This is a genomic window from Sphingomonas phyllosphaerae (assembly GCA_036946405.1).
GTDB classification, from domain to species: domain Bacteria; phylum Pseudomonadota; class Alphaproteobacteria; order Sphingomonadales; family Sphingomonadaceae; genus Sphingomonas; species Sphingomonas phyllosphaerae_D.
This window is the reverse complement of the sequence record JAQIJC010000001.1, coordinates 2674657-2732327: the sequence shown is the minus strand read 5'-3', so window position 1 is coordinate 2732327 and position 57671 is coordinate 2674657. Positions and strand designations below refer to the sequence as shown.

50 protein-coding genes and 1 riboswitch (2 of these 51 only partly in view) are annotated in these 57671 nt (G+C 67.8%); of the genes, 32 read left to right on the top strand and 18 right to left on the bottom strand.

Annotated elements, in window-relative coordinates; all coding sequences use genetic code 11:
• Both infB and PGN12_12945 read right to left on the bottom strand, forming a co-directional pair.
• Positions 1 to 573, bottom strand: the 5' portion of a protein-coding gene (infB, locus tag PGN12_12950) for a translation initiation factor IF-2 (protein ID MEH3104799.1). 2262 nt of this gene lie to the left of the window's left edge; only the first 573 of its 2835 coding nucleotides appear in the window; the start codon lies at positions 571 to 573; its stop codon lies off the left edge, out of view.
• Complete coding sequence (locus PGN12_12945) at positions 574 to 1281, bottom strand: DUF448 domain-containing protein (GenBank protein MEH3104798.1); 708 nt, start codon at positions 1279 to 1281, stop codon at positions 574 to 576. It lies immediately after the preceding gene.
• A 128-nt stretch (positions 1282 to 1409) separates the two neighbouring features.
• Here PGN12_12945 and PGN12_12940 point away from each other — a divergent pair, with 128 nt between their 5' ends.
• A complete protein-coding gene (locus PGN12_12940) occupies positions 1410 to 1721 on the top strand; it encodes a GIY-YIG nuclease family protein (protein ID MEH3104797.1) in 312 nt (103 codons plus the stop codon).
• A gap of 88 nt (positions 1722 to 1809) precedes the next feature.
• Here the strand turns inward: PGN12_12940 and PGN12_12935 are convergent, their stop codons facing one another.
• The 3 genes from PGN12_12935 to rimP are packed head-to-tail and all read right to left on the bottom strand — an operon-like array spanning position 1810 to position 4279.
• Positions 1810 to 2040, bottom strand: coding sequence for a 4-oxalocrotonate tautomerase family protein (locus PGN12_12935; GenBank protein ID MEH3104796.1), 231 nt, complete (start codon positions 2038 to 2040; stop codon positions 1810 to 1812).
• The gene (nusA, locus tag PGN12_12930; protein MEH3104795.1) at positions 2040 to 3659 is read right to left on the bottom strand and encodes a transcription termination factor NusA; all 1620 of its coding nucleotides are present in this window, start codon (positions 3657 to 3659) and stop codon (positions 2040 to 2042) included. The genes PGN12_12935 and nusA overlap by 1 nt, the downstream gene beginning before the upstream one ends.
• On the bottom strand, positions 3659 to 4279 hold the full coding sequence (rimP, locus tag PGN12_12925) for a ribosome maturation protein RimP (GenBank protein MEH3104794.1): 621 nt from the start codon (positions 4277 to 4279) through the stop codon (positions 3659 to 3661). The genes nusA and rimP overlap by 1 nt, the downstream gene beginning before the upstream one ends.
• A 179-nt stretch (positions 4280 to 4458) precedes the next feature.
• On the opposite strand from rimP, the gene PGN12_12920 reads away from it, so the two are divergent.
• Complete coding sequence (locus PGN12_12920) at positions 4459 to 5652, top strand: PQQ-dependent sugar dehydrogenase (protein ID MEH3104793.1); 1194 nt, start codon at positions 4459 to 4461, stop codon at positions 5650 to 5652.
• Between the two features lie 269 nt (positions 5653 to 5921).
• Positions 5922 to 7106, top strand: a complete 1185-nt coding sequence (locus tag PGN12_12915; GenBank protein ID MEH3104792.1) for an MFS transporter — start codon at positions 5922 to 5924, stop codon at positions 7104 to 7106.
• Here the strand turns inward: PGN12_12915 and PGN12_12910 are convergent.
• On the bottom strand, positions 7099 to 7362 hold the full coding sequence (locus PGN12_12910) for a hypothetical protein (protein ID MEH3104791.1): 264 nt from the start codon (positions 7360 to 7362) through the stop codon (positions 7099 to 7101). The genes PGN12_12915 and PGN12_12910 overlap by 8 nt on opposite strands.
• Before the next feature lie 56 nt (positions 7363 to 7418).
• Complete coding sequence (locus PGN12_12905; protein MEH3104790.1) at positions 7419 to 8333, bottom strand: FkbM family methyltransferase; 915 nt, start codon at positions 8331 to 8333, stop codon at positions 7419 to 7421.
• A 141-nt stretch (positions 8334 to 8474) separates the two neighbouring features.
• A riboswitch (glycine riboswitch) is annotated at positions 8475 to 8577 on the top strand.
• A gap of 164 nt (positions 8578 to 8741) precedes the next feature.
• Here PGN12_12905 and gcvT point away from each other — a divergent pair.
• The 5 genes from gcvT (at position 8742) to PGN12_12880 (ending at position 14861) form a co-directional block, all read left to right on the top strand.
• Complete coding sequence (gene gcvT / locus PGN12_12900; GenBank protein ID MEH3104789.1) at positions 8742 to 9905, top strand: glycine cleavage system aminomethyltransferase GcvT; 1164 nt, start codon at positions 8742 to 8744, stop codon at positions 9903 to 9905.
• A gap of 2 nt (positions 9906 to 9907) precedes the next feature.
• A complete protein-coding gene (gene gcvH / locus PGN12_12895) occupies positions 9908 to 10279 on the top strand; it encodes a glycine cleavage system protein GcvH (GenBank protein MEH3104788.1) in 372 nt (123 codons plus the stop codon).
• Between the two features lie 151 nt (positions 10280 to 10430).
• Positions 10431 to 11789 carry an aminomethyl-transferring glycine dehydrogenase subunit GcvPA gene (gene gcvPA / locus PGN12_12890; GenBank protein MEH3104787.1) on the top strand — a complete coding sequence of 453 codons (1359 nt, stop codon included), beginning with the start codon at positions 10431 to 10433 and terminating at the stop codon, positions 11787 to 11789.
• On the top strand, positions 11786 to 13582 hold the full coding sequence (gcvPB, locus tag PGN12_12885; GenBank protein MEH3104786.1) for an aminomethyl-transferring glycine dehydrogenase subunit GcvPB: 1797 nt from the start codon (positions 11786 to 11788) through the stop codon (positions 13580 to 13582). Before gcvPA ends, gcvPB begins: the two co-directional genes overlap by 4 nt.
• A gap of 307 nt (positions 13583 to 13889) precedes the next feature.
• Positions 13890 to 14861, top strand: a complete 972-nt coding sequence (locus PGN12_12880) for an IS110 family transposase (protein ID MEH3104785.1) — start codon at positions 13890 to 13892, stop codon at positions 14859 to 14861.
• A gap of 14 nt (positions 14862 to 14875) precedes the next feature.
• Here the strand turns inward: PGN12_12880 and PGN12_12875 are convergent, their stop codons facing one another.
• Positions 14876 to 15775 (bottom strand): DMT family transporter, encoded by a 900-nt coding sequence (locus PGN12_12875; protein ID MEH3104784.1) that lies wholly within the window; start codon positions 15773 to 15775, stop codon positions 14876 to 14878.
• 89 nt (positions 15776 to 15864) lie between these two features.
• On the opposite strand from PGN12_12875, the gene proS reads away from it, so the two are divergent.
• Positions 15865 to 17394: a proline--tRNA ligase gene (gene proS / locus PGN12_12870; GenBank protein MEH3104783.1), complete on the top strand. Its 1530-nt coding sequence runs from the start codon at positions 15865 to 15867 to the stop codon at positions 17392 to 17394.
• A 139-nt stretch (positions 17395 to 17533) separates the two neighbouring features.
• On the opposite strand, the gene PGN12_12865 is transcribed toward proS, so the two are convergent.
• The 4 genes from PGN12_12865 to thrS form a co-directional block, all read right to left on the bottom strand.
• On the bottom strand, positions 17534 to 20338 hold the full coding sequence (locus tag PGN12_12865; GenBank protein MEH3104782.1) for a TonB-dependent receptor: 2805 nt from the start codon (positions 20336 to 20338) through the stop codon (positions 17534 to 17536).
• A gap of 194 nt (positions 20339 to 20532) precedes the next feature.
• Positions 20533 to 21066: a translation initiation factor IF-3 gene (gene infC / locus PGN12_12860; protein ID MEH3104781.1), complete on the bottom strand. Its 534-nt coding sequence runs from the start codon at positions 21064 to 21066 to the stop codon at positions 20533 to 20535.
• Between the two features lie 237 nt (positions 21067 to 21303).
• Positions 21304 to 21609: a hypothetical protein gene (locus PGN12_12855; protein ID MEH3104780.1), complete on the bottom strand. Its 306-nt coding sequence runs from the start codon at positions 21607 to 21609 to the stop codon at positions 21304 to 21306.
• 58 nt (positions 21610 to 21667) lie between these two features.
• Positions 21668 to 23653 carry a threonine--tRNA ligase gene (gene thrS / locus PGN12_12850; GenBank protein ID MEH3104779.1) on the bottom strand — a complete coding sequence of 662 codons (1986 nt, stop codon included), beginning with the start codon at positions 23651 to 23653 and terminating at the stop codon, positions 21668 to 21670.
• Between the two features lie 287 nt (positions 23654 to 23940).
• On the opposite strand from thrS, the gene PGN12_12845 reads away from it, so the two are divergent.
• Both PGN12_12845 and PGN12_12840 read left to right on the top strand, forming a co-directional pair.
• Positions 23941 to 24567 (top strand): TIGR02281 family clan AA aspartic protease, encoded by a 627-nt coding sequence (locus PGN12_12845; GenBank protein ID MEH3104778.1) that lies wholly within the window; start codon positions 23941 to 23943, stop codon positions 24565 to 24567.
• A gap of 70 nt (positions 24568 to 24637) precedes the next feature.
• A complete protein-coding gene (locus PGN12_12840; protein MEH3104777.1) occupies positions 24638 to 25621 on the top strand; it encodes a DUF3667 domain-containing protein in 984 nt (327 codons plus the stop codon).
• Between the two features lie 19 nt (positions 25622 to 25640).
• Here the strand turns inward: PGN12_12840 and PGN12_12835 are convergent, their stop codons facing one another.
• Positions 25641 to 26456, bottom strand: a complete 816-nt coding sequence (locus PGN12_12835; GenBank protein MEH3104776.1) for an LD-carboxypeptidase — start codon at positions 26454 to 26456, stop codon at positions 25641 to 25643.
• Between the two features lie 50 nt (positions 26457 to 26506).
• Between PGN12_12835 and PGN12_12830 the strand changes: the two genes are divergently transcribed.
• The 7 genes from PGN12_12830 (at position 26507) to PGN12_12800 (ending at position 33210) form a co-directional block, all read left to right on the top strand.
• Positions 26507 to 27916 carry a Mur ligase family protein gene (locus PGN12_12830; GenBank protein ID MEH3104775.1) on the top strand — a complete coding sequence of 470 codons (1410 nt, stop codon included), beginning with the start codon at positions 26507 to 26509 and terminating at the stop codon, positions 27914 to 27916.
• Between the two features lie 178 nt (positions 27917 to 28094).
• Positions 28095 to 28820 (top strand): alpha/beta hydrolase, encoded by a 726-nt coding sequence (locus PGN12_12825; protein ID MEH3104774.1) that lies wholly within the window; start codon positions 28095 to 28097, stop codon positions 28818 to 28820.
• 17 nt (positions 28821 to 28837) lie between these two features.
• Positions 28838 to 29272 carry a VOC family protein gene (locus tag PGN12_12820; GenBank protein MEH3104773.1) on the top strand — a complete coding sequence of 145 codons (435 nt, stop codon included), beginning with the start codon at positions 28838 to 28840 and terminating at the stop codon, positions 29270 to 29272.
• Position 29273: 1 nt separating this feature from the next.
• A complete protein-coding gene (gene gloB / locus PGN12_12815) occupies positions 29274 to 29990 on the top strand; it encodes a hydroxyacylglutathione hydrolase (GenBank protein ID MEH3104772.1) in 717 nt (238 codons plus the stop codon).
• A gap of 57 nt (positions 29991 to 30047) precedes the next feature.
• The gene (locus PGN12_12810; GenBank protein ID MEH3104771.1) at positions 30048 to 30455 is read left to right on the top strand and encodes a hypothetical protein; all 408 of its coding nucleotides are present in this window, start codon (positions 30048 to 30050) and stop codon (positions 30453 to 30455) included.
• An 11-nt stretch (positions 30456 to 30466) separates the two neighbouring features.
• The gene (locus PGN12_12805; protein MEH3104770.1) at positions 30467 to 31786 is read left to right on the top strand and encodes a cystathionine gamma-synthase family protein; all 1320 of its coding nucleotides are present in this window, start codon (positions 30467 to 30469) and stop codon (positions 31784 to 31786) included.
• A 260-nt stretch (positions 31787 to 32046) separates the two neighbouring features.
• A complete protein-coding gene (locus tag PGN12_12800; GenBank protein ID MEH3104769.1) occupies positions 32047 to 33210 on the top strand; it encodes an NAD(P)/FAD-dependent oxidoreductase in 1164 nt (387 codons plus the stop codon).
• 98 nt (positions 33211 to 33308) lie between these two features.
• Here the strand turns inward: PGN12_12800 and PGN12_12795 are convergent, their stop codons facing one another.
• Complete coding sequence (locus tag PGN12_12795) at positions 33309 to 34436, bottom strand: zinc-binding dehydrogenase (GenBank protein ID MEH3104768.1); 1128 nt, start codon at positions 34434 to 34436, stop codon at positions 33309 to 33311.
• Between the two features lie 95 nt (positions 34437 to 34531).
• Here PGN12_12795 and PGN12_12790 point away from each other — a divergent pair, with 95 nt between their 5' ends.
• The 4 genes from PGN12_12790 to PGN12_12775 all read left to right on the top strand — a co-directional run bounded on the left by PGN12_12790 (position 34532) and on the right by PGN12_12775 (position 41300).
• Positions 34532 to 35365: an arylamine N-acetyltransferase gene (locus PGN12_12790; protein ID MEH3104767.1), complete on the top strand. Its 834-nt coding sequence runs from the start codon at positions 34532 to 34534 to the stop codon at positions 35363 to 35365.
• Positions 35366 to 35627: 262 nt separating this feature from the next.
• Positions 35628 to 37409, top strand: a complete 1782-nt coding sequence (locus PGN12_12785; protein ID MEH3104766.1) for a glycoside hydrolase family 127 protein — start codon at positions 35628 to 35630, stop codon at positions 37407 to 37409.
• 496 nt (positions 37410 to 37905) lie between these two features.
• Positions 37906 to 40140, top strand: a complete 2235-nt coding sequence (locus PGN12_12780; GenBank protein ID MEH3104765.1) for a S9 family peptidase — start codon at positions 37906 to 37908, stop codon at positions 40138 to 40140.
• An 89-nt stretch (positions 40141 to 40229) separates the two neighbouring features.
• Positions 40230 to 41300 carry an aspartate-semialdehyde dehydrogenase gene (locus PGN12_12775; protein MEH3104764.1) on the top strand — a complete coding sequence of 357 codons (1071 nt, stop codon included), beginning with the start codon at positions 40230 to 40232 and terminating at the stop codon, positions 41298 to 41300.
• A gap of 125 nt (positions 41301 to 41425) precedes the next feature.
• Here the strand turns inward: PGN12_12775 and PGN12_12770 are convergent, their stop codons facing one another.
• The gene (locus tag PGN12_12770; GenBank protein ID MEH3104763.1) at positions 41426 to 42028 is read right to left on the bottom strand and encodes a YitT family protein; all 603 of its coding nucleotides are present in this window, start codon (positions 42026 to 42028) and stop codon (positions 41426 to 41428) included.
• Between the two features lie 88 nt (positions 42029 to 42116).
• Between PGN12_12770 and PGN12_12765 the strand changes: the two genes are divergently transcribed.
• Both PGN12_12765 and PGN12_12760 read left to right on the top strand, forming a co-directional pair.
• On the top strand, positions 42117 to 42563 hold the full coding sequence (locus PGN12_12765; protein ID MEH3104762.1) for a GFA family protein: 447 nt from the start codon (positions 42117 to 42119) through the stop codon (positions 42561 to 42563).
• Entirely contained in the window at positions 42544 to 43305 is a 762-nt protein-coding gene (locus PGN12_12760) for an alpha/beta fold hydrolase (protein MEH3104761.1), read from the top strand. The genes PGN12_12765 and PGN12_12760 overlap by 20 nt, the downstream gene beginning before the upstream one ends.
• Before the next feature lie 153 nt (positions 43306 to 43458).
• On the opposite strand, the gene PGN12_12755 is transcribed toward PGN12_12760, so the two are convergent.
• The 3 genes from PGN12_12755 to PGN12_12745 form a co-directional block, all read right to left on the bottom strand.
• Positions 43459 to 43941, bottom strand: coding sequence for a hypothetical protein (locus PGN12_12755; protein MEH3104760.1), 483 nt, complete (start codon positions 43939 to 43941; stop codon positions 43459 to 43461).
• 65 nt (positions 43942 to 44006) lie between these two features.
• Positions 44007 to 45437: an AMP nucleosidase gene (locus PGN12_12750; protein ID MEH3104759.1), complete on the bottom strand. Its 1431-nt coding sequence runs from the start codon at positions 45435 to 45437 to the stop codon at positions 44007 to 44009.
• A 96-nt stretch (positions 45438 to 45533) separates the two neighbouring features.
• Positions 45534 to 46013 carry a peroxiredoxin gene (locus PGN12_12745; GenBank protein MEH3104758.1) on the bottom strand — a complete coding sequence of 160 codons (480 nt, stop codon included), beginning with the start codon at positions 46011 to 46013 and terminating at the stop codon, positions 45534 to 45536.
• Positions 46014 to 46109: 96 nt separating this feature from the next.
• Here PGN12_12745 and PGN12_12740 point away from each other — a divergent pair, with 96 nt between their 5' ends.
• The 8 genes from PGN12_12740 to addA form a co-directional block, all read left to right on the top strand.
• Positions 46110 to 46670, top strand: a complete 561-nt coding sequence (locus PGN12_12740; protein MEH3104757.1) for a YqgE/AlgH family protein — start codon at positions 46110 to 46112, stop codon at positions 46668 to 46670.
• Between the two features lie 233 nt (positions 46671 to 46903).
• A complete protein-coding gene (ahcY, locus tag PGN12_12735; protein MEH3104756.1) occupies positions 46904 to 48310 on the top strand; it encodes an adenosylhomocysteinase in 1407 nt (468 codons plus the stop codon).
• A 133-nt stretch (positions 48311 to 48443) separates the two neighbouring features.
• Complete coding sequence (locus PGN12_12730; protein ID MEH3104755.1) at positions 48444 to 50780, top strand: PAS-domain containing protein; 2337 nt, start codon at positions 48444 to 48446, stop codon at positions 50778 to 50780.
• Positions 50777 to 51232 (top strand): tRNA (adenosine(37)-N6)-threonylcarbamoyltransferase complex ATPase subunit type 1 TsaE, encoded by a 456-nt coding sequence (tsaE, locus tag PGN12_12725; GenBank protein MEH3104754.1) that lies wholly within the window; start codon positions 50777 to 50779, stop codon positions 51230 to 51232. Before PGN12_12730 ends, tsaE begins: the two co-directional genes overlap by 4 nt.
• A complete protein-coding gene (locus tag PGN12_12720; GenBank protein MEH3104753.1) occupies positions 51229 to 52212 on the top strand; it encodes a phosphotransferase in 984 nt (327 codons plus the stop codon). Before tsaE ends, PGN12_12720 begins: the two co-directional genes overlap by 4 nt.
• A 53-nt stretch (positions 52213 to 52265) precedes the next feature.
• On the top strand, positions 52266 to 52964 hold the full coding sequence (locus PGN12_12715; protein ID MEH3104752.1) for a nucleotidyltransferase family protein: 699 nt from the start codon (positions 52266 to 52268) through the stop codon (positions 52962 to 52964).
• The gene (gene addB, locus PGN12_12710) at positions 52957 to 55932 is read left to right on the top strand and encodes a double-strand break repair protein AddB (GenBank protein ID MEH3104751.1); all 2976 of its coding nucleotides are present in this window, start codon (positions 52957 to 52959) and stop codon (positions 55930 to 55932) included. Before PGN12_12715 ends, addB begins: the two co-directional genes overlap by 8 nt.
• A 122-nt stretch (positions 55933 to 56054) precedes the next feature.
• Positions 56055 to 57671 carry the 5' end (the start) of a double-strand break repair helicase AddA gene (gene addA / locus PGN12_12705; protein ID MEH3104750.1) on the top strand. Its footprint extends 1833 nt past the window's final position, so 1617 of the gene's 3450 nt are visible here — the first part of the coding sequence; the start codon lies at positions 56055 to 56057; its stop codon lies beyond the right edge, outside the window.

The following is a 57671-nucleotide window of genomic DNA, read 5'->3' as shown; positions in this document are numbered from 1 at the left end:
CGTCGCAACCGGCGCGGGCGTAGCGGCCTCGACCGGCGCAGGGACGGGCGTCGGCGCTGGCGTCGGGGCTGCGGGGGGAGCAGGCTGTGCGGCGGTCGGCTCCGGCGTGGCCGGGGCGGGGGCCGGCGTCGGCTCCGCAGCCTTGGCCGTCGCTTCGGTTTCGGCACGCGCGCGCTCCTCGGCGCGGCGACGCTCGTCCTCGGCGGCGCGCTGGCGCTCGGCGTCCTCGCGACGGCGGGTTTCCTCCAGCGTGTGCATCCGCTGGTCCTCGGCCTCGCGCAGCAGACGCGCCTGGCGCTCCTGCGGAGTCTCGTTCGAAACCGGCGGACGCGGTGCGGGACGCGCGGGAGCGACCGGCGCGGCGGGTGCCGGCGTCGGCTCGGGCGCCGGGTTCGCCGCCTCGGGCGCACCGCCTTGCGGACCGAGCACGCGGCGACGCTTCACCTCGACCACCACCGTATTGCTACGGCCGTGGCTGAAGCTCTGCTTCACCTTGCCGGTCTCGACCGTGCGCTTGAGCCCCAGCGGCTGGCGCATTCCGAGTTTCGGCTTGTCGTTGTCGGTCTCGCTCACTCAAATTCCTCGTGCAGTCTCACGGCCGGTAGCGGTCGCCCCGGCAATGCCGGGCGCCGATGCGCCTTGCGCGGCCGTAGCGCAAGGTGCTGTATTCAGATCAGGGCCGATAAAGTGCAGCCAACGATCGAGCGCTTCGCTGAGTCGTTTGGCCGCAGCGCGGTCGATGACGCCGACGTGTACCACATTTTCGCGGCCCAGCGCCAACGACAATATGGGGCGCGCCACCGGCAGTGCCAAGCCCCTGACGTCGGAACCTTCGCGATCAGACCCGACGCGCCACGCCTGCGCCAGCTTGCGGCAGCCGTCCTCGGCGGCGTCGGCGGCATGATAGAGCGCGTGGAGCTTGCCCGAGCGCGCCGCGGTTTCGATCCGCTCCGCGCCGGTCAGCACCGTCCCGCCACGCGATTCAAGCCCCAGCCGGTCGAGCGCGTTGCGCTCCAGCGCGGCGGCGATCAGCGCGGGCAGATCGTCGGGGATCGTGACCTCGCCGGTCTTGAATGCGCGCGCGAGCGCACCGCGCAGCTTACCCTTGGCGATCGCCTGTTCGAGTTCGGCGCGATCGACCCCGATCCACGCACCGCGCCCCGGTGCCTTGGCGCGCACGTCCGGCAGCACCCGCCCGTCAGGGGCGAGTGCCAAGCGGATCAGCGCCGTGGGCGACGCGCGCTCGCGGGTAAGTATGCAGGAGCGTTCGGAGTCTGTCATGCGCGCGCCTCCCTGCTTCCGTCACCCCGGACTTGTTCCGGGGTCCACGGTGCCGCAACATTGACCGTGCATGATCGTGCGGAACGGTGGATGCCGGGACGAGCCCGGCATGACGAGGGGAGAACGGTGTGAGAGAGCGGCAACCTTGCGTCTACATCATGGCCAGCGGAAGGAACGGCACGCTCTACGTCGGCGTCACCGCCAACCTCATCGGGCGCGTCATGCAGCATCGCGACGGCACGTTTGGTGGCTTCACCGAGCGTTACGCCGTCAAACATCTCGTCTGGTCCGAGATCGCCGACACGATGGACGCGGCCATCGCCGCCGAGAAGCGGATCAAGAAATGGCCGCGCACGTGGAAGCTCAATCTGATCGAGCGCGACAATCCGCATTGGGACGACCTCGCGATCGCATTCGGCCTCGAATTTATCCGGGCATGACCAGTCGGGTCGCCAACCAGCAGACGATGAGATCGTGGCAAAGGTGGATGCCGGAACAAGCCCGGCATGACGGTCGAGCGTCAGCGTCTCATTGTCGGGGGTCCGCATGTGCGTCTCCCTTGGCAACGGGCGCGTCGCGGTCGGCCAGCAACTGGCCGCCCGCGCCGTAATTCTCGGTCGACACTTCCTCGATCACGATCTGCACCGCGGCCGGGTTCTTGCCCAGCCGCGTGACCAGCGACGTCGTGACGTCCGCCACGATCGCCGCTTTCTGCTCGCGCGTCGCCGTCCCCGCCAGTCGGATCGATACGAACGGCATCAGGCGTCCTGATCCTCCGACGCCGGCTCGGCCGCCGGCTCGTCGTCGAACCAGTGCGCGCGCGCGGCCATGATGATCTCATTGCCCTGCTCTTCGCTCAGCCCGTACTCGCCCAGCACGCCACCCTTGTTCTCCGGGCGATCGGTGCGGCGCGGCGCATCGTCGTTGCGGCGGCGCGGCTCGGCGCGCTTCTTCTCGACCAGCTCGTCGGTCGCCAGATCGGCGAGATCGTCGAGCGTCTTGATCCCGGCCTTGCCGAGCGTGACCAGCATCGCCTCGGTCAGATACGGCAGCTCGGCCAGCGCATCCTCGACGCCCAGCGCCTGCCGCTCCTCGCGATTGGCCTGCTCGCGGCGGTCGAGCGCTTCCTGCGCACGGCTCTGCAGTTCCTGCGCGAGATCCTCGTCGAAGCCCTCGATCCCGGCCAGCTCGTCGAGCTCGACATAGGCGACCTCTTCCAGCGCGCCGAAGCCCTCGGCGACCAGCAGCTGCGCAAGCGTTTCGTCCACGTCCAGCTCGTTCTGGAAGGTCTCGGAGTTCTTGACGAACTCCTGCTGCCGCTTCTCGCTGGCGTCGGTTTCGGTCAGGATATCGATCGCCTTGGCGGTCAATTGGCTGGCGAGACGCACGTTCTGGCCGCGACGGCCGATCGCGAGGCTCAGCTGATCGTCGGGCACGACAACCTCGATGCGGTCCTCTTCCTCGTCGATCACGACGCGCGCGACGTTCGCCGGCTGCAACGCATTGACGACGAAGGTTGCGGTGTCGGGCGACCACGGGATGATGTCGATCTTCTCGCCCTGCATCTCCTGCACGACCGCCTGCACGCGGCTGCCCTTCATGCCGACGCACGCGCCGACCGGATCGATGCTCGAATCATGCGAGATGACGCCGATCTTGGCGCGGCTGCCCGGATCGCGCGCCGCGGCCTTGATCTCGATGATGCCGTCATAGATTTCGGGCACTTCCTGCGCGAACAGCTTCTTCATGAAGTCGGGATGCGCGCGGCTCAGGAAGATTTGTGGGCCGCGGTTCTCGCGCACCACCTTCAGGATCAGCGAGCGGATGCGATCGTTGACGCGCACCACTTCGCGCGGGATCTGCGCGTCGCGGCGGATCACGCCCTCGGCGCGGCCGAGGTCGACGACGATATGCCCGAACTCGACGCGCTTGACGACGCCGGTGATGATCTCGCCGGCGCGCTCCTTGAACTCTTCATACTGGCGCTCGCGCTCGGCATCACGAACCTTCTGGAAGATCGTCTGCTTGGCGGCCTGCGCCTGGATGCGGCCGAATTCGATCGGCGGCAGCGGATCGACCAGATAGTCGCCGACGCTCGCGCCCGGCTGCAGCTTCTGCGCGCCGTTGACGTCGACCTGCTTGTAGATGTCGTCGACCAGCTCGACCACCTCGACGACGCGCCACAAGCGCAGGTCGCCGTTGTTCGGATCCAGCTTCGCGCGGATGTCCATTTCCTGGCCATAACGCGTGCGCGCGGCGCGCTGGATCGCGTCCTCCATCGCCTCGATGACGATCGCCTTGTCGATCATCTTCTCGGAAGCGACCGAATTGGCGATCGCGATCAGCTCCGCACGATTGGCGGTGACGCCGGTGGCCATCAGTGGATTTCCTCTTCTTCCCCGTCCGCGTGCGCGGACATGTCGTCACTATCGTCCGTGGACGTTATCTGAATCTCTTCTTCCGCGCCCTCCATCGAGAGCGGGACGGTGGCCGCGATCAGGCGATCGGTCAGCACCAGCTTGGCATCGGCGATCAGCGCGAACGGCACCTGCTCCAGCACGCCGGTGCGCGGGTGACGGATCGCGATCATCCCGTCGGCGTCGATGCCTTCCAGGTCGCCCTTGAACTGCTTCTGCCCGTCGACCGCCTCGGTCAGCACGATCCGCGCCTCATGCCCGGCCCAGTCGGTGAAGTCCTGCCGGCGGGTCAGCGGGCGGTCGATGCCGGGCGACGACACTTCCAGCCGGTACGCGCCCTCGATCGGGTCCTTGCCGGCCTCTTCCAGCGCGTCGAGCTTGTCCGAGATGCGGCGCGACAGTTCGGCGCAATCGTCGATGGTCAGCTGCCGCGTGTCGGGCCGCTCGGCCATGATCTGCAACGTGCGCTCGTCGTCCTTACCGAACAGCCGGACGCGCACCAGTGCGAAGCCGAGCGCGTCGGCCTCTGGCTCGATCAACCGGACGAGGGGAGTGATGTCGTTCAAAAGCACCTGCCGCACATGCGTTTCTTGCCGCCGCGGAGCGAGCCCCGCAGCCCCTTATCACCTGACGATGTAAGAGAAAGCACGGTCCATATAGCGCCGGTCTGCCACCCTCGCAAGCACCTAGGCGACAGCAGGGGAACAATGGCGGATACACGGGTTTGTTGGGTGAAATTGACGTGAAAAGGAGAAAAGGGTTGCTGTACCGTATCGCCTTCGCCGCCGTCGCGCTCAGCGCCGCAGCGGCCTGCAACGGTGAAGATTCGCCCGCGGTGCAGCCGATCGCGGACGCCCCGGTCGCCCCCGCACCCGCGCCGAGCCCTTCGCCCTCGCCAAGCGGCACGCCGGTCGCGGGCACGCCCTTTGCCCGCGCCGTGATCGCCGACTTCGACGCGCCCTGGGCGATGACGTTTCTCCCGGATCGCCGGATGCTCGTCACCGAGAAGAAGGGCGCGTTGCTGCTCGTCGCCGCCGACGGGGCGTCGCGACGGACGATCGCAACGATCGATGTCGATTCCGAAGGGCAGGGCGGGTTGATGGACGTGGTGCTCGCCCCCGATTTCGCGACCAGCAAGCGGGTTTATTTCAGCTATTCGGCGGCCGGGCAGGGCGGCAAGGGTGTGGTGCTCGCGCGCGGAATCCTGTCGGGCGAGGCGGGTGCGGAGCGGCTGACGTCGATCGAGACGCTGTACCGCGCCACGCCGCTGGTGACCGGCGACGGCCATTATTCGGGACGGATCGCCTTCTCGCCCGATGGCCAATATCTGTTCTTCACCAATGGTGATCGACAGAAGTTCACGCCGGCGCAGGACAAAAGCGGCTCGCTCGGCAAGGTGCTGCGGCTCACGCCCGAAGGCAAGCCGGCGGCGAACAACCCGCTGGCGGCGCAGGGTTTCCTCCCCGAGGTATGGAGCTACGGCCATCGCAACCTGCTCGGCCTCGCCTTCGACGCGCAGGGCAATTTGTGGCAGCAGGAGATGGGACCGAAGGGCGGCGACGAGCTGAACCTGGTGTTGCCCGGGCGCAATTATGGCTGGCCGAACGTCTCGAACGGCTCGAATTACGACGGCAGCGACATTCCCGACCACGCCGCCGGGGACGGTTACGAAGCGCCGAAGGTGTGGTGGAATCCGGTGATCTCGCCGGGCGGGCTGATGATCTATTCGGGCGACCTGTTCCCGCAATACAAGGGCGACGCGTTCATCGGCGGTTTGTCCTCGCAGGCGCTGGTGCGCGTCGATCTGAACGGGACCAATGCGAGCAAGGGCGACCAATGGTCGATGGGCGCGCGCATCCGCGAGGTGGAGCAGGGACCGGACGGCGCGATCTACGTGCTGGAGGATGGCGGCGACTCGCAAGGACGGTTGCTGCGGTTGACGCCGGCTTCGTAGGTCCGGGATGATAGTGGGGGCATGTGACCATCCAGCCCACCCCGTCGCTCCTGCGAAGGCAGGGGCCTATGTCTGTCGAATGTCGCGAACAGCCTGACACACATCCCTTGCGCCTCGTGTCAGACCTTCCAAGCCTCCACGAACAGCCATAGGCTCCTGCCTGCGCAGGAGCGACGGTTGGGTTGGAACGACCGACAGCCCTCTTGACGCTGCACCGCAGCATCGCCAGCTATGCGGCTTACCAGAACAGCCGAAATCGGGGAAATCGCATGGCCACCGCCATCGCCGACGTGCGCAATGCACCCGTCGGCTTGATCCATTTGTCGCTCGCGGTCGGCGGGTTCGCGATCGGCACCACCGAATTCGCGACGATGAGCCTGCTGCCCGACATGGCACGCGACCTGGGCGTCGACGCGCCCACCGCCGGGCATGTCATCAGTGCCTATGCGCTAGGCGTGGTCGTCGGTGCGCCGCTGCTGGCGGTGCTCGGCGCGCGAATGGCGCGGCGGCACCTGTTGATCGCGCTCATGACGCTCTTCGCGGTCGGTAACGGCCTGTCGGCGCTTGCGCCGAGCTATGGCTGGATGATGCTGTTCCGCTTCATGGCCGGGTTGCCGCACGGCGCCTATTTCGGGATTGCGATGCTGGTCGCGGCATCGCTGGTCGATGCGGGCCGCCGGACGCAGGCGGTGGCGCGCGTCATGCTGGGGCTGACGGTCGCGACGATCATCGGCGTGCCGCTCGCCAACTTCATGGGACAATTGCTCGGCTGGCGCTCGTGCTTCATCGTCGTCGCCGGTCTGGCCGCGCTCACCGCCGCGTTGGTCGCGTTCTTCGCGCCGCGCGATCGTGGCGACCCGGCGGCGAGCCCGCTATCGGAACTGCGCGCGCTCAAGCGGCCGCAGGTGTGGCTGACGCTCGGTATTGGCGCGATCGGTTTCGGGGGCTTGTTCGCGGTCTATACCTATCTGGCCGACACGATGGCGGCGGTAACGCAGGTCGGCCCGCGCATGGTGCCGTTCGCGCTCGCCGCGTTCGGTGTCGGGATGACGGCGGGCAACCTGATCGTCCCGAAGTTCGCCGACCGCGCGCTGCTGCCCACCGCCGCCGCGGTGCTGGTGTGGAGCATCGCCGCGCTGCTGCTCTGGCCGCTCGCCGCGCAGCATTTCGCGACCGTGCTGATCGCGATGGTCGCGATCGGGATCGGCGGGTCGCTGGGCACCGTACTTCAGACCCGGCTCATGGACGTTGCTGGCGACGCGCAGGCACTGGCCGCCGCGCTCAACCATTCGGCGTTCAACACCGCCAATGCGCTCGGGCCGTGGCTGGGCGGGATGGCGATCGCCGCCGGCTGGGGCTGGACCTCGACCGGCCCGGTCGGCGCGGCGCTCGCGGTCGCGGGGCTGGTCGTCCTCGCCATATCGTGGGCAGTGGACCGCCGCGCCGCTACATGACGATGCCGGGCTTCGCCTCCGCGATCGCCGCCAGCACCATCCGTTCCCACACCGCGACATCGCCCGCCGCCGCCATCGCCGGGCTCGGCGCGCGCATCGTATGCAGCACCGCGATCGCGTCATCGCGGTGATCCTTCCACTGCGCGTCGACCAAAGCGCTGGGCGACTCGACCGTGCCATGCCCGTTGGCGCTCAAATGCTGAGCGGCCAGCACACGCGCGATCCGCTCGACGACCGGGGAGGTGGCAGTGTCCATAAGCGATCTCCTTCTCCAATATTCCGCAACGCCATGGGACCGGCAGTGGCTCCACATCAGTCGCCGCGATCGAACCTCGCGAGCATCTCCTCATCGGGAAAAGCCAGCAAGCTCTCGTAGGTGCGCGGCTCCGGCTCGGTGACGCGGCGCAACTCCGGCCAGCCTGCGCGGCGGATCGCCCATAGCGCCTTTGCGGCGTAACTGGCCTTCGCCGCTGCGAAGGTCGGATCGACGATGATATAGCCCGGCAGCGCGGCGGCGATCGCGTCGAAGTCGCTACGGGGTTGTTCGTGGCCGTGATATTCGAACGCCACAATGGGCCGATAGCGCGCGATCGTGCCGGCCAGCCCGCGAAACACCGACGCTTCCCACCCCTCGACGTCCATTTTCACGAAGTCGATCCGTGATAGATCGAGCCCGGCGACGTAATCATCCGCGCGGCGGATCGGCAACTCGATCACCTCGACGCGCGCGTCGGTGGCGGCGTCGTCGCGCAGGAAGCCGCTCGCGCCGAGATTGCCCGACACGTTCGAGGCGAAGCGAAACATTCCCTCGTCGTCGCCCAGTCCGATGTGGTGCAGCGTGATCCGATCATCCAGCGCGTTGCGCGTGACATTGTGCTTCAGCCTCGCGAACGTGACGGGATTGGGCTCGAACGCGTGGATGGCGGCGATATGCGGCGCCAGATACAGCGCGTGATTGCCGATGTTCGCGCCGATATCCAGCATGACCGCGTCGCGCGGCAACACCTTCAGCAGGAAATCGAGATATTGCCGCTCGTAGATGCCGAATTGATAGATGAAGGAATCGACATACTCGTGCGGGTACAGCCGAAAGGTCAGCCCCTCCGGCGTGCGGTGGTCGAATGGCTCGCGCGCGGCCGCCCAGCGCCGCCGCTGCCATGGCGCGATGAGCAACCGATGGACGGCCTTTTTCGAGGCGATCGCCACTCCCTTCAGTGTGTCCGACATCCAGATTCCCCCCTCCGCAATCCGACTCTTCGATAGTGGCGGAGGTTGGTGCACGACGCCAGCGCCGTGACGCGCATTCCGCGATTGACTCGTGCCACGGCGGGCGTAGAGGGCGCTTCAGTCGATGCCGCGCAAGGGGCATGGGCAGGCGCGGGAGAGCGCGGCCGGCCTTTCAGGTCATCAGCCGCCGCCGAAGGAGCAACCACCCCGGAATCTCTCAGGCAGCAGGGACCGCGCCGGCCGATCGACACTCTGGAAAGCGGCGCATGGGCTTTGCCTCGTGCGCCCACCGAAGGGGTAACCCGGCGCGGCCGGGGAAAGCTCTCAGGTTCCGTGACAGAGGGGGCATTCGGATCGTCAACGGGCTTCGGCTCGGCGCGACCGGCCTCTTGCGACGGAAGACCTGTGATGAGCGATACGCCCATTCTCCACCATGGCGGCACCCATGAAGACGACGGTTTCGAGCCGCTGGAGATACTGACGCTCCCGCTCGACGCCTGGCATCGCGCGAAGGGCGGCCGGATGGTCGAGTTCGCCGGCTACCACATGCCCGTCCAGTACGAAGGCATCATGGCCGAGCACCTCTGGACGCGCGAGAATGCCGGGCTGTTCGACGTCAGCCACATGGGCCAGCTGTCGATCACCGGCGAGGGCGTCGCCACCGCGCTGGAGGCGCTGATGCCCGCCGCGATCAGCGATGCGCCGCTCAACAAGGCGCGCTACTCGCTACTCCTCAACGAAGAGGGCGGGGTGCTCGACGATCTGATGCTGACGCCGCAAGCCGCGGATCGCATCTACATGGTCGTCAACGGCGCGACGAAGTACGACGATGTCGCGCACTTGGTCGAGCATCTGCCCGACGATATCACACTCAACATGATGGAAGATCACGCGCTGCTCGCCGTGCAGGGGCCGAAGGCGGTCGAGGCGGTGGCGCGGCTGGTGCCCGGCGTCGCGGCGCTGACCTTCATGCAGGCGGGCGCGTTCGAGTGGAACGGCCACGCTTTGTGGATCAGCCGCTCGGGCTATACCGGCGAGGACGGCGTGGAGATGTCGGTGCCCGCCGAGGCCGCCGAGGCGTTCGCCGATGCGCTGGTCGCGCAGCCGGAGATCAAGCCGATCGGGCTCGGCGCGCGCGACTCGCTGCGGCTGGAGGCGGGGCTCCCGCTCTACGGCCACGACCTTGATCCCGCGATCACCCCGGTACAGGCCGATCTCGGCTTCGCGCTGTTCAAGCGCCGCCGCGAGGCCGCCGACTTCCCCGGTGCGGCGCGCATCCTCGCCGAGCGCGAGAATGGCCCCGCCACCAAGCGCGTCGGGCTGCTGGTCGAGGGGCGTCAGCCGGTCCGCGAAGGCGCCGACGTCGTCGACACCACGGGCGCGGTCGTCGGCCGGGTCACCAGCGGCGGCTTCGCGCCGACCGTCGGCGCGCCGATCGCAATGGCCTATGTCCCGCTTGCGGATGCCGCGCCCGGCACCGTCGTTACCCTGTCGCAGCGTGGCAAGGCGCACCGCGCCACCGTCACCGCGATGCCGTTCGTTCCCCACCGCTACTTCCGAGGAGTGAAGTAAAGATGAGCCGTTATTTCACCGAGGATCACGAGTGGATCGACGTCGATGGCGACACCGGCACGGTCGGCATCAGCGACTATGCGCAGGGTCAGCTGGGCGACATCGTGTTCGTCGAAGTGCCTGACGCGGGCCGTTCGCTGTCGAAGGGCGACGAAGCCGCGGTGGTCGAGAGCGTCAAGGCCGCGTCGGACGTCTATTCGCCCGTCTCCGGCAATGTGCTCGAAGGCAATCCGGCGCTGACCGACGAGCCGGCGCTGGTCAACAGCGATCCCGAGGGCGACGGCTGGTTCTTCAAGATCACGCTGTCGGACGCCTCCGAGCTCGACGCGCTGATGGACGAAACCGCCTACGCCGCCTTCGTCGCGAAGCTGTGATGTAACCATAGCCCCCTCCCCTGCGGGGAGGGGGGTGGGGGAGGGGCGCGTGCTCGTAGGACGGTCGCCGTCTCGCCTGCCGCTGCCCGTACCCCCGGGACGCTACCCCTCCCCCGACCCCTCCCCGCCGGGGAGGGGGGAGAATGACAGAATGCGCTACCTGCCCCTTACCCCCACCGACCGCCAGGACATGCTGGCCGTCATCGGCGCATCGTCGATCGACGAACTCTTCGCCGACGTGCCCGACGCCGCGCGGCTCGACGGCCCGATCCACGACCTCCCCAATCACGCCAGCGAGCTGGCGGTCGAGCGCCACATGGCCGCGCTCGCCCGCAAGAACACCGTCGCGGGCGAGGTGCCGTTTTTCCTCGGCGCGGGTGCGTATCGCCACCACGTCCCCGCCAGCGTCGATCACCTGATCCAACGCGGCGAATTCCTGACCGCCTATACGCCGTACCAGCCGGAGATCGCGCAGGGCACGCTCCAGATGCTGTTCGAGTTTCAGACGCAGGTCGCCGCCTTGCTCGGCACCGATGTCGCGAACGCCAGCATGTACGACGGGTCGACCGCGTGCTGGGAAGCGATCGGGATGGCGCGGCGGATCACGCGGCGCGGCAAGGCGATCCTGTCGGGCGGGCTGCACCCGCATTACGTCTCGGTCGCGAAGACGATGGCCAAGTACACCGGCGATGTGCTCGACACCGCGCTGCCGACGCTGGGTGCCGACACCGATCTCGACGCGCTGATCGCGAAGATCGACGACGACACCTCGTGCGTCGTCGTCCAATATCCCGACATCCTCGGCCGCATCGCCGACCTGACCCCGCTCGCCGATGCCTGCCATGCGAAAAAGGCGCTGCTGATCGCCGTCGTCACCGAGCCGGTCGCGCTCGGCGCGATCCGCTCGCCGGGCGAGATGGACGCCGACATTGTCGTCGGCGAGGGCCAGTCGCTCGGCGTCGGGCTGCAGTTCGGCGGACCCTATGTCGGTCTGTTTGGCTGCAAGGAGAAATACGTCCGCCAGATGCCGGGCCGGCTGTGCGGGCAGACCGTCGACGCCGAGGGGCGGCGCGGCTTCGTGCTGACGCTCTCCACCCGCGAGCAGCATATCCGCCGCGAGAAGGCGACCAGCAACATCTGCACCAATTCCGGGCTGTGTGCGCTGGCGTTCTCGATCCACATGACCTTGCTGGGCGAGGCGGGGCTGCGGCGGCTCGCGGCGCTCAACCACGCGGGCGCGTGCCGTGCCGCCGATCGGCTGGCGAAGGTGCCGGGCGTGCGCGTCGTCAACGACACCTTCTTCAACGAATTCACGCTCGACATCGGGCAGGAGGCGCGGCCGGTGGTACGCGCGCTCGCCGACAAGGGCGTGCTGGCGGGCGTGTCGCTCGGGCGGCTGTACCCGGGCGAGGACGCGCTGGCGAACGGGCTGATCGTCGCCGTCACCGAGACGGCGACCGACGAGGATATCGAGGCGCTGGCGACCGCGCTTCAGGAGGCACTGGCATGAGCATCAACGCAAGCGGCTGGAAGCCGACCGCTCCGATCGCCGGCGGCAACGCCGCACCGACCTTCACCGGCAACAAGGCACTGATGCTCGAAGAGCCGCTGATTTTCGAGATCGGCTCGACCGAGACGACCGGCGTCGACTTCGCCGATGCTCCCTCTCCCCTTTGGGAAGAGGGCCGGGGTAAGGGGTCGGTGTCTCACCGAGAGGCTGGTCTCGGTGAGACCTCGACCCCTCACCCAACCAGTTCCGGGTCAACATCGCCCCGCGATGTTGAGAATGTGCCGGGGGCACATTCGACCCGGAACTCCCCAAAGGGGAGGGGGCTAGACCGGCTCGGCGACCTGACGCGCAAGAGCGAGATCGGGCTGCCCGGCCTGTCGGAGCAGGAGACGGTGCGCCACTACACCCGGCTCAGCCGCCAGAATTACGCGATCGACCTCGGGCTGTTCCCGCTCGGCTCGTGCACGATGAAGCACAATCCGCGCTTGAACGAGAAGGTGGCGCGGATGCCGGGCTTCGCCGACATCCACCCGCTCCAGCCGGTCGACACAGTGCAGGGCGCGCTGGGCGTCATCAACGAGCTGGCGGTGTGGCTCATCAAGCTGACCGGCATGTACGGCGTCGCGATGAGCCCCAAGGCCGGCGCGCATGGCGAGCTGTGCGGAATCCTGTGCATCAAGGCGGCGCTGGAAAAGCGTGGCGAGGGCCACCGCAAGGTCGTGCTGGTGCCCGAGAGCGCGCACGGCACCAACCCGGCGACCGCCGCCTTCGCGGGCTTCACGGTCGAGGACATTCCCGCCACCGCCGACGGGCGCGTCGACACCGCGGCGCTCAAGGCGCGGCTCGGGCCGGACGTCGCGGCGGTGATGATCACCAATCCGAACACCTGCGGGCTGTTCGAGCGTGATCTTAAGGAGATCAGCGACGCGGTCCACCAAGCGGGCGGCTACGTCTATTGTGACGGCGCGAACTTCAACGCGATCGTCGGGCGCGTCCGTCCCGGCGACCTCGGCGTCGATGCGATGCACATCAACCTCCACAAGACCTTCTCGACCCCGCACGGCGGCGGCGGGCCCGGTTCGGGGCCGGTGGTGCTCTCGGAGGCGCTCGCGCCGTTCGGCCCGCTGCCGTTCACCGCGCGGATGGCCGACGGGCACATCCAGCTGATCGAGGAAGAGCATGTGGTGAACCGTGCCCCGCACGGTTCAGCCGTGTCCGGGGGACACGGCGACCACATGCTCGCTGGCGACGACCATCCCGACACGTTCGGCCGCATGGTCGCGTTCCACGGCCAAATGGGCATGTTCACCCGCGCGCTCGCCTATATCCTCAGCCACGGCGCGGACGGGTTGAAGCAGGTCGCGGAGGATGCGGTACTCAACGCCAATTACGTGCTGCGCTCGCTGGAGGATGTGCTCGACGCACCGTTCGCGGGGGCGGGGCCGTGCATGCACGAGGCGATCTTCTCGGATAAGGGCTTCGCCGCCGGCTTCTCGACGATCGACGCCGCCAAGGCGCTGATCGACGAAGGCTTCCACCCGATGACCATGTATTTCCCGCTGGTCGTTCACGGTGCGATGCTGATCGAGCCGACCGAAACCGAGAGCCGCGCCGCGCTCGACCAGTTCATCGGCGCGCTGCGCTCGGTGGCGGAGCGGGCGAAGGCCGGCGACCCGTCGCTCAAGACCGCCCCGCACTTTGCCCCCCGCGCGCGCCTCGACGAGACGCTCGCGGCGCGCAAGCCGGTGCTGACGTGGAAGCCGCCGGTCGCGCAGGCCGAGGCGGCGGAGTAGGTCGATATCGTCATTGCGAGCGTAGCGAAGCAATCCAGAGCGTCGCGCGCTGGGCGCTGGATTGCTTCGCTACGCTCGCAATTGTCTGTTGGAGATGACGTAGGGGGGTGGTGTCCTGCATGAGCGGGATGCCCGGCATCAGGTGGCCACCTGATGCCGGGCGCGGGCAACCGGGCCGTCTCGCAATAGGGCTTTTCGCCCGTCGTCATCCCGGTCGGTTGCCCGCTTCCCGTCACGCCTGGTGAGTTGCAGGGGCCGCTCGACGACGCCCGCAGACAATCGCAGGCTATCGCCGAGGATAACCGTCATGACCCGCTCCGCCAACCCCGCCACTGACGCCGCCGCCACCACGCCGACCGGGTTCGTCGGCTGCGACGTCGGCAAGGCCGGCATCGCCGTCTTCGACAGCGTCACCGGCCGCGCCACCACCATCGCCAACACGCCGCTTGCGCTCGACGCCTTTGCCGCCGCGCTGCCGCCCGGGCGCCTGCTGGTCTGCGAGGCGACCGGCGGCTACGAGGCCGCGCTGCTCGCGGCGGCGTCACGCGCCGGCCATGCCATCCACCGTGCCGATGCCCGCCGCGTCAAGGCGTTCATCCGCTCGCTGGGAACGCTGGCCAAGACCGATGCGCTCGATGCCCGTGCGCTCGCGCGCTACGGGCAGGAGCGCCACGAGCGCCTCGACCGCTGGCACCCGCGCGATGAACACCGCCAGGAGCTCGCGACGCTGGTCAACACCCGCAGCGATCTCGTCCGTGCCCGCACCGCGTGCACCAACCGCCTCAAGGCCCCCGGCGCCGGCCCGGTCGCCGCCGAGCTGCGCGCGCTGGTCGCCGCGCACGACCAGGCCATCGCCGCGCTCGAGGCCCGGATCGAGGCGCTGCTCGCCGGCTGCGCATCACTCGCCCGCACCGCCAGCGTCCTGCGCACCATCCCCGGCATCGGCGCGACCACCGCCGCGGCGCTCATCGCCCTCCTGCCCGAACTCGGCACGCTCGGACGGCGCCAGATCGCCAGCCTCGCCGGCCTTGCACCCCATCCCCGCCAAAGCGGCACCGTCGATGGCTATCGCCGCACCCGCGGCGGCCGCCCGGAGGTCAGGCGCGTCACCTTCATGGCTGCCCTCTCCGCCGTCCGCTTCGCGCCCGACATCAAGGCCTTCTACCAGCGCCTCCGTGACAGCGGCAAAAAACCCATCGTCGCCCTAACCGCCGCCATGCGAAAACTCATCACCATCGCCAACGCTAAAATCCGCGATGATGCCGCGCAACTGAGTTGATGACGTGACCACGCTCAATCCTCCGGCGCGGCGGTCACCGTCTGTTGCTTCCCCAGCCGCTGCTCGCGCCACACGATGAACAGCCCGCTCGCGATGATCACCGGCGCGCCCACCCACGTCATCGCGCTCGGCAGCACCCCGAACAGCAGCCAGCCGTACAGCGTCGCCCAGATCAGTCCCGAATAGTCCATCGGCACCACCGTCGTCACCGGCGCCAGCTTGGCCGCCCCGGTCAGCGCCAATTGCCCGCAGCCCCCGACCATTCCGATCGCGGCGAGGTTCAGCCACGTCAGCGGATCGTGCGCCTTGAGGTGGAAGGCGTAGGGTACCGCGATCAGCGGCAGCGTCAGCACCGAGAACCAGAATACCGTCGTGCCCGACGGCTCGTCGCGCAACTGCCGCAGCAGGATCGCGACCAAAGCGACGAACAGCGCCGCCAGCAACCCGACGATCGCCCCGAACAGCGGCACATGCGCGCCACTCCCCGGCTGCGCGACGATCAGCACCCCCGCGAACCCGACCAGCACCGCGCTCCAGCGCTGCACGCCGGTGCGTTCGCCCAGCACCAGCGCGCCGAGGATCGTCGCGAAGATCGGCACCGTGAACTGGAAGGTCGTCGCCTCGGCGAGCGGCAGTAGCAGTACCGCACCGAACGTGAACACCATGCCGACCACGCCCACCAGCGAGCGCGCCAGATGCCCCTTGATCCGCGCCGTCCGCAGCGACCCCAACCCGCGCGTCGTCGCGACGAACGCCAGCACCACCGGCAACGCGCACGCCTGTCGCCAAAACATCGTTTCGGGCAGCGACGCGCCGCGCGTCTCGGCCAGCTTCACCAGCGCCGACATGGTGGACAGAAAGAAAATCGCCAGCAGGCGCAGGGCGATGCCCTTCAGGACGCGATCACCCGACATGGTGCCGTCCCTAACCGCCGCACTCCGCCAAAGGAACCCCGCGCGTTGCCGCTTGGCGAGCGGGCGCTTTTGCCGCTATCGCCGCGCGCATGAAACATGCGCTCCCCGTCACCCGCGAGGCCGACTTCGCCGCCTGGTATCAATCCGTCATCACCGAGGCCGATATGGCCGAGGAATCGGGCGTGCGCGGCTGCATGGTCATCCGGCCATGGGGCTATGGCATCTGGGAGCGGTTCCAGCGGCTGCTCGACGACCGCATCAAGGCGACCGGTCACGAGAATTGCTATTTCCCGGTCTTCATCCCGCTCAGCTATTTCGAGCAGGAAGCGAGCCATGTCGAAGGCTTCGCGAAGGAGATGGCGGTCGTCACGCACCACCGGCTGATCGCGGACGGGAAGGGCGGGCTGGTTCCCGACCCCGCCGCGAAGCTGGAGGAGCCGCTCGTCGTCCGCCCGACCAGCGAGACGGTGATCGGCCACGCCTTCGCGCGCTGGGTGCAATCGTGGCGTGATTTGCCGGTGCTCATCAACCAATGGGCGAACGTCGTCCGTTGGGAGATGCGGACGCGCATGTTCCTGCGCACCGCCGAATTCCTCTGGCAGGAGGGGCATACCGCCCACGCCACCGCTGACGAGGCGCGCGAGGAAACGCTCAAGATGCTCGAAGTCTATCGCGACTTTGCGGAGAATTGCGTGGCGGTGCCGGTGATCGCGGGTGAGAAGCCCGAGAACGAGCGCTTCCCCGGCGCGGTCGGCACTTGGTCGATCGAGGCGATGATGCAGGACGGCAAGGCGCTCCAGGCCGGCACGTCGCACTTCCTCGGCACCAATTTCGCCAAGGCGCAGAACATCCGCTTCCAAAATGCCGAGGGGCAGCTGGAACATGCCCAGACCACAAGCTGGGGCGTGTCGACGCGGATGATCGGCGCGCTCATCATGGTGCATGGCGACGACGACGGGCTGCGCGTGCCGCCGCGCGTCGCGCCGTGGCAGGTGGTGATCGTCCCGATGCTGCGCGACGCGCCCGAGGATGAAGCGCTGGTGAGCTATTGCCGCGCGTTGCAGCAGGCACTGGCGGCGGAAAGCGCGTTCGGCGAGCCGGTACGCGCGCTGCTCGACCTCAAGCCGGTCAAGGCGACGAACAAGCGCTGGGGCTGGATCAAGAAGGGCGCGCCGCTCGTCATCGAGGTCGGCGGGCGCGACATGGCGGCGGGCAATATTTCGGTGATCCGCCGCGATCGCCTGTACCGCGAAGACGGCAAGCTCGACAGCGCGGCGGTGGCGCGCGACGGCTTTGCGGGCGGGGTCGCGACGCTGCTCGCCGACATCCAGCAGACCTTGTTCGATCAGGCGAAGGCACGGCTGGAGGCGAACATCGCGCCGGCCAGCGACTGGTCGCAGGTCGAGACGCATTTCGCGGAGGGCGCGAAGAACCCCGGCTGGCTGGAAGTGCAATGGTCGCGCCCGACCGGCGCGGCGCTCGACGCGGTGGTCGAGCGGCTGAAGGCGCTCAAGCTGACCCTGCGCAACGCGCCGATGGGGCAGGCGTCCGCGGACGGTGCGTGCATCTTCACCGGCGACACCGCGGTCGAACGCGTGCTGGTCGGGCGCGCGTATTGACCTTTGCAGCCGTCGCCCCGGACTTGATCCGGGGCCCCGCTTCTTCTTGAGGACGGAAGGAAGAAGCGGGATCCCGGATCAAGTCCGGGATGACGAAAGTTGCGGTTGGCGGTGGATGCCCATCGGGCTGAAGCTCAGCTCAGAACCGCGTCCTTAGCGTCAGGCCATAGGTCCGCGGCTCCGCGAGGAACGACGCGAATAGCTGGTTGCCGACGCCCCCGAACGATTGCACCTGCTGCTGGCTGCCTGCGCCCTGGAACGGCGCGTTGAACGCCACCTGCTGGTAGTCGGTGTCGAGCAGGTTCTGTGCCCAGACCTCGATCGCCCAGCGATCCTGATTGCCGCGCAAGCCGACGCGGGCGTTGAGCAGGGTAAACCCATCCTGCGTCTTCTCGACGAACAGGTCGGAACCGGTATTGTAATCGGACACCGTCCGCTGATCGACGTAGAACAGCGCCGACATGCCGCTGCTGCCGATCGGCGGGTTCCAGCTGACCGACGTGGTGATGACGTTACGCGGCGCGTTCGACATCTGCGATCCCGACAGCAGGAACAACGCCGGATCCAGCGCCGCCCCGGCATCCGACCCGACCAGATTGCGGCGATACTTCGTGTCCGCGAACGTATAACCCATGTTGATCGCCAGATGCTCGACCGGGTAAATTCCCGCCTCGGCCTCGAACCCCTGACTGACGACGCCGTAGCGCACGTCGCCGGTGCACGCGCCGGTCGCCAGCGAATTGTCGCGATCCGCGCCGTTCAGCCCGTCCGAGCACGATCCGATATTCTCGACGACATAATTGGTGCCGTTGAACGTATTGAGCTGGAAGTTCTTGAACTCCGACCGGAAGCCGGCGAGGTTGAACGTGAACTGCCGGCTCGAATATTTCAGCCCGACCTCATAGGCATTGACCGTCTCGGGATCGAAGCGCAGCCGGCTGCCATCGATATTGGCGATCGTCGCGGGATTATAGGCGTCGCCCAGATCGGAGCGGTCGAGATTGTAGCCGCCCGCCTTGTAGCCGCGCGAATAGCTGGCGTAGGTCATCAACCGGTCGGTCGGTTTCCAGCTCAGCACTGCGGTGCCGGTCACCTGATTCTCGCGCAACTTGTCGTTGATCGTGCGACCGTTCAGCGCGCTGGACGAATTGCCCGTGCAGGCAAGGGTGGCGATCCCGCGGGTCAGCGCGGCCAGCGTCGCGTTGTTGAACAACGGGTTCAGCAATGCCTGCACCTGCGGACAGACGGTGTTGTTGTTGCCGAACGTCGCGTCGAAGTCCTTCTGCTCCCGGGTCCAGCGGGCACCGGCGGTCAGCGACAGCCGGTCGGTCAGCCGGAAGATGTTGTGGGTGAAGACCGCGAAGCTCTTGCTGTTCTGGTTGTAGACGTCACGCGTCGTGCCAAGGTCGTTGAGCCGCGAGAGCAGATCGACGGCCGGCAGGATGAGCCCGGCGGCCTGGCCCAGTCCGGCGCCGATCGCTTGTCGCCCGGTGGCACCGCCCAGCGGTGCGAGCGGGGTGGTGCCGAGACAGCCCGGATTGGCCGGATTGCGCAGCGCGGCGGTGGGATTGATCGTCGCGACGATCCGGCAGGCGGCGAACGCACCATAGTCGCGCCCGAACTTCAGATTGTCGACGACCTGCAGATTCTCGTTGCTGAAGAAGCCGCCGATCAACCAGTTGAGCCGGTCCCCGAACGCCTCGCCGTTCAACCGCAATTCCTGGGTGAAGGTGTGGAATTGCCGGTAGTTGTTGCCGTCGTCGGGGCGATAGCCGATGTCGAGCACGTTGGCGTCGATGTCGTTCGCGCCGTCCGACTTATACTCGCGATAGGCGGTGATCGACGTCAGCGCCGCGCTGCCCAGATTCCAGTCGATCTGCCCCGACCCGCCGTAATCCTTGGTGACGTTCGAATAGGCACGCCCCGGCGTGAAGGCGATGCGGCGGCTGTACGGATCGTTGCCGGCCGGGAAGACGCTGCCCGCCGGATAACCGCGCAACGCCGCGACCTGCTGCATGACGCTGACGATGCGGTTGCCCGCCGGGTTGATCGCATAATCGCCCGGCGTACCCGGCGTTGGGTCGGTCTTCTCGCGCGTGTCGACATAGACCGCGCCGCAACACTTTTCGTTACGCCACGTATAGTCGCCGATCAGTCGCACCGAGAAATCGGGCGACGGCTCCAGCAGCAATTGCCCACGCACGAACCAGCGATTGCGATCGTTGTAATCGGTGTCGTTGACCACGTCGCGATAGAAGCCGTCGCGCTTCGACGCGACGCCGTCGATCCGGAATGCGAGCAGGTCCTTGACGATCGGCCCGGTCACCGCGCCCGCGACGCGGTAGAAATCGTAATTGCCGTAGGTCCCCTCGGCATAGCCGCCGAAGTCGAACGAGGGCGCCTTGGTGTAGATGTTGATCGCACCGGCCGAGGAATTGCGCCCGGACAGCGTGCCCTGCGGCCCGCGCAGCACCTCGACGCGGTCGACCTCTCCGAGATCGTTGAGCCCCGAGCCGGTGCGGCTGCGGTACACGCCGTCGATGAACACCGTCACCGAGCTTTCGAGCCCGGGGTTGTCGCCGACGGTGCCGATGCCGCGCACCCGCGCCGAGGCATTGGCTTCCGATCCGGTCGACGAGACGTTCAGCGACGGCGCAAGCTGCGCGAGCTGGCGAATGTCGGTCGCGCCCGAGTTCTGGAGCGCGGCCTGGCTGACCGCGTTGATCGAGATCGGCACGTCGGCCAGCCGCTCGGCGCGGCGGGTGGCGGTAACGACGATATCGCCGGCATTGAGCAGCCCGGTGTCGCCGGCTTGCGCGGAGGCGGTGTCGCTCTGTCCGGCGACCGCGGCGTTGGTGGTAACGGGGCTCGTCTGGTCCTGCGCCAGGGCCGGCATTGCCAGCACCGCGGCGGCGGTGGACAGAAGGGTGGCGGTAAGACGCATGGCGCTATCTCTCTCCCAATGTCATCCGAACTCTTTGAAGGTTCGGTATTGGGTGAGCGTAACGCAGAAGCCGCGTCCGTCCAGCCATTTTCGAGCGTCGACGCGAAAATTCGAAAACACTGTCGAACGAATGCAACGCCGCCGCGCTGGTCAGGGCGCGGCGGACGTTACGGCAGGCTTGGCAAAAGCGGGCGTTACTTCGGCGCGAGCACCATCAGCATCTGACGGCCTTCCATGCGCGGATAGGCTTCCACCTTCGCGACTTCCTGCACCTGCTCGGCGACTCGCTGCAGCACGTTCATGCCGAGCTGGCCGTGGCTCAGCTCGCGACCGCGGAAGCGCATGGTGACCTTCACCTTGTCGCCTTCCTCGATGAACTCGACCACCTTCTTCATCTTGGTGTCGTAATCGTGGTCGTCGATGTTCGGACGCATCTTGATCTCCTTGATCTCCTGCGTCTTCTGCGACTTGCGGGCGAGATTCGCCTTCTTCTGCGCCTCGTACTTGAACTTGCCGACGTCGAGGAACTTGGCGACGGGCGGATCGGCGTTGGGCGACACTTCGACCAGGTCGAGCCCGACCTCGCGCGCCTGCTCCATCGCCTCGCGCGTGTACATCACGCCAAGGTTCTCTCCCTCGTGGTCGATCACGCGGACCTTCGGGCTCTGGATCCACTCATTGAACCGCGGGCCGTTCATCGGAGGCGCCTGCATCGGACGGCGCGTCATGGGAGGACGTATGGGTATTTCTCCTGTGTCGGTTTACCCTCGCAATATAGGGCATAGGTTCGCGTTTTGGAAGCGGGTGCACCGCTAAAGCCCTCTCCCCTTTGGGGAGAGGGTTGGGAGAGGGGTTCGGGCCTCGCAGAGAGGGCGCTCTCGGTGAGACTCCTACCCCTCACCCAAACCCTCTCCCCGGCGGGGAGAGGGCTAAAGAAACCACATCCGTCGCGCGAACGTCGCTGTCTAGCGCTTCGGCCCGGTCCGTGCCGGCGCGTTGAGGATGCTTTGCATCGCATTGTTGCGGTTGGTGATCTCCGCCTGTTCGGAGTCGGTCAACCGCCCGTCGCTGCCATAACGCTGCGCCAGATCGTCGGTAATGGCATTCTCGGTCTTCGCGCGCCGTGCATCGCTGCGCGACAGCCGACCGGCGGAGCGCTCGCGATCGATGCGCCCGTTGTTGTCGTGGACGCTCGTGCCGACCTGTCCGGCGATCCCCGTCTGCGCCGAAGCGGGCAGGGGCAGCACCAGCATCGCAAGCAAGATATGCATCGGTCCGCTCTCCTATGTGCCCAGGCATCATAAGAGAGCGGACCGACGACGTCGAGCGTCAGCGCAAATCCGGCGCCAGCGCCTCGTCGCGCAGCATCTGCACTGCTTCGTCGAGCGTCAGGAATGTCTGCGCCTGGCTGCCCAGCCGGCGCAGCGCGACCTTGCCTTCCTCCGCCTCGCGCTTGCCGACCACCAGCAGGTTCGGGACCTTGGCGACCGAATGTTCGCGCACCTTGTAGTTGATCTTCTCATTGCGCAGATCGGTTTCGACGCGGATGCCCGCCGCGCGCAGCTTGGCCGCCACCTCATGCGCATAATCGTCGGCGTCGGAGACGATCGTCGCCACCACCGCTTGCACCGGCGACAGCCACAACGGGAAGCGCCCGGCGTGATGCTCGATCAGGATACCGATGAACCGCTCAAACGTGCCGAGAATTGCGCGGTGCAGCATCACCGGGCGATGGCGGTTGCCATCCTCGCCGACATAGCTCGCGTCGAGCCGGTCGGGCAGCACGCGGTCCGACTGGATCGTCCCGACCTGCCACGTCCGCCCGATCGCGTCGGTCAGGTGGAATTCCAGCTTCGGCGCGTAGAAAGCGCCTTCGCCGGGCAGCTCCTCGAACTTGTCCTTGATCTCCTGCGGCAGGTTCGACGCCTGCACCGCATCGCGCAATTCCTGCTCGGAGCGGTCCCACATCTCGTCCGATCCGAAACGCTTCTCGGGGCGCAACGCCAGCTTCACCGCATAATCGGTGAAGCCGAGATCCTGATAGACCGAGTGGAGCAGCTCGCAGAACTTGCGCACCTCCTCGACCAGCTGGTCCTCGCGCACGAAGATATGCGCATCGTCCTGCGTGAACTGGCGGACGCGCATGATCCCGTGCAGCGCGCCATGCGGCTCGTTGCGGTGGCAGCAGCCGAATTCGGCCATGCGGATCGGCAGGTCGCGATACGATTTGATCCCCTGCTTGAAGATCAGCACGTGCGCCGGACAATTCATCGGCTTCAGCGCCATCATATCGGCGTCGCCCGAAATGACCGCGCCCTCGTCCTCGGTATTGGGGATTTCGTCGGGCACGACGAACATGTTCTCGCGATACTTGCCCCAGTGCCCCGACTGTTCCCACTGCCGCGCGTCCATCAGCTGCGGGGTCTTCACCTCGGCATAATCGGCGGCGTCGAGCCGGCGGCGCATATACGCTTCCAGCTGCCGCCACAGGATATAGCCCTTGGGGTGCCAGAACACCGAGCCCTGCGCCTCGGACTGAAGGTGGAACAGGTCCATCTCCGCGCCGATCTTGCGGTGGTCACGCTTGGCGGCTTCCTCCAGCATCGTCAGATGCGCGTCGAGCTGCTTCTTGTTGAGCCAGCCGGTGCCATAGACGCGGCTGAGCATCGCGTTCTTCTGGTCGCCGCGCCAGTACGCGCCCGACACGCGCGTCAGCTTGAAGGCATTGGGATCGAGCCGCCCGGTCGTGGGCATGTGCGGCCCACGGCACATGTCGAGCCATGCGCCCTGCCGATAGATCGTCAGCTCCTCGCCGTCGGGCAGTTCGGCGGCCCATTCGGCCTTGAACGTCTCGCCCTGCTTCTTCCACGTCTCGATCAACCGCTCGCGCGACCAGACCTCGCGCGTGAACGGCTCGTTCTTCGCGATGATGCGGCGCATTTCGGCCTCGATCGCGGGCAGATCCTCGTCGGTGAACGGGCGGTCCTTCGGTGCGAAGTCGTAATAGAAGCCGTCCTCGGTCGCCGGGCCGAAGGTGATCTGCGTGCCCGGAAACAGATGCTGCACCGCCTCCGCCATCACGTGCGCGAAGTCGTGCCGCGCCAGCTCCAGCGCGTCCGCCTCGTCCTTCTGCGTCACCAGCGCGAGCCGCGCATCCTGCGTCAGCGGGCGCGACAGGTCGCGCAGTTCGCCATCCACGCGCGCGGCGATCGCCGCCTTGGCGAGCCCCGGCCCGATCGCGGCGGCGATGTCGGCGGGAGTGGTGCCGGACGCGACCTCGCGGACCGAACCGTCGGGCAGCGTGATCGAGAGCATTTCCATCGAAGGGTCTTCCTGCACAAAGTCGTCACAACGGCCTAGCGATGCCGTGCCCCGACGAAAAGAGCGGCGTGGGTGGTCGTCAGGGTGGAAAGCCGCCGCACCGTCTCCACCCGGTCCGGGCGGGCGGGGCCCCCAGCGTCAGGCGATGACGCGGGCGCCGGCCCCCGGACGCGGCCGGGTGGTGATAGTAGTGAGCATCGTCATCACGCTCCCGACATAGCGAGCAGACCGCGCCTGCGCCAGCCATTCTCCAGCAAGCTTGCCGCCCCTATATACCGGCCATGCCTGTCGAGATTTCGGCCAATCCCCACTTCTATCTGCTGCTCGGCGCGCTGTTCGTCGCCGCGCTGGTGGCGCGACGCATCCCGATCCTGCGCACGCTCGTCAGCCTAGCGCTGTGGGTCGGTGCCGGGCTGCTGTTGTACGCGACGATCGCCGAGCGTGGTCGGTTCGACCCGTGGCTCGGCCGTGCGGCGGCGGCGCTCGACATGGATGAACAGAAGGTCGCGGGCGAAGAAACCCGCATTCGCATGAGCCGCGACGGCCATTTCTACGTCCGCGCGACGATCGGTGGGGTTGAGCGCCGCCTGCTGGTCGACAGCGGTGCGACGATCACAGCGCTGTCGCCCGCCACCGCCGCTGCCGCCGGGGTCGAGGTGAAGCCCGCGGTCTTCCCGGTGCTGCTCAAGACCGCGAACGGCACGATCCGCGCCGACACCGGCGAGGTGCCCGAACTGCGCTTCGGCAACGTCGTCGCGCGCGATCTGGCGGTGGTTGTGTCGCCCGCGTTCGGCGATGTCGACGTGCTGGGGATGAACTTCCTGTCACGGCTGAAGAGCTGGCGGGTGGAGGGCCGCACGCTGATCCTGACGCCGCACCATCCGCAGGAGGCGAAGACCGAGGTCTGACCGAGCCTTGCCGCACGCGCCGGCTTTGTGCCAGACCGGCTGCGGGGATTTAGCGGGGCGGATCAAGACGATGGAAATGACCGGCGGCGGGGCGACCTGCCTCAATTGCGGTGCGTCGCGCATCGGCGATTACTGTCATGTCTGCGGACAGTCCGGGCACATCCACCGCACACTCGGCGCGTGGTGGCACGATTTTACGCACGGCGTCCTGCACATCGAGGGCGCGGTGTGGCGGACGATCGGGATGCTGCTGCGCCACCCCGGCGCGCTGACCCGCCGCTACATCAATGGCGAGCGCCGCCGCTTCCTCTCACCGCTGGCGCTGTACCTCTTCTCGGTTTTCCTGCTCTACATCGCTTACTCGCTGTTCGGCGGATTCGCGAGCGTCAACGCGCCGTCCGGCAACGCCCGCGCGCAGCTCGTCGCCGAGCAAAGCCGCATCGCCGACCTCGGCCAGACGCTTCGAGGTCAGCGCGCGGTGGCCGCGCGGGCGGGGCGCGATACGACCGCGCTCGACGCGCGCATCGCCCAGGTCGCGACGAACGCGCGGGAACTGGAAAGCGCGCGCAAGATCATCGACCGGATGCCGAATGCGTCCGACGGGGTGAACGAGCCGATCAAGACCGGCTGGCATACGCTTGACGAGAAACTCAATCACGCGATCGAGGACCCCGAGCTGTTGCTCTTCAAGATGGAGGCGAACGGCTACAAATTTTCCTGGGCGCTGATCCCGCTATCGGTGCCGTTCATGTGGCTGCTCTTCGCATGGCGGCGCGACGTGCACCTGTTCGACCATGCGGTGTTCGTCACCTATTCCATGAGCTTCGTCAGCCTGCTCATCACGACGATGATCCTGTGGTCGAGCGCGCTGCATCTGCCCGGCGTCGCGCTGCTGATGCTGCTGTTTCCGGTGCATTTGTTCGTGCAGCTGCGCGGTGCGTACCGGCTCGGCAACGGCAGCGCCGCGGTGCGTACCGCGGCCGCGCTGTTCGCCTCGCTGGCTGCGCTCGTGATCTGGGTGGCGCTGCTCCTGTTGCTCGGCATCGCGCACTGAGGTCTTCGTCGCCCCGGGCTCACGCGACCCCGAACGGCACGACATGGTTTGCCTGCGTATGCCCGATCTGCGCGCGTCCCAGATACGGTACCCCCAGATCGCGGCACCAGCGCGTCATCATCGCCTCGATCGGCTCGCTCCAGTCGGGCTCGTTGTCCTTCACCGCCGTCACCGCCCCAAGCCGCACGCCCGCGATGCTGCGCAGCTGCGTGGCGTTGCCAAGCGTGAACAGCATCCGGTCGATCGCATACATCGCCTCGGACACTTCCTCGACGATCAGCACATGGTCGGCGAGATCGGGCAGATACGGCGTCCCGATCAGCGCCGCGAGGATCGACAGGTTGAACGCCGCCGCCGGCCGGCCGTCGAGCCCCGGCTCCAGCCCCGCACGATCCCCCCGCGCCAGCCACCCCAGTGATCGCGCCACCGTCGCGTCGCCGTCACGCCGCCGGATGTCGCTCGCCATCGGCCCATGCACCGCGCGCCCGATCCGCCGCGCGTACAGCGCGCCGAGCAGGAAGCCGACGTCGGAATAGCCGAGATAGGTCTTGGTCCGCGCCGCCGGCCCCAGCTGCGGCATGATCGTCGCCAGCAACCGGTTCGACCCATAGCCGCCGCGCAGGAACCAGATCGCGTCGAACGCCGGATCGTTGGCAAATTCGAGGAACGCCGCCGCGCGCACCGCGTCCGATCCCGCGAAATGCCCGTCCTGCGCATAGCATTGCGGGTGAAAGACGAGGTCGATCTCGGGATAGGCGACCGCCGCGAAGGCGGACACCGGCGCGATCACGTCCGGGTTGGCGACGCTGCTCGCCGCCAGCACTCCGATCCGCATCGCCACCTCCTGCTTGTCACGCCCGCGCAAAGCGCCGATAGCCCGCCGCCATGCATGACGGCAACGTATCGGGCCAGCGCTTCTTTCTGGTCGGGATCGGCGGATCGGGAATGATGCCGCTGGCGATGATCCTCAAGGGCCGCGGCGCGATCGTCGCGGGCAGCGACCGCGGGCTCGATCAGGGCCGCGTCCCCGCCAAGTTCGACGGCCTGCGCGCGCTCGGTGTCGAGCTGTTCGCGCAGGACGGCAGCGGCGTGACGTCGCCCGACCAGATCGTCGTCGCCTCCGCCGCCGTCGAGGACACTGTCGCCGACATCGTCGCCGCCACCCGGCTCGGCTGCCGCCGCCTGTCGCGCGCGGAGCTGAACGCCGCCTTGTTCAACGCCGCCGCGCAACCGATCGGCGTTGCGGGGACCAGCGGCAAGTCGACCGTCACCGGCATGATCGCGACGATCCTCCACGCTGCCGGGCGCGACCCGACCGTGATGAACGGCGCGGTGATGAAGGACTTCGCCAGCACCGACCGCCCGTTCGCCAGCGCGCTGGTCGGGCAGGGCGATCCCCATGTCAGCGAGGTCGACGAGAGCGATGGCTCGATCGCGCTCTATCGCCCGCAGGTCGCGGTGCTCAACAACGTCAGCCTCGACCATAAATCGCTCGAGGAGCTGAACCGCCTGTTCGGCGACTTCATCGGCCATGCGCGGGTCGCGGTGGTCAATGCCGACAACATGGACGCCGCCCGGCTCGCGATGGCGCTGCCGCCGGCACGGGTGACGCGCTTCTCGCTGGCCGATGAGAGCGCGGACCTCTTCGCGACCGACATGGTCGCCGAACCGTTCGCGATCCGCTTCACGCTTGTCGCGACCGGCCAGCGCGTGCCTGTCGCGCTAAAGGTGCCCGGCCGCCACAACGTGTCGAACGCCCTCGCGGCGATCGGCGCGACGCGCGCCGCCGGCATGTCGCTCGAACAGGCGGTGGCGGGTGTCGAGCACTTCACCGGTCTGCGCCGCCGCTTCGACCTCGTGGGGGAGGCGAACGGCGTCGCGGTGATCGACGACTTTGGCCACAACCCCGACAAGATCGCCGCGACCCTCGACACGCTCCACGCCTTTCCCGGCCGCGTGATCGCGCTGTTCCAGCCGCACGGCTACGGCCCGCTCAAGGTGATGCGCGCCGAACTCGCCGCGATGTTCGCCACCCACCTGCGCGCCGAAGACCTGCTCGTGCTACCCGATCCGGTCTATCAGGGCGGCACCGTGTCGCGCGAGGTGACCAGCGCCGACATCGTCCATGACGTGATGATTGCCGGCGGCCACGCGCTCCACATCCCCGACCGCGCGGCGGCGGCGGCGCACTGTGTGGCGCAAGCGCGGCCCGGCGACCGCATCGTCGTGATGGGCGCACGCGACGACACGCTGTCGCTGCTCGCGGGCGAGATGGTGCGGATGCTGACGGGCTGACCTCCCACTCCCAGCCGGCACCCCGGCGAAGGCCGGGGCCCAGTTGGGGGAGGCGTATGATTGGCGTGCCCTACGTCACTTCGGCCTTCCCGACTCGGCCCCGGCTTCCGCCGGGGTGGAGGCATAAGCGCCACGCCACCCTTCCGCTCCACCGCGCCTTCCCGCTAAAGCCGCGCGCATGAGCATCGTCACATCGCAACCGCCGCGCCCGCGGCTCGCCTACCACCATACCCAAGGCACCACGCCGACGATCGTCTTCCTGCCCGGCTATGCCTCCGACATGACCGGCAGCAAGGCGGTCGCGCTGGAGGAATGGGCCAAGGCGCAGGGCCGCGCCTATCTCCGCTTCGATTACGGCGGCTGCGGCGCCAGCGAGGGCAAGTTCGAGGACCAGTCGCTCGCCGACTGGCGCGACGATGCACTGGCGATGATCGACCATGTCGACGGTCCAGTGGTGTTGGTCGGCTCGTCGATGGGCGGGTGGATCGCATTGCTCGCCGCACTGGCACGGCCCGAGCGCGTCGCGGCGCTGGTCGGCATTGCCCCCGCGCCCGACTTCACCGACTGGGGCTTCTCGCAGGACGAGAAGATGTACCTGCTCCAGCACGGTCGCCTCGAACGCCCCAACCCCTATGGCCCGGCGCCGACCGTCTACACGCGCCGCTTCTGGCAATCGGGCGAGGCGAACCGGCTGATGGCCGGCGCGATCGCCTTCGACGGCCCGGTGCGCTTGCTGCAGGGGCAGCAGGACCCCGACGTGCCGTGGCATCGCACCTGCCGGCTCGCCGAACTGATCCGCTCGCCGCACGTTCAGACGTGGTTGGTCAAGGACGGCGACCACCGGCTGTCACGCGAGGACGATCTCGCGTTGCTGGTCCGCGCCATCGAGGATGTGGTGCCCTAGAGGGCGGGAGTAAAACGGTGAAATATCTGCACACGATGATCCGGGTCAGCGACCCCGCCGCGACGATCGCCTTCTTCGAGCTACTCGGGCTGAAAGAGGTGCGCCGCATCGAGAACGAGAAGGGCCGCTTCACGCTGATCTTCCTCGCGACGCCCGAGGACATGAACGCGCCGGGCGAGCGCGCCAACGCCGAGGTCGAACTGACCCACAATTGGGACCCGGAGGACTATACCGGCGGCCGCAACTTCGGCCATCTCGCCTACCGCGTCGACGATATCTACGAGACCTGCCAGCGCTTGCTCGACCACGGTTACACGATCCACCGCCCCCCGCGCGACGGGCATATGGCGTTCGTGAAGACTCCCGACGGCATCTCGATCGAGCTGTTGCAGGACGGCACGCTCGACCCCGCCGAGCCGTGGGTGTCGATGCCCAACACCGGGACGTGGTAAGATGCTGGAGATCGTCCGCGTCCCCGTCCTGAGCGACAATTATGCGTGGCTACTGCACGACGGCACTCAGACCGTCGCGCTAGATCCGGGCGAGGCGCAGCCGCTGCTCGACGCGGCAGCGGCGCGCGGCTGGACGATCGGCGCGGTGTGGCTGACGCACTGGCACGGCGATCATGTCGGCGGCGCAGCGGCGATCAAGCAGGCGAGCGGCGCGCGGGTGATCGGCCCCGCGGCCGAGCGCGCGAAGATAAATGCGCTGGACGATGGCGTCGGCGAGGGCGACACCGTCTCGCTCGGCGCCCATCGCGCGACGGTCTGGCATGTCCCCGGCCACACCGCCGGGCATATCGCCTTCCATTTCGCCGACGATGGCGTGATCTTCACCGGCGACACGCTGTTCGCGATGGGCTGCGGCCGGCTCTTCGAGGGCACGCCCGCCGAGATGTTCGCGAACATGCAGCGCTACGCCGCGCTCGACGACAAGACGCGCGTCTATTGCGGGCACGAATATACGCGATCGAACGGCCGTTTCGCGCTGATGGTCGAGCCGGACAATCACGCGCTGGTGACGCGGATGGCTGAGGTCGACCGGCTTCGCGCCGCTGGCGAGCCGACGATCCCGACCACGATTGGCGCAGAGCGCGCGACCAATCCGTTCCTGCGTGCGTCCGATGTCGCCACCTTCGCCGAACGCCGCTTGCGCAAGGATCAGAGCTGACGATATGGTATCGCACGTAACCATGCCGGTAACGTGCGGAGAGAAGGAGAGAAAGCGATGCGTTTCCTCATCACCTTCGCCGCTGCGGCGGCGCTCGGAGCCGCCGCGGTGGTCGCCGCTCCGGCGCAGAAGTCCGACAGGCCCGACAAGGACCGGATCGCCTACGAAAAGCTGCTCGCGGGAAAGGTCGCCGGCAAGCCGCAGGATTGCATCGACACGCGCTGGACCCGCCCGCAACTCACCGCCTACGACGGCAAGCTGTTGTACCGCGTCAGCGGTAAATTGGTCTACGTCACCGACACCGGCGGCGGCTGCGAGGCGGTGGCGCGCGGCGACGCGATCGTCACCCGCCAGTTCCAGACGCGGCTGTGTCGCGGCGACATCGCCCAGACCGTCAATCTTCCGGCGCGCATCCCCAGCGGAAGCTGCGCGATGGGCCAGTTCGTTCCTTATCGCTCGCAATAGGTGAGACTGTCATGACCAAGCCGACCGAAGACGATCTGACCGGCGTCGAGACGCGCCGCTCGCCCAAGGCCGAGGTCGACTCGATCGGCGGGCGCAAGCTCAAGCCCGCGACGCTGATGATGGGGCACGGCTACGACCCCGCGCTGTCCGAGGGCGCGCTAAAGCCGCCGGTGTTCCTAACGTCGACCTTCGTCTTTCCCAATGCCGCGGCGGGCAAGCGCCATTTCGAGGGCGTCACCGGCAAGCGCCCCGGGGGCGCGGAAGGACTGGTCTATTCGCGCTTCAACGGCCCCAATCAGGAAATCCTCGAGGACCGGCTCGGCATCTGGGAAGGCGCGGAGGATGCACTGACCTTCTCCAGCGGCATGTCGGCGATCGCCACGCTTTTTCTTTCTCTTGTCCGCCCCGGCGACACGATCGTCCACTCCGGCCCGCTCTATGCCGCCACCGAGACGCTGATCGCGCGCGTCCTCGGCCGCTTCGGGGTCAATTGGCTCGACTTTCCGGCGGGCGCGACCCGCGAGGAGATCGACGCGGTCATGAAGCAGGCGAACGATGCCGGCCGCGTCGCGCTGATCTATCTCGAAAGCCCCGCCAACCCGACCAATGCGCTGGTCGATGTCGAGGCGGTGCGCGCCAGCCGCGACGCGATCTTCGCGAATGCGGAGGAACTGCCGCCGATCGCGATCGACAATACCTTCCTCGGCCCGCTCTGGTCGCAGCCGCTCCAGCACGGCGCCGACGCGGTGGTCTACAGCCTGACCAAATATGCCGGCGGCCATTCCGATCTGGTCGCGGGCGCGGTGCTGGGGGCGAAGCCGCTCATCAACACGATCCGCGCGATGCGCAACACGATCGGCACGATCTGCGACCCGAACACTGCGTGGATGCTGATGCGCAGCCTCGAGACGCTGGAGCTGCGGATGAGCCGTGCGGGCGAGAATGCCGCCAAGGTCTGCGCCTTCCTGCGCGACCACGACAAGGTCGAGCGCGTCGGCTATCTCGGCTTCCTCGCGGAGGCCGAGGGACGTCAGGCCGATATCTATCGCCGCCATTGCACCGGCGGCGGCTCGACCTTCTCGCTCTACCTCAAGGGCGGCGAGCCCGAGGCGTTCCGCTTCCTCGACGCGCTGAAGATCGCCAAGCTGGCGGTCAGCCTCGGCGGCACCGAAACGCTCGCCAGCCATCCGGCCGGCATGACGCATCTGTCCGTCGCCGACGAACGCAAGCAGGCGCTGGGCATCACCGACAATCTCGTCCGCATCTCGATCGGTGTTGAGGACGCCGACGATCTGGTCGCCGACATGGAACAGGCGCTGGCGGCGATATAGGGTAACCGTCACCCATGAGTGACCGCTCCGTCACCCCGGATTCGTTCCGGGGTCCACGGCTGCGCGCGATCTACGGCTGATGGGTTAGCGGAACGGTGGATGCCGGAACAAGTCCGGCATGACGGCTGGGTGCAAGGCATCCCGAAGGTACGTGCCTTCCCGTCTTTGCGAGCGAAGCGAAGCAATCCAGGGCGTCGCGCGGAACACTGGATTGCTTCGCTACGCTCGCAATGACGTGTAATCTATGACACGGCCCCGTCATGGAAACATTCGACGCGATCGTGCTGGGCGCGGGCGGGGCAGGGTTGATGGCGGCGGCGGTCGCCGGGCAGCGCGGCCGGCGTGTCGTCGTGCTCGACCATGCCGAGGCGCCGGGCAAGAAGATCCTGATCTCCGGCGGCGGCCGATGCAACTTCACCAACCTGCACACCGCGCCCGACCGTTATCTGTCGGCCAACCCGCATTTCGCCAAGTCGGCGCTCGGCCGTTATACCGCGCGCGATTTCCTCGATATGGTCGAACGTCACGGCATCGCGTGGCACGAAAAGACGCTCGGGCAATTGTTCTGCGACGGCTCGGCGCGCGCGATCGTCGCCATGCTGCTCCGCGAGTGCGAGCTGGGCGGCGTGACGATCCGGCTTGGCCAGCCACTCGGCGAGATCGACCACGCCGATGGCCGCTATACGATCACGCACGGCGACCGCCGCTACACCGCCCCGGCGCTGGTGATCGCGACCGGCGGCCCGTCGATCCCGAAGATGGGCGCGACCGGCATCGCCTATGACATCGCGCGCCGCTTCGGGCTGAAGGTGGTCGAGCCGCGCCCCGCGCTGGTGCCCTTAACATTGCCCGGGGACGAAGCGCTGTTCCGCGCGCTCTCCGGTGTCGCCACCCCGGTCGTCGCGCGCGCCGGCAAGGCCGCCTTCGCCGAGGCGGCGCTGTTCACCCATCGCGGCCTGTCCGGTCCCGCGATCCTGCAAGCGTCGAGTTATTGGCGGCACGGTGAAGCGGTCGCGATCGACTTTCGCCCCGACGCTCCTGCGGGCTGGCTCACCGCCGCCAAACGCGCCCGTCCCCGCGCGACGCTGACGCAAACGCTCGGTCTGCCGTCGCGGCTGGCCGACGTGCTCGCCGAACGGCTCGCGATCGGCGAACTCGGCGCGGCGACCGACCGCGCGCTGACCGAGGCCGAACGCCGCCTGTCCGACTGGCGCTTCCACCCCGACGGCACCGAAGGGTTCGCCAAGGCCGAGGTGACGGTCGGCGGCATCGCCACCGACGCTTTGTCCTCGAAGACGATGGAGGCCCGCAAGGTGCCCGGCCTCTACGCGATCGGCGAGGCGGTCGACGTCACCGGCTGGCTCGGCGGCTACAATTTTCAATGGGCGTGGGCGAGCGGCTGGGCGGCCGGGCAGGCGGTTTAGGGGCCGCCGTTATCGCGACCCCGGCGACGGCCGGAGGAAGCAATCCAGTGTTCCCTGCGGCACCCTGGATTGCTTCGCTACGCCCGCAATGACGTTCTTCAGCGCGTCGGATCGATCAGGTACTTCTCCCCAGTCGCCTTGCGCTCATACGCGCGCAGCACGTCGGGATTCAGAGACTCCTTCAACCCGATCGTCGCGGTGTAGTTGCTCGCGAACGTCGTGGTCAGCTCGTCGGCGATCCGCTGCCGCATCCGCGCCGCAGTCTCCGCGCCCGCCTTCTTGAGCCACGGGAACAGCAGGAAGCCCGACACACTCCACTGGAACCCGAACGCCAGCCGGTTGAGCGTCGTCGCGCCGGTATCCAGCGCACCATAGATATACAGCTGCTTGAACGTCTCCGAGCCGTAGCGGCTATACGCGCCCGCGTTACGGTTGGCGGCCTGCTCCATCGCCTGCAGGATATCGCTCCCCAGCGACCCGCCGCCGATCGCGTCGAACGCGATCGTCGCGCCCGTCTCAGCACAGGCATCCGCCAGTTGCGCGCGAAAATCCTCGTCCTGGCTGTTGAGCACATAGGTTGCGCCGATCCCCCGCAGGATCGCTGCCTGCTCGGGCTTGCGGACGATGTTCACCAGCGGCACGCCATCGGCGAGGCAGATTTTCTGGAGCATCTGCCCGAGGTTCGACGCTGCGGCGGTATGGACGATCGCTTTGTGTCCCTCGGCCCGCATCGCCTCGACGAACGCCAGCGAGGTCAGTGGGTTGACGAACATCGCCGCGCCGTCCGCCGCGCTCGCGCCCTCGGGCAGCGGCACCACCTCGCGCAATTTGGCGAGCCGGTATTGCGCGAACATCGCGCCGCCGATCATCCCGACCTTGCGCCCGACCAGTTCCTGCCCCTGCGCACCCGCCGCTACCACGGTGCCCGCGCCCTCGTTCCCAACCGGCAGCGACTGGCCGACCCGCGCGCGCAGCCCGCCCATCCGCCCGCGCGGCACCTGGAAGCGCAACGCCGGCGCGTCGGGCGTGCCGACGTCCTCCAGTGTCGCGACATCCGCCGGCCCGAGCAGCAGCCCGAGGTCGGAGGGGTTGATCGGCGCGGCTTCGACGCGCACCAGCACCTCGTCGTCGGCCGGCGTCGGATAAGTGACCTCTTCCAGCCGCAGCGTCAGCGATCCCTCGGCGTCGACGATCGATCGCAGCTCCAAACCCTTGATGTCGCTCAACTCGGCCTCCTCATTTGCGGGTTCCGGCATGGGCCTGTGCACCGGGCCGGTCAAACCCGTTCTCATCGCCACGCAACCGCGCTACCGCAGGCGGCATGTTCGACCTCGACGCCTATCTCGCCCGCATCGACCTTCCCGCGCGTCCGACCCGCGATGCCGCCGGCCTGTCGCGCATCCAGCATGCACATCGCCTCGCGATTCCGTTCGAGAACCTCGACGTGCGGCTCGGCCGGGCGATCGCGATCGATGGTGCGAGCGTCGCCGCCAAACTGGTCACCGCGCGGCGCGGCGGCTATTGTTTCGAGCAGAACCGCTTGTTGCTCGACGCGCTCGCCGCGCTCGATTTCAATGCCCGTCCGCTGCTGGCGCGCGTCTGGCTCGGCGCCACGGAGACCCCGCCGCTGACGCACACGCTGTCGCTGGTGACGATCGACGGGCAGCACTGGATCGCCGACGCCGGCTTCGGCGGCAGCTACGCGCCGGTCATGCCGCTCGCCGATGGCGCGCAGGGCGAGGCGCCGGACGGCGCGCGCTTCCTGCTGGTCCGCGACGACGAACGCGCCGGGGCGGGCGGCTGGCTGCTGCTGCGCGACGGCGACCCGACCACCACCGACGGCCGCGGCGCGGGGCCGGGATGGCAGCCGCAATACAGCTTCACCACCGCGGAGGTGCATGACAGCGATCTGGCGATGGGCAATCACTGGTCGATGACCGCGCCCGCCAGCCGCTTCACCAATGTGACGGTGACCAGCATCATCCTGCCGCGCGGCTTCGCCTCGCTGACCGACCGCCAGTATCGCCGTCGTGCCTCGGAGACGACCGCCGAAGCCGAGATTACCGATCCGCGCGTCTACCGGATGCGGCTGAGCATGATGTTTGGGATCGACCTGAGCGCGGACGAAGTGGCGGAACTGGGCCTGTTCGGTTGAGCGGTGCGCCATCATTGCGGCCGCAGCGTTGCGCGGTCGAGCCAAGTGGCTGTTAACGGGTGGTAATTGACGGAGTAATGACTATGCTCGCCGGCGCGGCCCGAGCTGCGCACGATAGGAGAGTTTCGTGGCGATCGTCTGTTGTAACCCGCTGTCACGTCGGCATTTTTTTTCCGGCGTCGCCGGCAGCGCGCTGATCGCCGGCGTCGCTGCGCCGCTTTCAGCGCAGACGCGCACGCCAGTGTCGCTCCAGCCGTTCGACATGCGCGACGTTGACCTTCACGACAGCCCGTTCCTCCATGCACAGCGTCAGACCGAAGCCTATCTGCTGCGGCTCCAGCCTGACCGGATGCTCCACAATTTCCGGGTCAATGCCGGGCTGAAGCCCAAAGCGCCGGTCTATGGTGGCTGGGAGTCCGAGCCGATGTGGGCGGACATCAACTGCCACGGCCACACGCTCGGCCATTACCTCTCCGCCTGCGCGCTGGCCTATCGCGCGACCGGCAAGGCCGTCTACCGCAAGCGGATCGACTATATCGCCGCGGAGTTGGCGGCGTGCCAGAGGGCGGCGAACAGCGGGCTGGTCTGCGCCTTTCCGAAGGGCGCGGCGCTCGTTTCGGCGCATCTGCGCGGCGAGCCGATCACCGGCGTGCCGTGGTACACGCTCCACAAGGTCTATGCCGGACTGCGCGACGCGACGCTGCTCGCGGACAGTGCCTCGGCGAAAGCGGTGCTGCTGCGGCTCGCGGACTGGGGCGTAGTCGCCACACGCCCCTTGGGCGACGCGCAGTTCGAGGAGATGCTTAAGACCGAATACGGCGGCATGAACGAAGTCTATGCCGACCTGTTCGTGATGACCGGAAATGCAGATTATCAACGGCTTGCCGAGCGCTTTTCACAAAAGGCGGTACTCGCCCCGCTGGTGAAGGCGCAGGACCAGCTCGACGGGATGCACGCCAATACGCAGATTCCGAAGATCATCGGGTTCCAGCGCGTTCACGAGGCCGGCGGCGACGCCAGCTATCACGCCGCCGCGCAATTCTTTTGGAAGACGGTGGCGCGCACCCGCGCCTTCGCGACCGGCGGGCACGGCGACAACGAGCATTTCTTCGCGATGGCCGATTTCGACAAGCACGTCTTCTCGGCCAAGGGATCGGAGACGTGCTGCCAGCACAATATGCTCAAGCTGACGCGGCAATTGTTCCTGCAGGACCCGCGCGCCGATTACGCAGACTATTACGAACGCACGCTCTATAACGGCATTCTTGCCTCGCAGGATCCCGACAGCGGCATGGCGACCTATTTTCAGGGCGCGCGCCCCGGCTATATGAAATTGTACCACACTCCCGAGGACAGCTTCTGGTGCTGCACCGGCACGGGGATGGAAAACCACGTAAAGTACCGAGATTCGATCTACTTCCACGACGGGCGGCAGCTCTACGTCAACCTGTTCATCCCGTCGGCGCTGAAATGGCGTGAGCAAGGCGTCGTTCTGACGCAGGAAACCTCCTTCCCCGCGCAGGCGGGCACCCGGCTGCGCATCGCCGCCAAGCGCCCGGCCTCGCTCGCACTCAAGCTGCGTCACCCACGCTGGAGCCGCACCGCGACGCTGGTCGTCAACGGTCGCGAGACCGTGACTTCCACCGAGTCCGGCAGCTACGTCACCATCGACCGGACGTGGAACGACGGCGACACCGTCGAGCTGCAACTGGTCATGGAGCCCGCCGCCGAACAGGCGCCCGCCGCGCCGCAGATCGTCGCCTTCACCTACGGCCCGCTGGTGCTGGCCGGCGCGCTCGGCCGGCAGGGGCTGGCGCCCGGCGCGGACATCATCGTCAACGAGCGTAAATACGGCGAGTATAATGACACGCCCGTCGCGGTGCCCGTGCTCGCGGGCGACCCCGACGCGCTGGCGAGGAGCATCCGACCGACCGGCAACCCGCTCGAATTCACGATCGCCGCGCAGGATGGCACGCCGGTGCGGCTGGTTCCCTATCACCGCATCGCGCACGAACGCTACGCGACCTATTGGCAACTCGCTTAGGGCCGATCGACATTCATGGTAGCGTCCTGCTGCCCTCGCCCATGGACAGGGGAGAGGGATAGCGGAGCTTGCCAGCGTGCTGGCTAGCGCAGCTTGGGTGAGGGGTCGAGCGAGCCGAAGGCTCGCGCGCTCGCTTGCGCGAGCGCCACCCCTCACCCAGCTCCGACTAAGACTTTGCTGCGCAAAGCCTAAGTCTGCGCATCCCTCTCCCCTCTGCGAGGGGCGAGGGCAGCGAAGGCAACCATGAATGTCGATCCACCCTAGGTCGGCTCGTAGGTTTGAGCGGACCAAGCCTCTGTTCGTCGCCCCGGACTTGATCCGGGGCCCCGCTTCTTGGCGACAGGAGTAAGAAGCGGAATCCCGGATCGAGTCCGGGATGACGGAACAGGGCAGGTGATCGGCGCAAGTCAATCGCCACCAGGGCGAGCGATCCCAAGATTCCGCTGTCCCTCCGCATTGATCTTTGCCACCAGCGTCGGCGTGACGGAGGGTCTGAATGCACAAGTGGTTTATCGCCGCCGCGCTGGCGACGACGGGATTTTCGACCGTGGCTGAGGCGCAGGGGGCCGACGCGCCGACGCCGCTCACGCTGGAACGGGTGTTCGCCACCCCCGATCTCGCCGGCCCGCAGCCGCGCGCGCTCAAACTGTCGCCCGACGGCACGCTGCTCACCTTCCTGCGCGCGCGCCCCGACGACAAGGACCGGCTCGACCTTTGGGCGCGCGACACCACGACCGGTGCGGAGCGGATGCTGGTCGACAGCCTCAGGATCGGCACCGGCGCGGCCTTGTCCGAAGCCGAGAAGATGCAGCGCGAACGCGCCCGGATCGGCGCGCTCAAGGGCATCGTCGCCTACGACTGGGCGGCGGACGGGCGCAGCCTGCTCGTGCCGATCGACGGCAACCTCTATCTCGCCGGCATCGACGGGCAGGTGCGCCGGATCACCGACGTGCCCGGCGGCGTGCTCAACGCCAACGTCTCTCCGCGCGGCGGCTTCGTCAGCTATGTCCGCGACCAGAACCTCTGGATTCAGCCGCTCGGCGGCGGGGTCGCACGCGCGCTCACCAGCGAGGGCAAGGGGCTCGTCCATTTCGGCGAGGCGGAATTCGTCGCGCAGGAGGAAATGCACCGCACCGACGGCTATTGGTGGAGCCCCGACGATCGCTATGTCGCGATCGAGCGGTTCGACGAGACGCCGGTCAAGGTCTTCACCCGCGCCGCGATCGGCGCGACCGGCACCAGCATCTACGAACAGCGCTATCCCGCCGCCGGCACCCCCAACGTGCTGGTCGACCTGTACGTCATGCGCGCCGATGGTTCGGGCGCCAATGGTTCAGGTGGGGTGAAGGTCGATCTCGGCAGCGATCCCGACATCTATCTCGCGCGCGTCGACTGGCTGCCCGACGGCTCGGCCCTGCTCGTGCAGCGCCAGAACCGCGCGCAGACCAAGCTCGACATGCTCCGCGTCGATCCCGCGACCGGCAAGGCGACCGTGCTCTTCACTGAAACCGCGCGCGCGAAAAGCTGGATCAACCTTTCCGACAGCTATCGCCCGATGGAGGACGGCAGCCTGTTGTGGCATTCCGAACGCGACGGCTACGCGCATCTGTGGCGGTTGAAGGGCGGCCGCTGGACGCAGCTGACCAAGGGCGAGTGGGTCGTCACCGGGCTGGTCGCGGTCGATGAGGTCAAGGGTCGCGTCTATTTCACCGCCAACAAGGACGATGTCCTCGAACAGCATCTTTACGCGCTCGACCTCAAGCGCGGCGGGATCACGCGACTGACCGAGCATGGCTGGAACAACAGCGTCACCGCCGACGGCAAGGCGCAGCGCTTCCTCGTCACGCGCTCGAGCCCCGATCAGCCGCCGCAGACCTATCTTGCCGACGCCAGCGGCAAGCGGCTGGCATGGATCAACGAAAACCGTGTCGAGGGCACGCACCCCTATGCCCCCTATGTGGCCAGCCACGAACCGGTGCGCTTCGGCACGATCAAGGCCGCCGACGGCACCACCGATCTGCACTGGCAGATGGTCACGCCGCGGCTGGAGCCGGGGAAGCGTTACCCGGTGTTCTTCCAGCATTATGGCGGCCCCGGTCCGCAATATGTGACGCGCAGCTGGAAGAACCCGCTGATCCAGCATCTGGTCGACAAAGGCTGGATCTATTTCGAGGTCGACAATCGCGGCTCGGCGAACCGCGGTGTCGCGTTCGAAAGCGCGATCTGGCACGCGATGGGCACCGTCGAGGTCGCGGATCAGCGCAAGGGCGCGGAATATCTGAAAACGCTCGCCTTCGTTGATCCGAAGCGGATCGCCACCTTCGGCTGGTCGTACGGCGGCTATATGTCGCTCAAGATGATCGAGGCCGATCAGAGCCTGTATGCCGCCGCGATCTCGGGGGCGCCGGTCACCGACTGGCATCTCTACGACACGCATTATACCGAGCGTTACATGGGGGATCCGCTTGTCGATGGCGTCGCCTATGACGCGTCCCGTGCGGTGATCGACCCGAAGAAGATCACCACGCCGCTGCTGTTGATGCACGGCATGGCCGACGACAATGTCTTCCTCGACAATTCCACCAAGGTCGCGGCGGAATTGCAGGCCGCGGACATGCCGTTCGAGATGATGCTCTATCCCGGCAAGACGCATTCGGCGTCGCGCGACATCCATGTCTGGACGACGATCGAGCGCTTCCTCGACCAGCATGTCGGCAGCGGTCCCAAGTAGAGCTTTCTGGCTTTTCGAAAATTGCGGCGCTACGGGCAGCCGCGACATGATGTGAAAGCGCCGGTCGTTGGCGCGTTGGAAGGACGGATATGGGGTACCGGGTGGTGGTGGCGGGAGCCACGGGCAATGTCGGTCGCGAGATGGTCAACATCCTCGCCGAGCGGCAGTTTCCGGCCGACGAGATCGCGGTGCTCGCCTCGTCGCGCTCGGTCGGCGACCAAATCGAATATGGCGACACCGGCCGGATGCTGAAGGTCCAGAACATCGAGCATTTCGATCCCGCGGGCTGGGACATGGCGCTGTTCGCGATTGGCAGCGAGGCGACCGCGGTCTACGCGCCGAAGTTCGCGGCGGCGGGCTGCACGGTGATCGACAATTCGTCGCTCTACCGCATGGACCCGGACGTGCCGCTGATCGTGCCGGAGGTGAACGCCGCCGCGATCGACGGCTACAAGGCGAAGAACATCATCGCCAACCCGAATTGCTCGACCGCGCAGATGGTCGTCGCGCTCAAGCCGCTGCATGACGCGGCCACGATCAAGCGCGTCGTCGTCGCGACTTATCAGTCGGTGTCGGGCGCGGGCAAGATCGGCATGGACGAGCTGTTCGAGCAGAGCCGCAACATCTTCGTCGGCGACCCTGCCGAGCCGAAGAAGTTCACCAAGCAGATCGCCTTCAACGTCATCCCGCACATCGACAGCTTCCTCGACGACGGCTCGACCAAGGAAGAGTGGAAGATGGTCGTCGAGACCAAGAAGATCCTCGATCCGAAGATCAAGCTGACCGCCACCTGCGTGCGCGTGCCGGTGTTCGTCGGCCATAGCGAGGCGCTCAACATCGAGTTCGAGAACGAGCTGTCGGCCGAGGATGCGCAGAACATCCTGCGCGAGGCACCGGGCGTGATGCTGATCGACAAGCGCGAGGACGGCGGCTACGTCACCCCGATCGAGAGCGCGGGCGACGATGCGACCTATGTCAGCCGCGTCCGCGAGGACCCGACCGTCGAGAATGGTCTGGTGCTGTGGTGCGTCAGCGACAATCTCCGCAAGGGCGCAGCGCTCAACGCGGTGCAGATCGCCGAACTGCTCGGCCGCCGTCATCTCAAGAAGGCGGACGAAACCGGCGCAGACGACTTCCAGGCGGTGCTGACCGCGGAGTAAGCGCCGCCGCTCACCCAACCGTCATTCCCGCGCAGGCGGGAATCCAGACGCGCAGGTCATCGCAAGAGGCGAAACGACATCGGTTCTGGATCCCCGCCTCCGCGGGGATGACCGTGACTGCGCGCTCAATACCCCCGATACCGCCCCGGCCGATGCCACGCGATCAATATCCCGCTGATCGCCGCCGACGAGATCGCCGACCAGCCGACCCGCTCCGGCGGCAGGAACGCCAGCGCGGTCAGCAGGATCAGCGCGTCGATCGCCATTTGCGTTCGCCCGGCGTTCCACCCGCGCGTCTTCTGTAGCCACAGCGTCACCACCCCGGTCCCGCCGATCCCGGCATGGTGCCGCGCGAGCGCCAGCGCGCCGAACCCGATCACCGATCCGCCCGCCAGCGCCGCGAACGCCGGGTCGATATGCGCGATCGTCAGCCCGATCCGCGTCCACGTCCCCAGCGCCGCTACCCCGGCGCCGACCAGCACGGTGCGTAGCGTGAACCGCCGCCCCATCGCCTTCCACGCCAGCCACATGAAGGGCAGGTTGATGAGCGTGAACAGCACACCGGTCGGCAGCGGCACCGCATAGGAGATCAACAGCGCAATCCCCGCGGTCCCCCCGGTCACCAGTCCCGCGGCATGGAGAAGCGCCAGCCCGAGCACGACGAGGATGCAGCCGAGCGTCAGCGCATAGGCATCCTCGATCGCCGAATGGGGCAGGGGTTCGTCCACGTTCACCCCCGCTCCCTATCCGCGCCGTCCGAACGCTGCAACGCAGCATCGGTGGACGCCGCGCGGCATGGTGCGTACAGCCGCGGGGATGAGCCGCATTATGACTGGAGGCTGCCAGTGCGGCAGCGTGCGCTACAGCGTCGCGGTTACCGACGACGATGCCTATCTCTGCCATTGTCGGATGTGCCAGCGCGCGACCGGCGGGGTCTTCGCTGCGCTCAAGCAGGTTCCGCGCGCCGCCGTGACATGGACGACCCGCGAACCCGATCGCCACGCGTCGTCGGAGATCGCGCAGCGCGGCTTTTGCAGTGAGTGCGGCACGCCACTGACCTACGAAGGCAATGCGTCCGAAAATCTGGACCTCACGGTCGGCAGCTTCGATGACGCGCACCTTCTACACCCGATGGGTCATTTCGGCGTCGAACGCCGCCACGAAGCATGGCGGGACACCGCCGATCTGCCCGAAAAGCGCACCTCGGATCTCCCAAATATCGTCAGCCAATGGATGGAAACGCGTGGTCATGTCCCCGACTGAAACCCGGTATTTCGACAGCTTCGACGGACAGCGGATCGCGTGGCGCGAACTGGGCGAGGGGCGACCGGTGGTGCTGATCCACGGCTTCTTCTCGGACGCACAGACCAACTGGTTGAAATACGGCCACGCTGCCGCGATCGCCGCGGCCGGTTTCCGCGTCATCATGCCCGATCTGCGCGCGCACGGCGCCAGCGCCCGCCCGCACGACGCAAGCGCCTATCCGCCCGACGCTCTGGCGCGGGACGGCCATGCGTTGATCGCGCATCTTGGGCTAGGTGATTATGATCTCGGCGGCTATTCGCTGGGCGCGCGCACCACGGTACGGATGCTCGCCACCGGTGCGACGCCGCGGCGCGTGGTGATCTCGGGCATGGGGCTGGACGGCATCACCCGCGCCGACCGCCGCGCGGGCCACTTCCGCAACATCCTGACCAACCTCGGCAAACACGAACGCGGTAGCCCCGAGTGGCTGGCCGAGGCGTTCCTGAAGACGACCGGCGGCGATCCGGTCGCGCTGCTGGGGATCATCGACACGTTCGTCGGCACGCCCGAGGGTGCGCTCGACGCGATCGTCCAGCCGGTATTGGTGGTCAGCGGAAAGGACGACGACGACAACGGCTCCGCGCCCGCGCTGGCCGACGCGCTGCCGCAGGCGCGCTACGTCGAGATACAAGGCAATCACATGAGCGCGGTGACCAAGCCCGAACTCGGACAGGCAATCGCGACCTTTCTCAAGGGGTAAGCCTCAAACCGTCATGCCGGACCCGTTCCGGCATCCACCGCTCCGCCAACAGGCCGGCAGTTGCTCTTGCGGAGCGGTAGGGCCCGGAACCAGTCGCGGGGTGACGACGGAGCTTGTTGCCCCGGGGTCGATCCCCGGGGTCGACAAACGCGATCACGCCTTCGCGGGGATCGTATTCTCGTCGGCGATCCCGGCCTCGAACGACTTGGACGAATCCTTCCCATCCGGCTGATGCGCCTTCGCTTTCTTCGGCGCATCGGGTGCCGGAAGCCGCGGCGACTTCGGCGTCGAACCGCGCAGGGTCAGCAGCGCGGCCGTCGCGGCCGCGCCGATCGCCGCGACACCGCCCGCGATCGCCGCCGCGCCCCACTTGCCGCCGACCTTGTCGATCGCCGCCTCGCTCCGCGACGCCGACTTGCGGCTTGCCGTGGTGCGGGACTTCGCCGGCGTCGCGCGGGTGCGCTTGGCTGCCGGCTTCTTGGCGGCAGCGGGGGCGGTGTCCGCCTTGGCCGTCTTCGTCTTCGTGGCGCGCGGTGATGCTGCCTTGGGGGCGGCGGCCTTGCGCGGCGCGCGGCGGCGCGGGGTGGCGGGCTTCGATGCCGCCGGCGTCGGCGTATCGCTGGTGTCGTCGGCCATGATCTGCTCCCGTATCGGTGGTTTCGGAAGCGCAACGCACGGACGCCGCGGTGTTTCCGAGTCGATCAGCGGAATGGCGGCTCGTTGAACGCGCGCAGCTTCCGGCTGTGCAGCTTCGCGCCCTCGCGGCGCAGCTCCTCGCAGGTTTCGATGCCGATCCGCATGTGCTCGCTGATCGCGCGTTCGTAGAAGCGATTAGCCTGCCCGGGCAATTTCAATTCGCCGTGCAGCGGCTTGTCCGACACGCACAGCAACGTCCCGTACGGCACGCGGAAGCGATAACCCTGCGCCGCGATCGTCGCCGATTCCATATCGATCGCCACCGCGCGGCTCAGCGAAAAGCGCAGCGCCGAACGCGCATACCGCAGCTCCCAGTTGCGATCGTCAGTGGTGACGATCGTCCCGGTCCGCAGCCGCCGCTTCAGCTCGTCGCCTGATTGACCCGACACCGTCTCGGCGGCGCGCGCCAGCGCTTGCTGCACCTCCGCGATCGCCGGCACCGGGATCTCGGGTGGCAGCATGTCGTCGAGCACATGATCGTCGCGCAGGTACGCGTGTGCGAGGACGTAGTCGCCGATCCGCTGCGACGGCCGCAGCCCGCCGCAATGCCCGATCATCACCCACGCCTCCGGGCGCATCACCGCCAGATGGTCGCAGATCGTCTTGGCGTTCGACGGGCCGACGCCGATGTTGACCAGCGTGATCCCGGTGCGATCGTCGGCCATCAGGTGATAGGCGGGCATCTGCAATCGCCGCCACGCGCTGTCGTCCAGCATCGCCGGATCGTCGCCCGCCTTGAAAAGCACGCCGCCCGGCCCTGACAATGCGGTGAAGCGTCCGCCCTCGCTCACCTGCTGCGCACCCCAGCGGACGAATTCGTCGACATAGCGATGATAGTTGGTGAACAGCACGTAACGCTGGACATGCTCCGGCGGCGTGCCGGTGTAATGCCGCAGCCGTGCGAGGCTGAAGTCGGTGCGCAGCCCGTCGAACAGCGCCAGCGGACGCGTGCCGTCGATCGACGCCCATAGCCCGTCGGCGATCTCGTCGCCGATGAACGCGAGTTCGGTGGTCGGGAAATAGCGCGCCAGCTCGGCCGCCGACGTGGCGTCGAGGCTTAGCGCGTGGTGCGGCTCGATGACATAGGGATAGGGGATTTCCTGCGTCCCGGGCACCGCGTCGACCTGGACGTCGTAATCCTCGATCAACAGCGTCAGCTGCTCGACCAGATAGTCGGCGAACACCGCCGGCTTGGTGACGCTGATGCGATAGTCGCCGGGGCTGACCAGCCGCCCGAACGACCGCATCGGCGTCGGCCGCCCGTCGCTGCCCGCGAAACGCAGGCGGATTTCGGGATAGGCGAACGAGCCATCGTTGCGCGCGCTGCGCTCGGGCACGGAGCCATCGGCGATATAGGCGGTGATCGCCGCCTTCAGTCGGTCGACGGAGGCGGTGTAGAGCCGGTCGAGTTCCCGGACGAGGTCATTCGCTGTCATGTCGGACGGTTACATAGTCCGTATGACCGGGGCAAGTCGCCCCGCTGCCGGACGGCGGCACGTCGCCCCGCCGCCGAACGGCGGGGCGGGCGACACTTACAGCGTTTCGAGCAGGTGATCGGCGGAGCTGACGCGGAACTCGCCCGGGGCCTCGACGTGCAGCGACTCGACGACGCCATCGTTGACGACCATCGCGTAACGCTGGCTGCGGCGGCCCATGCCGAACTTGGTGCCGTCCATGTCGAGCCCCAGCGCGGAGGCGAAATCGGCGTTGCCATCGGCCAGCATCGTGATGCCCTGCGCGCCATTGGCCTTGGCCCATGCTTCCAGCACGAACGGATCGTTCACCGCGGTGCAGGCGATCTCGTCGACGCCCTTCGCCTTGAGCGCGTCGGCCTTTTCGATGAAGCCCGGCAGGTGCTTGGCCGAACAGGTCGGCGTGTACGCGCCCGGCACCGCGAACAACGCCACGCGGCGACCCTCGAAATAGTCGGCGGTGTCGATCGGCTCGCGCCCGTCGGCGACGAGCTTGGTAAGCTGTACGGAAGGAAGGCGTTCGCCGATACCGATGGGCATATAGGTCACTCCGGTTAGGATGCGCGCCAGCGATGGCGAGTGCGCGCCGCGATTTCAAGCTTTGGCAAGCGCGGCCCGAGCGCCTAAGTCAGCGCGATGGAGCAAGCGACCTATCTCACCGGCCAGTTCCTGCTCGCGATGCCGGGCATCGGCGATGCGCGGTTCGATCATTCGGTGATCGCGATCTGCAGTCACGACGATCAGGGGGCGCTGGGGATCGGCGTCGGCGCGACCGTCAACGGGCTCGGGCTGCACGAGGTGCTGGAGCAACTGGAGATCGCGCCCGGTGTGGCGCCCGATGCGCCGGTGCATTTCGGCGGCCCGGTCGAACCGCGACGCGGCTTCGTGCTCCATTCGGACGATTGGGGCGGTCAGGACACGCTCGATGTCGCGGGCCGCTGGCGCCTTTCGGGAACGCTCGACGTCCTGCGCGCGATCGCCGCCGGGACCGGTCCGTCGCAATGGCTGGTGGCGCTCGGCTATGCCGGCTGGGGGCCGGGCCAGCTCGAGGTGGAACTGACCCGGCACGGCTGGCTCAATGTCGAGGATGCGACCGACATGCTGTTCGCCACGCCGGTCGAGGAACGTTGGACGCGCGGCTTCGTCGCCGCCGGAGTCGATCCGCGTCTCCTGTCGAGCCAGAGCGGCCATAGCTGAGCCGTTTTCGCTGCGAGCGCGATCCCGCCCGTCGCTGCTCGGTGATATTTTCGGGCGAGATCGTGTCCCGGTGCGGCGCAGAACGCCACCATCGTTCACCGATCACATATAAAGATACCTTTATATTTGATCGGCGCGGCCATCGCGGCTAAGGCGCGCGGATGCCGATCGGTGTGGGTGCATGCCTTGGTCGGCCTCATCTGAGTGGAGACAACGCCGTGGCAACCGCCCCCGTGCTCGAAAAGAACGACTACGTCATCAAGGACATCGGCCTCGCCGACTTCGGCCGCGCCGAGATCAACATCGCCGAGACGGAAATGCCCGGCCTGATGGCGCTGCGCGAAGAGTATGGCGCGTCACAGCCGCTGAAGGGCGCGCGGATCACCGGCTCGCTGCACATGACGATCCAGACCGCCGTCCTGATCGAAACCCTGACCGCACTCGGCGCCGACGTCCGCTGGGCGACCTGTAACATCTTCTCAACGCAGGATCATGCCGCCGCCGCGATCGCCGCTGCGGGCATCCCGGTGTTCGCCGTCAAGGGCGAGACGCTCGCCGATTACTGGGATTATGTCGGTTCGATCTTCGACTGGGACGTGAACGGCGACGGCCAGACCGCCAACATCATCCTCGACGACGGCGGCGACGCGACCATGTTCGCGCTATGGGGTGCCAAGCTCGAGGCCGGCGCGAGCTTCGGCGAGCCCGAGAATGACGAGGAAGTCGAATTCCAGCGTTCGGTCAAGGCGTTCATCGCCAAGAAGCCCGGCTACCTGACCGAAACCGTCAAGAACCTGAAGGGCGTTTCGGAAGAGACGACCACCGGCGTCCACCGCCTGTACGAGATCGCGAAGAAGGGCGAGCTGCCGTTCCCGGCGATCAACGTCAACGACTCGGTCACCAAGTCGAAGTTCGACAACCTTTACGGCTGCAAGGAATCGCTGGTCGACGCGATCCGTCGCGCCACCGACGTCATGCTGGCCGGTAAGGTCGCCTGCGTCGCGGGCTTCGGTGATGTCGGCAAGGGTTCGGCGCAGTCGCTGCGCAACGGCGGCGCACGCGTGATGGTGACGGAAGTCGACCCGATCTGCGCGCTGCAGGCGGCGATGGAAGGTTTCGAGGTCGTGACGATGGACGAGGCGGTCAAGCGCGCGGACATCTTCTGTACCGCGACCGGCAACGCCGACGTCATCACCGCCGATCACATGAAGGCGATGAAGCCGATGTCGATCGTCTGCAACATCGGCCACTTCGACAGCGAGATCCAGATCGCGGCGCTCAGCAACTATGAGTGGACCGAAGTGAAGCCGGGCACCGACCTGGTTAAGTTCCCGGACGGCAAGCAGATCATCGTCCTCGCCAAGGGGCGTCTGGTGAACCTCGGCTGCGCGACCGGTCACCCGTCGTTCGTGATGTCGGCGTCCTTCACCAACCAGACGCTGGCGCAGATCGAGCTGTGGACCAAGTCCGAGAACTACAAGAACGAGGTCTATGTCCTGCCCAAGCACCTCGACGAGAAGGTCGCCGCGCTGCACCTCGAAAAGCTGGGCGTCCAGCTGTCGAAGCTGACCCCGAAGCAGGCGGGTTATATCGGCGTTCCGGTCGAAGGGCCGTTCAAGCCGGATCACTATCGCTACTGATCGCGCGATCAGCGATGGCGAACGAGGGGCGGGGCCGTTGGCCTCGCCCTTTTTCGTGTGCGCACGCCGCGCCGCTTGCCGGTAATCGATGCCGACCCTAGACAAGCCGTATGTCGCGGATCTCGCACGCTCTATGACGTCCTTCCCGCCGGGTATCGCCGTCGCGATCGGTGCGGTCGTGCTGTTGCTCGTATTCGCGGGGGTCGTGCTGATCGCGCTGGGGTTGCGCGCGCGCGCCGGCGCGGTCGAGGCGGTGCGCGAGCGTGAGACGATCGAAACGTTGCTCGCGGGCGCGCCGACGCAGCCGATGGTGGTGCTGCCCGATGGACGCGTCGAGATGGCGCGGCGGGTCGCGGACTGGCTGGGTTTCACTGATATCCCTGCCTATTTTCAGGAAGTCGAGGCAGCGGGTTGGGGCCTTCACCCGCATGAGGCCGAGGCGATGTCGAGCGGGCTGGCCGCCTGCCAGCGATCGGCGCGCAATTTCACGCACACGATCCACGCACGCGACGGCGGCCGGACGCTGACGGTTCAGGGCGACCGCCGCGGCGAAGCGGTCATTCTGTGGTTCTACGATTCGACCGCCAGCGAAGGCGAGATGCGGCGGCTCGGCGACGACTTCGAGGATTTGTCCGATGCGTTCGATGCGCTGACCGGGCTGGTCGAAGCGGCACCGTTGCCGATGTGGTATCGCGACGGCGACCTTCAGCTCGCGATGGTCAATTCGGCCTATGTCACCGCCGTCGAGGGCAGCGATGCCGCCGATGTCGTCGGGCGCGGGCTGGAACTGGTCGACGGAGCGGGGCAGGGCAGCCCGACCGCCGGCGCGGCGCAGGCGCGCGACGAGCGCCGGCCGCAGCAGCGCGTTCTTCCTGCCACGATCGGCGGTGCGCGGCGGGCGCTGCGCATCCACGATGTGCCGCTGCCCGTCGGCGGTGTAGCGGGCTATGCGATCGATATCGAGGAGCTGGAGCAGAGCCACGCACGCGAGCGCCGTTTCGCCGAGGCTCAGCGCGCGATGCTCGACCGTCTGTCGGCCGGGGTGGCGCAGTTCAGCGGCGACCGCAGCCTGGTGTTCTGCAATCAGCCGTTTCGGCGGATGTTCGCGATGCGGCTGGAATGGCTGGCGGATCGTCCGGAATTCGACCGCGTGCTGGAGCGGATGCGCGAGGCCAATCGCGTTCCCGAAGTCCGCGATTTCCCCGGCTGGAAGGCGGAGCGGCGCGGCTGGTTCGTCAATGCCGATACCGCGGTCGAGGAAAACTGGCATCTGCCCGGCGGCACGCATCTGCGCGTTGTGGCGCAGCCGATCCCCGACGGCGGGTTGATGGTGTTTTTCGAGGATCGTACCGAGCAGGTGCAACTCGCCAGTGCGCGTGACACGCTGCTGCGCGTCCGTACCGCGACCTTCGACAACCTCTTCGAAGCGCTGGGTGTTTTCTCCGCGGACGGACGTCTGCAACTCTGGAACAATCGCTTCCGCGCCTTGTGGGATCTGGATGACGAGTTCCTCACCGGCCACCCGCGCGTCGACGTGATCGCGGAGAAGGTCGCTCCCAAGCTGTCGAACCCGCGTCGCGCACGGTCCATCGCCGAACTGGTGCGGACGGCGACGATCGAACGGCAGCAACGTGCCGGGCATATCGCGCTGGCGGATGGGCGACAGTTCGAATTCGCGGCGGTGCCGCTGCCCGATGGCAATGCCCTCTTCACGATGCTCGACATCAGCGACAGTCGCGCGATGGAACAGGCGTTGCGCGAGCGCAATGACGCGCTGGAGGCCGCCGACCAGGTGAAAACGGCGTTCGTCGCGAACATGAGCTACGAACTGCGTACCCCGCTGACGTCGATCAGCGGGTTCGCGGAGATGCTGCATGGCGGTTATGCCGGCGATCTGTCGGCGGACGCCATTGCGTATCTGGATGCGATCCTCGATTCGGTCGACCGCCTCGGCCTGCTGATCGACGATGTGCTCGATCTGACCTCGACCGACAGTGGGGCGCGCCCGCTGGAACGCGCCGATATCGACGTAGCGGCGGTGGCACGCGCCGCGGTTGAGGCGTTGCGCGCCACCGCGCGGCGGCACCATATCGATCTGGCGGTCGAGGTGCAGCGCTCGGCCGGGCGGCTGACCGGCGATGCGCGCCGCATCCGCGAGGTCGTCGAGCATCTGCTGCGGCGTGCGATCGGTGCCGCCCCCGAGCATGGCAAGGTGGCGCTGTCGGTGGACGGCAACGCGCGCGGGGCGCGGATCGTTGTGACCGACAGCGGACCTGGTATGACGGCCGAACAGGTGTCCCGCGCTTTCGACCGCTTCGCAGGCGAGGGTACGCCGACCACGGGCGAACGGGCGCTCGGGCTAGGTCTGCCGCTCGCCAAGCAATTCGTCGAGGCGCATGGCGGTACGATCGCGCTGCAAAGCACCCCGGAAACCGGCACGATCGTCACCGTGGAGCTGCCGCGGCGATGAGGCGCGGCGACGAGCGTCTGGCGGACGCGATCGCAACCGCCGCGGCCGGAGCGCGATTGGCCGAGGTGCTGCGGGCCGGCGATGTGGTGACGCTGACGGGCGGGCTGGGCGCGGGCAAGACGACGCTGGCGCGCGGATTGCTCGCCGCGCTCGGGCTGGCCGGGGAAGCGCCGAGTCCGACCTTCGCGATCGTCCAGCCGTACGACCCGCCGGAGCTGCGGCTGTCGGTGCTTCACATCGATCTGTACCGGCTCGACGATCCTTCCGAGGTCGATGAGCTTGGACTTGACGAGGCGCGGCTCGACGCGGCGCTGCTGATCGAATGGCCCGAGCGCGCGGGGGCGGGGCGCTGGCCCGATGCGCTGTCGCTCGACATCGGACTGGCCCCCGATGGCGCGCGTCGCTTGACTTGGGCCGCGCCCGACGCTTGGGACGGGCGATGGCCACGATGATTCCGCCGGCGGCTGCGCCCGCCTTTCTCGACGCGCATGGATGGGGCGGGGGTCGCATCGAGCCGCTGGCCGGCGACGCGTCGTTCCGGCGGTATTTTCGTGTCCATGCCGGCACCTGCCGCGCGATCCTGATGGACGCACCGCCGCCACAGGAGGATCCGCGCCCGTTCCTCGCCGTCGCCGAATGGCTTTCCGAGCACGGCTTCGCCGCACCCGCGATCCATGCGATCGATCTGGAGCGCGGGTTGGTGCTGCTCGAGGATTTCGGCGACGTGCGGCTGCGCGAGACCGCCGACGCCGACCCGGACGCAGCGGTGACGCTATATGGGGCCGCGATCGACCTGCTTGTCGCGTTGCGCGCCCACCCGGCGGGGCCGTGGCGCGACTATGACCGCGCGGAGTTGCAGCGCGAGGCGGGGCTGCTCGTCGAATGGTATTGTTCCGCGATCGGCGCGGATGTCGATGCGGATAGCTACCGGGCGGCATGGGATGATGTCCTGCAGCATGTCGACGGTGAAACGCCGGTGACGGTGCTGCGCGACTATCATGCCGAAAACCTGATGCTGGTCGGGCCCGAGCGAACGCTCGGTCTGCTCGACTTTCAGGACGCACTGGCAGGACACCCTGCCTACGATCTCGTATCGCTGCTTCAGGATGCGCGCCGTGACGTCGATCCCACGATCGAGGAAGCGATGCTGGCGCGTTACCGCGCCGCCACGGGCGAGGGCGAAGATTTCCTGCGTGCCTATCATGTGCTCGGCGCGCAGCGGAATGCCAAGATCCTCGGCATCTTCGCCCGATTGTGGAAGCGTGACGGCAAGCCGCGCTACGCCGCGCTCTGCCCGCGGGTCTGGGCGTATCTGGAACGCGACCTGACCCACCCGGCACTGGCGCCAGTCGCACGCTGGTTCGACGACAATCTACCGCCCGAATGGCGCGGTGACCCGCTGCTGCTCGCCGACGCGCGAGGACTGAAGTGACCCGGCCGAAATATATCCGACCCGATCCGGGCTCGCGCGTGCCCCGCACGGCGATGGTGATGGCGGCGGGAGTCGGGAAGCGGATGCGTCCGTTGACGGCAACGCGGCCCAAACCGCTGGTTGAGGTGCGCGGGCGCGCGTTGATCGATCACGTCTTCGATCGCCTGCGATCCGCCGGGGTCGAGCGTGCGGTGGTCAATGTCCATTACCTCGCCGATGCGCTGGAGGCCCATCTGCGTCACCGGGTCCATGATATCGAGGTGATCGTCTCCGACGAGCGCGCGCAGTTACTGGAAACCGGCGGCGGGATCGTGCGTGCGTTGCCCTTGCTGGGCGAGGAGCCGTTCATCGTCGTCAATGGCGACAACCTCTGGCTCGACGGCCCGACCGACGCGATCCGCCAGCTCGCCGATCGATGGGACGATGCCTCGATGGACGCGCTGCTGCTGATGGTGCCCTATGCCCGCGCGCACAACCATAACGGCCAGGGCGATTTCCACCTTGCCGCCGATGGACGGATCAGCGGGCGGCGCAAGCCCGGTCGTGTCGCGCCGTTCGTGTTCACCGGCGTGCAGATCGTTTCGCCGCGGCTGATCCGCGACTGGCCGCAAGGGCCGTTCTCGACGAACGTCTTCTGGGATCGCGCGATTGCGGCGGGACGCGCCTTTGGCCTTGTCCACCAGGGATTGTGGTCGGAAGTGAACGTGCCGCGTGCGATCGCCCGAACCGAGGCGCTGCTCGCGGATGGTTGACCCCACCCCGCCGGTGGAGCGGGGGCTGCGGCTCTATACCATCCCTGCGCATCGTGCCTTTGCCGATGCGCTGGTCGCGGGGCTGTTGCGGCGGTTCGGCGGGGACCGGCTGGCGCTGGCGCGGGGGACGGTGTTGGTCCCCAACAATCGCGGCGGGCTCGCGGTGCGCGAGGCGTTCGTGCGGGCGAGCGGCGGTGCGCTGCTTTTGCCGCGGATCGTCGCGCTGGGCGGCGAGGAACTGGACGACGGGGTCGGCGCGGCGCTTGATCCGGCCGATGCGACGCCACCACTGCCGGCGGCGATCGACCCGCTGCGCCGGCGGATGATCCTTGCGCGCCTGGTCGAGGAGCAGCGCGCCGCGGCGGGCCGACCCGTCGACGCGGCGGAGGCCGTCCGGTTGGCCGGCGACCTTGCCGCGACGCTCGACCAGCTGATCGTCGAAGAGGTGTCGCCGGCGCGGCTGGCGGCGATCGATCCGGGGGAGGGGCTGTCCGATCATTGGGAAGCCTCGCTGCGCCTGTTTCGCATCCTGCTCGACCGCTGGCCGGCCGAGCGCGACCGGCTGGGGGTCATGGATGCTGCGGAGCGTCGCATCCGGTTGCTCGATCAGCAGACCGCCCGGTGGCGCGCCGCACCGCCCGACCAGTTCATCTGTGCCGCCGGGATCACCGATCCTGCACCCGCGGTCGCGCGCTTGCTGCGCACGGTCGCGGAACTGCCGCACGGCATGGTGGTCTTCGCCGATCTCGACCGCACGCTTCCCGATGAGGAATGGGCCGCGCTCGGTCCCCATGATCCGGATCCTGTGACGGGGCTGCGCGCGCGTTCGATCGAGGTGCATCCGCAATTCCATCTCAAGCTGCTGCTCGAACGGATCGGTGCGGCACGCGAGGAAGTGTCGCGCTGGATCGCGGGGAGCGAGCATGATGCGACCGCCGCCCGGGCGCGCGCGATCGCCAATGCCCTCGCACCTGCGCGCTTCACCGCCAAGTGGACGAGGCTTGAGGCCGCGGACCGCCGGCTGACCGGGGTCACGGCGGTCGAGCTCGCGACCCCGGCCGAGGAAGCGCAGGCGATCGCGCTCAAGCTGCGCGAGGCGGTCGAGACGCCGGGGCTGACCGCAGCGCTGGTCACCCCCGACCGGATGCTCGCGCGGCGCGTCGCGGCGCATTGCCGGCGCTGGAATATCGAGGTCGACGACAGTGCGGGCCGCGCGCTCGCGATCCTGCCACCGGGAACGCTGCTGACCGCGATCATCGAGGCGGTGGCGCAGGATTTCGCGCCGATGGCGCTTCTGACGTTGCTCAAGCATCCGCTGGTGCGGCTCGGCGAGGGGCGTGCCGAGTGGCTCGATGGCGTGCGACGGCTCGACCGGGCGTTGCGCGGACCGCGACCGGCACCGGGGCTCGACGGGATCGACCGTCACCTCGCGGCGGTGCCGGCCCATGCGCGCGCTGCCGAGTGGTGGCGGACGGCGCGTCCGTTGCTGGAGCCGCTGGCACGTGGGTTCGGCGCGGCGTTCGCGACGCTGCCGGCATTGGTCGCGTGCCTGCGCGAGGCGGCCGATGTGCTGGCGGGCGAGGAAGCGTGGCGCGGCCCGGCCGGGCGCGCAGCTGCGGATCTGTTGACCGGACTGGAGGCGCACGCGCCGCTCGGGCCGGAGCGGATCGCGCCCGCCGGGTTCGCCCCGCTGCTGCGGCTGCTGATGGACGAGATCGCGATCCGCCTCCTTCCGCGCGAGCGACATGCGCGTCTGGCGATCTACGGGCTGATGGAAGCGCGGCTGCAACGCGCCGATCTGATGATCCTGTCCGGGCTGAACGAAGGAACGTGGCCGGGGCTTCCCGCGCCTGATCCGTGGCTTGCGCCGCGCGTCCGGGTCGAGCTGGGCCTGCCCGGGCTCGACCGCGGGATCGGCGTGGCGGCGCATGATTTCGGGCAGGCACTCGGCGCGAAGCAGGTGGTGCTGACACGTGCGCGGCGGGATGCGCGGTCGCCGGCGCTTGCTTCGCGCTTCTGGTTGCGGCTGGAGGCGATGACCGGGGAGCGGTTTCCGCGCGACGGGACGCTGGCCGCGTGGGCGCGCGCGCTCGACGGCGCGCGGGTGCCGGAACCCGCGGATCGACCGGCGCCGATGCCGCCCGCACGGCTGCGCCCGCGGCAGATTTCGGTGACCGAGGTCGACCGGTTGAAGGCCGACCCCTTCGCCTTTTACGCGCGCCGCATCCTCAAACTTTCCGCGCTGGATCCGGTAGATGCCGATCCTAGCGCGGCGTGGCGCGGCATCGCGGTCCATGCGGTGCTGGAGGCGTGGGCGCGTGAGGATGGGTGCGATGCCGACAAGCTGCTGCCGCGGGCGATGACGCTGCTCGCCGATCCCGCGACGCACCCGTTGCTCCGCGCCTTGTGGCAGCCGCGGCTGGTCGCGGCGTTCGAATGGGTCGCCGCCAGGACGCTCGCCGATCGCGCCGGGGGACGATCGGTGCTCGCCGTTGAGGGGCGCGGTACCATCGACCTCTCCGGAATAGCCCTCACGGGACGCTTCGATCGCATCGATCGGATGCCTGACGGCGGGCTCGGTATCATCGATTACAAGACCGGGAAGGCTCCGTCGGTCGCGGCGGTGCGCGGCGGGTTCAACCTGCAACTCGGGCTGCTGGGCGCGATCGCGGAGGCCGGGGGATTCGACGGCGTGGCCGGCCAGGCGAGCGCGTTCGAATATTGGTCGCTCGCGAAAAAGGGCGACACGTTCGGTTCGGTATCGAGCCCGGCCGATCCGGCGGGCAAGGGCGGGCGGATCATGACCGACGATTTCGTCCGCGCCGCGCGCGACAGCTTCGCCGAAGCCGCGGCGCGCTGGCTGACCGGTGAGGAACCGTTCACCGCGAAGCTGCACCCGGAGTTCGCGCCGTTTGCGGAGTACGATCAATTGATGCGGCGTGACGAATGGTATGGCCGCGATGTCTGACGCGCGAGGCGGCAAGCCGGACGGGCGAACGTGTCGCGCTTATCGCGGAGGTCCGGGGTTCTGGATCCCCGCCTTCGCGGGGATGACGGGAGGGGCGCGGGGATGACGGGAGGATTCGCGTCGTGACGCCCCGCGCCGTCACTCCGCTGCCGCCACTCAAGGATGCGCAGCTTCGTGCCAGCCGGCCGGAGGCGCATGTCTGGCTGTCCGCCTCCGCGGGGACCGGCAAGACGCAGGTGCTCGCCGCGCGCGTGTTCCGCCTGTTGCTGCGCGATGTCGAGCCGGGCGCGATCCTGTGCCTGACCTTCACCAAGGCGGGCGCGGCGGAGATGGCGGCGCGGGTCAATCGCCAGCTCGCCGCCTGGGTGCGGATGCCGGACACGGAATTGGCCGCCGATCTTGCGGCGCTCGGCGAACGTCTAAGTCCGGCAATGATCGCCCGCGCGCGCACGCTGTTCGCCCGCGTGCTCGACGCGCCGGGCGGGGGGCTGCGCATCCAGACGATCCACGGCTTCTGCCAGGGATTGCTCGCGGCCTTTCCGATCGAGGCCGGGCTGGTTCCCGGCTTCCGCCCGATCGAGCCGCGCGAGGAAGCGCTGCTCCGCCGGCAGGCGCTCTCCGATCTGCTGGTGTCGGCTGAACGCGAAGGTCGCACCCGCCCGGTCGAGACGATCGGCGCGCTGAGCGTCCGGCTCGGTGAACAAGGGGCGGAGCAGTTCCTCGCCGATTGCGCGCGCGCCCATGACGCGTTGGAGGCGTTGCCCGCCGGGATCAAACCGTTCATCCGGACGCAACTCGGCCTGCCGCTCGGCGACGTCGCCGCGCACATCCGCGACGCGTGCGACGACGCTGCGATTGATCGCGCGACGCTCGACACCATCGCCGCGCAGAACCGCGGCTGGGGCACGAAGAGCGGGATCGACCGCGCCGAGGCGATCGGCGCGTGGCTGGCCGCGGGCGTCGAGGAACGCGCCGCGACGCTGGATCGACTGCACGGGGTCTGGGCGAAGAAGGACGGCGATCCGCTGTCGTTCGGCAAGGGGCGCGCGCCGGCCGATCCCGATTACGCCGACCATGCGATGCGGATGCACGGCTGGTGCGGCGAGTTGCTGTCGCTGCGCGTGCGTGCGGCCTATGCCGACCGGCTGGGTGCCGCGCTGGAGGTCGGGCGCGACTATGCGCGCGGCTATGCCGCGGCCAAGCGGCACAGCGGCGCGGTCGATTTCAACGACCTGATCGACGCGGCGGTCGCGCTGTTGCGGCAGGAGGGGATCGGCGAATGGATCCGCTACAAGCTCGACCAGATCACCGAACATGTGCTGGTCGACGAGGCGCAGGACACCAATGTCGCGCAATGGACGATCATCCGCGCGCTGGTGGATGAATATTTCGTCGGGCGCGGCGTCTATGCGCCGTCGGTGCGGACCTTGTTCACGGTCGGCGATCTGAAGCAGGCGATCTTCGGCTTTCAGGGCACCGATCCGATCAACTTCCTCGCCGCCGAACGCTATTTTGCGGAGCGGGCACGGGATGTCGAAGGCGACGACCTGATGCCCGATCACGAGCGCGGGCTGCCCTTCGACCGGCTGTCGCTGACCGACTCGTTCCGGTCGACCGCGCCGGTGCTGGAGTTCGTGGATCAGGCGATCGCGACGGTCGGTGCGGCGGGGCTGGGCGCGGCGGAGGACATTCCGCCGCACGCCAGCCGCGTCACCGGCCCCGGCGCGGTCGTGCTGTGG

What these genes read in the sequence shown, in the direction of transcription:
- tsaE (MEH3104754.1), top strand. Translation starts at nt 50,777, where the DNA reads ATGAGGCGCGGCGACGAGCGTCTGGCGGACGCGATCGCAACCGCCGCG.
- PGN12_12775 (MEH3104764.1), top strand. Translation starts at nt 40,230, where the DNA reads ATGGGGTACCGGGTGGTGGTGGCGGGAGCCACGGGCAATGTCGGTCGC.
- PGN12_12935 (MEH3104796.1), bottom strand. Translation starts at nt 2,040, where the DNA reads ATGCCGTTCGTATCGATCCGACTGGCGGGGACGGCGACGCGCGAGCAG.
- PGN12_12745 (MEH3104758.1), bottom strand. Translation starts at nt 46,013, where the DNA reads ATGCCCATCGGTATCGGCGAACGCCTTCCTTCCGTACAGCTTACCAAG.
- PGN12_12825 (MEH3104774.1), top strand. Translation starts at nt 28,095, where the DNA reads ATGAGCATCGTCACATCGCAACCGCCGCGCCCGCGGCTCGCCTACCAC.
- gcvPA (MEH3104787.1), top strand. Translation starts at nt 10,431, where the DNA reads ATGCGCTACCTGCCCCTTACCCCCACCGACCGCCAGGACATGCTGGCC.
- PGN12_12910 (MEH3104791.1), bottom strand. Translation starts at nt 7,362, where the DNA reads ATGGACACTGCCACCTCCCCGGTCGTCGAGCGGATCGCGCGTGTGCTG.
- PGN12_12805 (MEH3104770.1), top strand. Translation starts at nt 30,467, where the DNA reads ATGACCAAGCCGACCGAAGACGATCTGACCGGCGTCGAGACGCGCCGC.
- PGN12_12865 (MEH3104782.1), bottom strand. Translation starts at nt 20,338, where the DNA reads ATGCGTCTTACCGCCACCCTTCTGTCCACCGCCGCCGCGGTGCTGGCA.
- PGN12_12875 (MEH3104784.1), bottom strand. Translation starts at nt 15,775, where the DNA reads ATGTCGGGTGATCGCGTCCTGAAGGGCATCGCCCTGCGCCTGCTGGCG.
- PGN12_12740 (MEH3104757.1), top strand. Translation starts at nt 46,110, where the DNA reads ATGGAGCAAGCGACCTATCTCACCGGCCAGTTCCTGCTCGCGATGCCG.
- PGN12_12755 (MEH3104760.1), bottom strand. Translation starts at nt 43,941, where the DNA reads ATGGCCGACGACACCAGCGATACGCCGACGCCGGCGGCATCGAAGCCC.
- PGN12_12945 (MEH3104798.1), bottom strand. Translation starts at nt 1,281, where the DNA reads ATGACAGACTCCGAACGCTCCTGCATACTTACCCGCGAGCGCGCGTCG.
- gloB (MEH3104772.1), top strand. Translation starts at nt 29,274, where the DNA reads ATGCTGGAGATCGTCCGCGTCCCCGTCCTGAGCGACAATTATGCGTGG.
- PGN12_12800 (MEH3104769.1), top strand. Translation starts at nt 32,047, where the DNA reads ATGGAAACATTCGACGCGATCGTGCTGGGCGCGGGCGGGGCAGGGTTG.
- gcvPB (MEH3104786.1), top strand. Translation starts at nt 11,786, where the DNA reads ATGAGCATCAACGCAAGCGGCTGGAAGCCGACCGCTCCGATCGCCGGC.
- infC (MEH3104781.1), bottom strand. Translation starts at nt 21,066, where the DNA reads ATGACGCGCCGTCCGATGCAGGCGCCTCCGATGAACGGCCCGCGGTTC.
- nusA (MEH3104795.1), bottom strand. Translation starts at nt 3,659, where the DNA reads ATGGCCACCGGCGTCACCGCCAATCGTGCGGAGCTGATCGCGATCGCC.
- gcvH (MEH3104788.1), top strand. Translation starts at nt 9,908, where the DNA reads ATGAGCCGTTATTTCACCGAGGATCACGAGTGGATCGACGTCGATGGC.
- addB (MEH3104751.1), top strand. Translation starts at nt 52,957, where the DNA reads ATGGTTGACCCCACCCCGCCGGTGGAGCGGGGGCTGCGGCTCTATACC.
- PGN12_12785 (MEH3104766.1), top strand. Translation starts at nt 35,628, where the DNA reads ATGCGCGACGTTGACCTTCACGACAGCCCGTTCCTCCATGCACAGCGT.
- PGN12_12780 (MEH3104765.1), top strand. Translation starts at nt 37,906, where the DNA reads ATGCACAAGTGGTTTATCGCCGCCGCGCTGGCGACGACGGGATTTTCG.
- PGN12_12830 (MEH3104775.1), top strand. Translation starts at nt 26,507, where the DNA reads ATGCATGACGGCAACGTATCGGGCCAGCGCTTCTTTCTGGTCGGGATC.
- PGN12_12750 (MEH3104759.1), bottom strand. Translation starts at nt 45,437, where the DNA reads ATGACAGCGAATGACCTCGTCCGGGAACTCGACCGGCTCTACACCGCC.
- PGN12_12845 (MEH3104778.1), top strand. Translation starts at nt 23,941, where the DNA reads ATGCCTGTCGAGATTTCGGCCAATCCCCACTTCTATCTGCTGCTCGGC.
- gcvT (MEH3104789.1), top strand. Translation starts at nt 8,742, where the DNA reads ATGAGCGATACGCCCATTCTCCACCATGGCGGCACCCATGAAGACGAC.
- PGN12_12810 (MEH3104771.1), top strand. Translation starts at nt 30,048, where the DNA reads ATGCGTTTCCTCATCACCTTCGCCGCTGCGGCGGCGCTCGGAGCCGCC.
- proS (MEH3104783.1), top strand. Translation starts at nt 15,865, where the DNA reads ATGAAACATGCGCTCCCCGTCACCCGCGAGGCCGACTTCGCCGCCTGG.
- PGN12_12880 (MEH3104785.1), top strand. Translation starts at nt 13,890, where the DNA reads ATGACCCGCTCCGCCAACCCCGCCACTGACGCCGCCGCCACCACGCCG.
- PGN12_12840 (MEH3104777.1), top strand. Translation starts at nt 24,638, where the DNA reads ATGGAAATGACCGGCGGCGGGGCGACCTGCCTCAATTGCGGTGCGTCG.
- thrS (MEH3104779.1), bottom strand. Translation starts at nt 23,653, where the DNA reads ATGCTCTCGATCACGCTGCCCGACGGTTCGGTCCGCGAGGTCGCGTCC.
- PGN12_12730 (MEH3104755.1), top strand. Translation starts at nt 48,444, where the DNA reads ATGACGTCCTTCCCGCCGGGTATCGCCGTCGCGATCGGTGCGGTCGTG.
- PGN12_12720 (MEH3104753.1), top strand. Translation starts at nt 51,229, where the DNA reads ATGATTCCGCCGGCGGCTGCGCCCGCCTTTCTCGACGCGCATGGATGG.
- PGN12_12715 (MEH3104752.1), top strand. Translation starts at nt 52,266, where the DNA reads ATGGTGATGGCGGCGGGAGTCGGGAAGCGGATGCGTCCGTTGACGGCA.
- PGN12_12765 (MEH3104762.1), top strand. Translation starts at nt 42,117, where the DNA reads ATGAGCCGCATTATGACTGGAGGCTGCCAGTGCGGCAGCGTGCGCTAC.
- PGN12_12790 (MEH3104767.1), top strand. Translation starts at nt 34,532, where the DNA reads ATGTTCGACCTCGACGCCTATCTCGCCCGCATCGACCTTCCCGCGCGT.
- PGN12_12905 (MEH3104790.1), bottom strand. Translation starts at nt 8,333, where the DNA reads ATGTCGGACACACTGAAGGGAGTGGCGATCGCCTCGAAAAAGGCCGTC.
- PGN12_12915 (MEH3104792.1), top strand. Translation starts at nt 5,922, where the DNA reads ATGGCCACCGCCATCGCCGACGTGCGCAATGCACCCGTCGGCTTGATC.
- PGN12_12835 (MEH3104776.1), bottom strand. Translation starts at nt 26,456, where the DNA reads ATGCGGATCGGAGTGCTGGCGGCGAGCAGCGTCGCCAACCCGGACGTG.
- PGN12_12855 (MEH3104780.1), bottom strand. Translation starts at nt 21,609, where the DNA reads ATGCATATCTTGCTTGCGATGCTGGTGCTGCCCCTGCCCGCTTCGGCG.